At 70.4% G+C, this 54349-nt stretch carries 65 protein-coding genes and 1 pseudogene (1 of these 66 only partly in view); 52 read left to right on the top strand and 14 right to left on the bottom strand.

Features of this window, described 5'->3' with window-relative positions:
- Both ABTX18_RS16380 and ABTX18_RS16375 read right to left on the bottom strand, forming a co-directional pair.
- Positions 1 to 928 (bottom strand): annotated as a pseudogene (locus tag ABTX18_RS16380) (helix-turn-helix domain-containing protein) (it extends 154 nt beyond the left edge of the window).
- A gap of 298 nt (positions 929 to 1226) precedes the next feature.
- On the bottom strand, positions 1227 to 1652 hold the full coding sequence (locus ABTX18_RS16375; RefSeq protein ID WP_352123373.1) for an ATP-binding protein: 426 nt from the start codon (positions 1650 to 1652) through the stop codon (positions 1227 to 1229).
- A 163-nt stretch (positions 1653 to 1815) separates the two neighbouring features.
- Between ABTX18_RS16375 and ABTX18_RS16370 the strand changes: the two genes are divergently transcribed.
- Together ABTX18_RS16370 and ABTX18_RS16365 are read left to right on the top strand one after the other, a co-directional pair.
- Positions 1816 to 2694, top strand: a complete 879-nt coding sequence (locus ABTX18_RS16370) for a helix-turn-helix domain-containing protein (protein ID WP_352123372.1) — start codon at positions 1816 to 1818, stop codon at positions 2692 to 2694.
- Positions 2691 to 2900 (top strand): DUF397 domain-containing protein, encoded by a 210-nt coding sequence (locus tag ABTX18_RS16365; RefSeq protein WP_352123371.1) that lies wholly within the window; start codon positions 2691 to 2693, stop codon positions 2898 to 2900. Before ABTX18_RS16370 ends, ABTX18_RS16365 begins: the two co-directional genes overlap by 4 nt.
- A 3-nt stretch (positions 2901 to 2903) precedes the next feature.
- Here ABTX18_RS16365 and ABTX18_RS16360 read toward each other — a convergent pair whose 3' ends face one another.
- Entirely contained in the window at positions 2904 to 5078 is a 2175-nt protein-coding gene (locus ABTX18_RS16360; protein ID WP_352123370.1) for an RNA repair domain-containing protein, read from the bottom strand.
- On the bottom strand, positions 5078 to 6811 hold the full coding sequence (locus ABTX18_RS16355) for an RNA ligase family protein (RefSeq protein ID WP_352123369.1): 1734 nt from the start codon (positions 6809 to 6811) through the stop codon (positions 5078 to 5080). Before ABTX18_RS16355 ends, ABTX18_RS16360 begins: the two co-directional genes overlap by 1 nt.
- Before the next feature lie 502 nt (positions 6812 to 7313).
- On the opposite strand from ABTX18_RS16355, the gene rpsJ reads away from it, so the two are divergent.
- The 31 genes from rpsJ (at position 7314) to truA (ending at position 24710) form a co-directional block, all read left to right on the top strand.
- Complete coding sequence (gene rpsJ / locus ABTX18_RS16350) at positions 7314 to 7622, top strand: 30S ribosomal protein S10 (RefSeq protein ID WP_003948644.1); 309 nt, start codon at positions 7314 to 7316, stop codon at positions 7620 to 7622.
- Positions 7623 to 7636: 14 nt separating this feature from the next.
- Positions 7637 to 8281 carry a 50S ribosomal protein L3 gene (gene rplC, locus ABTX18_RS16345; protein ID WP_136328436.1) on the top strand — a complete coding sequence of 215 codons (645 nt, stop codon included), beginning with the start codon at positions 7637 to 7639 and terminating at the stop codon, positions 8279 to 8281.
- Positions 8282 to 8285: 4 nt separating this feature from the next.
- A complete protein-coding gene (gene rplD / locus ABTX18_RS16340) occupies positions 8286 to 8936 on the top strand; it encodes a 50S ribosomal protein L4 (RefSeq protein ID WP_352123368.1) in 651 nt (216 codons plus the stop codon).
- On the top strand, positions 8936 to 9259 hold the full coding sequence (gene rplW, locus ABTX18_RS16335; protein ID WP_014154589.1) for a 50S ribosomal protein L23: 324 nt from the start codon (positions 8936 to 8938) through the stop codon (positions 9257 to 9259). The genes rplD and rplW overlap by 1 nt, the downstream gene beginning before the upstream one ends.
- A gap of 39 nt (positions 9260 to 9298) precedes the next feature.
- Positions 9299 to 10135 (top strand): 50S ribosomal protein L2, encoded by an 837-nt coding sequence (gene rplB / locus ABTX18_RS16330; protein ID WP_024494973.1) that lies wholly within the window; start codon positions 9299 to 9301, stop codon positions 10133 to 10135.
- Positions 10136 to 10147: 12 nt separating this feature from the next.
- Positions 10148 to 10429, top strand: a complete 282-nt coding sequence (gene rpsS / locus ABTX18_RS16325; protein WP_015610726.1) for a 30S ribosomal protein S19 — start codon at positions 10148 to 10150, stop codon at positions 10427 to 10429.
- 42 nt (positions 10430 to 10471) lie between these two features.
- Positions 10472 to 10819 (top strand): 50S ribosomal protein L22, encoded by a 348-nt coding sequence (gene rplV / locus ABTX18_RS16320; RefSeq protein ID WP_073733141.1) that lies wholly within the window; start codon positions 10472 to 10474, stop codon positions 10817 to 10819.
- A complete protein-coding gene (gene rpsC / locus ABTX18_RS16315) occupies positions 10819 to 11655 on the top strand; it encodes a 30S ribosomal protein S3 (RefSeq protein ID WP_352123367.1) in 837 nt (278 codons plus the stop codon). Before rplV ends, rpsC begins: the two co-directional genes overlap by 1 nt.
- Before the next feature lie 5 nt (positions 11656 to 11660).
- Positions 11661 to 12080 (top strand): 50S ribosomal protein L16, encoded by a 420-nt coding sequence (gene rplP, locus ABTX18_RS16310; protein WP_003966953.1) that lies wholly within the window; start codon positions 11661 to 11663, stop codon positions 12078 to 12080.
- Positions 12080 to 12304 carry a 50S ribosomal protein L29 gene (gene rpmC / locus ABTX18_RS16305; RefSeq protein WP_136328433.1) on the top strand — a complete coding sequence of 75 codons (225 nt, stop codon included), beginning with the start codon at positions 12080 to 12082 and terminating at the stop codon, positions 12302 to 12304. The genes rplP and rpmC overlap by 1 nt, the downstream gene beginning before the upstream one ends.
- The gene (gene rpsQ, locus ABTX18_RS16300) at positions 12304 to 12588 is read left to right on the top strand and encodes a 30S ribosomal protein S17 (protein ID WP_073786784.1); all 285 of its coding nucleotides are present in this window, start codon (positions 12304 to 12306) and stop codon (positions 12586 to 12588) included. Before rpmC ends, rpsQ begins: the two co-directional genes overlap by 1 nt.
- Positions 12589 to 12695: 107 nt before the next feature.
- Positions 12696 to 13064 (top strand): 50S ribosomal protein L14, encoded by a 369-nt coding sequence (gene rplN / locus ABTX18_RS16295; protein ID WP_003966950.1) that lies wholly within the window; start codon positions 12696 to 12698, stop codon positions 13062 to 13064.
- Positions 13065 to 13066: 2 nt separating this feature from the next.
- Positions 13067 to 13390: a 50S ribosomal protein L24 gene (gene rplX / locus ABTX18_RS16290; RefSeq protein ID WP_018550616.1), complete on the top strand. Its 324-nt coding sequence runs from the start codon at positions 13067 to 13069 to the stop codon at positions 13388 to 13390.
- Positions 13390 to 13947, top strand: coding sequence for a 50S ribosomal protein L5 (rplE, locus tag ABTX18_RS16285; RefSeq protein ID WP_014047789.1), 558 nt, complete (start codon positions 13390 to 13392; stop codon positions 13945 to 13947). Before rplX ends, rplE begins: the two co-directional genes overlap by 1 nt.
- A gap of 2 nt (positions 13948 to 13949) precedes the next feature.
- Positions 13950 to 14135, top strand: a complete 186-nt coding sequence (locus ABTX18_RS16280; RefSeq protein WP_024491590.1) for a type Z 30S ribosomal protein S14 — start codon at positions 13950 to 13952, stop codon at positions 14133 to 14135.
- Between the two features lie 225 nt (positions 14136 to 14360).
- A complete protein-coding gene (gene rpsH / locus ABTX18_RS16275) occupies positions 14361 to 14759 on the top strand; it encodes a 30S ribosomal protein S8 (RefSeq protein ID WP_136328432.1) in 399 nt (132 codons plus the stop codon).
- 21 nt (positions 14760 to 14780) lie between these two features.
- On the top strand, positions 14781 to 15320 hold the full coding sequence (rplF, locus tag ABTX18_RS16270) for a 50S ribosomal protein L6 (protein WP_136328431.1): 540 nt from the start codon (positions 14781 to 14783) through the stop codon (positions 15318 to 15320).
- Between the two features lie 3 nt (positions 15321 to 15323).
- Complete coding sequence (gene rplR, locus ABTX18_RS16265; protein ID WP_024491593.1) at positions 15324 to 15707, top strand: 50S ribosomal protein L18; 384 nt, start codon at positions 15324 to 15326, stop codon at positions 15705 to 15707.
- A 47-nt stretch (positions 15708 to 15754) separates the two neighbouring features.
- On the top strand, positions 15755 to 16357 hold the full coding sequence (gene rpsE, locus ABTX18_RS16260; protein WP_352123366.1) for a 30S ribosomal protein S5: 603 nt from the start codon (positions 15755 to 15757) through the stop codon (positions 16355 to 16357).
- Positions 16357 to 16539: a 50S ribosomal protein L30 gene (rpmD, locus tag ABTX18_RS16255; RefSeq protein WP_018550611.1), complete on the top strand. Its 183-nt coding sequence runs from the start codon at positions 16357 to 16359 to the stop codon at positions 16537 to 16539. Before rpsE ends, rpmD begins: the two co-directional genes overlap by 1 nt.
- Position 16540: 1 nt before the next feature.
- Positions 16541 to 16996 (top strand): 50S ribosomal protein L15, encoded by a 456-nt coding sequence (gene rplO / locus ABTX18_RS16250; protein ID WP_018550610.1) that lies wholly within the window; start codon positions 16541 to 16543, stop codon positions 16994 to 16996.
- Positions 16997 to 17221: 225 nt separating this feature from the next.
- Positions 17222 to 18541, top strand: coding sequence for a preprotein translocase subunit SecY (secY, locus tag ABTX18_RS16245; protein ID WP_352123365.1), 1320 nt, complete (start codon positions 17222 to 17224; stop codon positions 18539 to 18541).
- Positions 18541 to 19197 carry an adenylate kinase gene (locus tag ABTX18_RS16240; protein ID WP_352123364.1) on the top strand — a complete coding sequence of 219 codons (657 nt, stop codon included), beginning with the start codon at positions 18541 to 18543 and terminating at the stop codon, positions 19195 to 19197. The genes secY and ABTX18_RS16240 overlap by 1 nt, the downstream gene beginning before the upstream one ends.
- A 133-nt stretch (positions 19198 to 19330) precedes the next feature.
- A complete protein-coding gene (gene map, locus ABTX18_RS16235; protein ID WP_352123363.1) occupies positions 19331 to 20167 on the top strand; it encodes a type I methionyl aminopeptidase in 837 nt (278 codons plus the stop codon).
- Positions 20168 to 20355: 188 nt separating this feature from the next.
- Positions 20356 to 20577, top strand: coding sequence for a translation initiation factor IF-1 (infA, locus tag ABTX18_RS16230; protein ID WP_014047798.1), 222 nt, complete (start codon positions 20356 to 20358; stop codon positions 20575 to 20577).
- A 60-nt stretch (positions 20578 to 20637) separates the two neighbouring features.
- Entirely contained in the window at positions 20638 to 20751 is a 114-nt protein-coding gene (rpmJ, locus tag ABTX18_RS16225; protein ID WP_003956441.1) for a 50S ribosomal protein L36, read from the top strand.
- 194 nt (positions 20752 to 20945) lie between these two features.
- Complete coding sequence (rpsM, locus tag ABTX18_RS16220) at positions 20946 to 21326, top strand: 30S ribosomal protein S13 (protein WP_014154579.1); 381 nt, start codon at positions 20946 to 20948, stop codon at positions 21324 to 21326.
- A 105-nt stretch (positions 21327 to 21431) separates the two neighbouring features.
- A complete protein-coding gene (gene rpsK / locus ABTX18_RS16215) occupies positions 21432 to 21836 on the top strand; it encodes a 30S ribosomal protein S11 (protein ID WP_006376016.1) in 405 nt (134 codons plus the stop codon).
- Between the two features lie 136 nt (positions 21837 to 21972).
- A complete protein-coding gene (locus ABTX18_RS16210) occupies positions 21973 to 22995 on the top strand; it encodes a DNA-directed RNA polymerase subunit alpha (RefSeq protein ID WP_024755423.1) in 1023 nt (340 codons plus the stop codon).
- Between the two features lie 268 nt (positions 22996 to 23263).
- On the top strand, positions 23264 to 23767 hold the full coding sequence (gene rplQ, locus ABTX18_RS16205) for a 50S ribosomal protein L17 (RefSeq protein ID WP_136328425.1): 504 nt from the start codon (positions 23264 to 23266) through the stop codon (positions 23765 to 23767).
- Positions 23768 to 23855: 88 nt separating this feature from the next.
- Positions 23856 to 24710 carry a tRNA pseudouridine(38-40) synthase TruA gene (gene truA, locus ABTX18_RS16200; protein ID WP_352123362.1) on the top strand — a complete coding sequence of 285 codons (855 nt, stop codon included), beginning with the start codon at positions 23856 to 23858 and terminating at the stop codon, positions 24708 to 24710.
- Positions 24711 to 24717: 7 nt separating this feature from the next.
- On the opposite strand, the gene ABTX18_RS16195 is transcribed toward truA, so the two are convergent.
- Both ABTX18_RS16195 and ABTX18_RS16190 read right to left on the bottom strand, forming a co-directional pair.
- Positions 24718 to 26589, bottom strand: coding sequence for a hypothetical protein (locus tag ABTX18_RS16195; protein ID WP_352123361.1), 1872 nt, complete (start codon positions 26587 to 26589; stop codon positions 24718 to 24720).
- 32 nt (positions 26590 to 26621) lie between these two features.
- Positions 26622 to 27467: a hypothetical protein gene (locus tag ABTX18_RS16190; protein ID WP_352123360.1), complete on the bottom strand. Its 846-nt coding sequence runs from the start codon at positions 27465 to 27467 to the stop codon at positions 26622 to 26624.
- A gap of 67 nt (positions 27468 to 27534) precedes the next feature.
- Between ABTX18_RS16190 and ABTX18_RS16185 the strand changes: the two genes are divergently transcribed.
- The 4 genes from ABTX18_RS16185 to glmM all read left to right on the top strand — a co-directional run bounded on the left by ABTX18_RS16185 (position 27535) and on the right by glmM (position 32427).
- Entirely contained in the window at positions 27535 to 29154 is a 1620-nt protein-coding gene (locus tag ABTX18_RS16185) for an ABC-F family ATP-binding cassette domain-containing protein (protein WP_352123359.1), read from the top strand.
- A 731-nt stretch (positions 29155 to 29885) separates the two neighbouring features.
- Positions 29886 to 30329, top strand: coding sequence for a 50S ribosomal protein L13 (rplM, locus tag ABTX18_RS16180; RefSeq protein ID WP_136328420.1), 444 nt, complete (start codon positions 29886 to 29888; stop codon positions 30327 to 30329).
- A 45-nt stretch (positions 30330 to 30374) separates the two neighbouring features.
- Complete coding sequence (rpsI, locus tag ABTX18_RS16175; protein WP_219573707.1) at positions 30375 to 30902, top strand: 30S ribosomal protein S9; 528 nt, start codon at positions 30375 to 30377, stop codon at positions 30900 to 30902.
- A 166-nt stretch (positions 30903 to 31068) separates the two neighbouring features.
- Positions 31069 to 32427, top strand: a complete 1359-nt coding sequence (gene glmM, locus ABTX18_RS16170) for a phosphoglucosamine mutase (RefSeq protein ID WP_352123358.1) — start codon at positions 31069 to 31071, stop codon at positions 32425 to 32427.
- A gap of 37 nt (positions 32428 to 32464) precedes the next feature.
- Here the strand turns inward: glmM and ABTX18_RS16165 are convergent, their stop codons facing one another.
- The 7 genes from ABTX18_RS16165 to ABTX18_RS16135 form a co-directional block, all read right to left on the bottom strand.
- Positions 32465 to 33430, bottom strand: coding sequence for a DUF389 domain-containing protein (locus ABTX18_RS16165; RefSeq protein WP_352123357.1), 966 nt, complete (start codon positions 33428 to 33430; stop codon positions 32465 to 32467).
- Between the two features lie 27 nt (positions 33431 to 33457).
- A complete protein-coding gene (gene coaA, locus ABTX18_RS16160; protein ID WP_352123356.1) occupies positions 33458 to 34453 on the bottom strand; it encodes a type I pantothenate kinase in 996 nt (331 codons plus the stop codon).
- Positions 34454 to 34588: 135 nt separating this feature from the next.
- The gene (gene argG / locus ABTX18_RS16155; protein WP_352123355.1) at positions 34589 to 36034 is read right to left on the bottom strand and encodes an argininosuccinate synthase; all 1446 of its coding nucleotides are present in this window, start codon (positions 36032 to 36034) and stop codon (positions 34589 to 34591) included.
- A 108-nt stretch (positions 36035 to 36142) separates the two neighbouring features.
- Positions 36143 to 37066 (bottom strand): RNA polymerase sigma-70 factor, encoded by a 924-nt coding sequence (locus ABTX18_RS16150; RefSeq protein WP_352123354.1) that lies wholly within the window; start codon positions 37064 to 37066, stop codon positions 36143 to 36145.
- A gap of 124 nt (positions 37067 to 37190) precedes the next feature.
- Positions 37191 to 37664 carry a carboxymuconolactone decarboxylase family protein gene (locus ABTX18_RS16145; protein WP_352123353.1) on the bottom strand — a complete coding sequence of 158 codons (474 nt, stop codon included), beginning with the start codon at positions 37662 to 37664 and terminating at the stop codon, positions 37191 to 37193.
- Between the two features lie 269 nt (positions 37665 to 37933).
- Positions 37934 to 38440: a carboxymuconolactone decarboxylase family protein gene (locus ABTX18_RS16140; protein WP_352123352.1), complete on the bottom strand. Its 507-nt coding sequence runs from the start codon at positions 38438 to 38440 to the stop codon at positions 37934 to 37936.
- A 210-nt stretch (positions 38441 to 38650) separates the two neighbouring features.
- Complete coding sequence (locus tag ABTX18_RS16135; protein WP_352123351.1) at positions 38651 to 39634, bottom strand: Lrp/AsnC family transcriptional regulator; 984 nt, start codon at positions 39632 to 39634, stop codon at positions 38651 to 38653.
- A 136-nt stretch (positions 39635 to 39770) separates the two neighbouring features.
- Here ABTX18_RS16135 and ABTX18_RS16130 point away from each other — a divergent pair, with 136 nt between their 5' ends.
- The 9 genes from ABTX18_RS16130 to ABTX18_RS16090 all read left to right on the top strand — a co-directional run bounded on the left by ABTX18_RS16130 (position 39771) and on the right by ABTX18_RS16090 (position 49109).
- The gene (locus ABTX18_RS16130; protein WP_352123350.1) at positions 39771 to 41255 is read left to right on the top strand and encodes an MFS transporter; all 1485 of its coding nucleotides are present in this window, start codon (positions 39771 to 39773) and stop codon (positions 41253 to 41255) included.
- Between the two features lie 162 nt (positions 41256 to 41417).
- Positions 41418 to 43265 (top strand): glutamine--fructose-6-phosphate transaminase (isomerizing), encoded by a 1848-nt coding sequence (glmS, locus tag ABTX18_RS16125; protein ID WP_352123349.1) that lies wholly within the window; start codon positions 41418 to 41420, stop codon positions 43263 to 43265.
- Positions 43266 to 43293: 28 nt separating this feature from the next.
- Positions 43294 to 43662 carry a holo-ACP synthase gene (locus tag ABTX18_RS16120; protein WP_352123348.1) on the top strand — a complete coding sequence of 123 codons (369 nt, stop codon included), beginning with the start codon at positions 43294 to 43296 and terminating at the stop codon, positions 43660 to 43662.
- A gap of 29 nt (positions 43663 to 43691) precedes the next feature.
- On the top strand, positions 43692 to 45158 hold the full coding sequence (locus ABTX18_RS16115) for an NAD(P)H-hydrate dehydratase (protein ID WP_352123347.1): 1467 nt from the start codon (positions 43692 to 43694) through the stop codon (positions 45156 to 45158).
- Between the two features lie 32 nt (positions 45159 to 45190).
- Positions 45191 to 45577: a DUF488 domain-containing protein gene (locus ABTX18_RS16110; protein WP_352123346.1), complete on the top strand. Its 387-nt coding sequence runs from the start codon at positions 45191 to 45193 to the stop codon at positions 45575 to 45577.
- Positions 45578 to 45658: 81 nt separating this feature from the next.
- On the top strand, positions 45659 to 46828 hold the full coding sequence (alr, locus tag ABTX18_RS16105; RefSeq protein WP_352123345.1) for an alanine racemase: 1170 nt from the start codon (positions 45659 to 45661) through the stop codon (positions 46826 to 46828).
- A gap of 126 nt (positions 46829 to 46954) precedes the next feature.
- Positions 46955 to 48178, top strand: coding sequence for an alpha/beta fold hydrolase (locus ABTX18_RS16100; RefSeq protein WP_352123344.1), 1224 nt, complete (start codon positions 46955 to 46957; stop codon positions 48176 to 48178).
- A 61-nt stretch (positions 48179 to 48239) separates the two neighbouring features.
- Positions 48240 to 48800: a tRNA (adenosine(37)-N6)-threonylcarbamoyltransferase complex ATPase subunit type 1 TsaE gene (gene tsaE, locus ABTX18_RS16095; protein ID WP_352123343.1), complete on the top strand. Its 561-nt coding sequence runs from the start codon at positions 48240 to 48242 to the stop codon at positions 48798 to 48800.
- 138 nt (positions 48801 to 48938) lie between these two features.
- Positions 48939 to 49109 carry a hypothetical protein gene (locus ABTX18_RS16090; protein WP_352123342.1) on the top strand — a complete coding sequence of 57 codons (171 nt, stop codon included), beginning with the start codon at positions 48939 to 48941 and terminating at the stop codon, positions 49107 to 49109.
- A 112-nt stretch (positions 49110 to 49221) separates the two neighbouring features.
- On the opposite strand, the gene ABTX18_RS16085 is transcribed toward ABTX18_RS16090, so the two are convergent.
- The gene (locus ABTX18_RS16085) at positions 49222 to 49782 is read right to left on the bottom strand and encodes a hypothetical protein (protein WP_503061158.1); all 561 of its coding nucleotides are present in this window, start codon (positions 49780 to 49782) and stop codon (positions 49222 to 49224) included.
- 159 nt (positions 49783 to 49941) lie between these two features.
- Here ABTX18_RS16085 and tsaB point away from each other — a divergent pair, with 159 nt between their 5' ends.
- The 6 genes from tsaB (at position 49942) to ABTX18_RS16055 (ending at position 54286) form a co-directional block, all read left to right on the top strand.
- Complete coding sequence (gene tsaB, locus ABTX18_RS16080) at positions 49942 to 50589, top strand: tRNA (adenosine(37)-N6)-threonylcarbamoyltransferase complex dimerization subunit type 1 TsaB (protein ID WP_352123603.1); 648 nt, start codon at positions 49942 to 49944, stop codon at positions 50587 to 50589.
- Positions 50586 to 51101 carry a ribosomal protein S18-alanine N-acetyltransferase gene (gene rimI / locus ABTX18_RS16075; RefSeq protein WP_352123341.1) on the top strand — a complete coding sequence of 172 codons (516 nt, stop codon included), beginning with the start codon at positions 50586 to 50588 and terminating at the stop codon, positions 51099 to 51101. The genes tsaB and rimI overlap by 4 nt, the downstream gene beginning before the upstream one ends.
- Positions 51101 to 52210 (top strand): tRNA (adenosine(37)-N6)-threonylcarbamoyltransferase complex transferase subunit TsaD, encoded by a 1110-nt coding sequence (gene tsaD / locus ABTX18_RS16070; RefSeq protein WP_352123340.1) that lies wholly within the window; start codon positions 51101 to 51103, stop codon positions 52208 to 52210. The genes rimI and tsaD overlap by 1 nt, the downstream gene beginning before the upstream one ends.
- Positions 52207 to 52485 (top strand): hypothetical protein, encoded by a 279-nt coding sequence (locus ABTX18_RS16065; RefSeq protein ID WP_352123339.1) that lies wholly within the window; start codon positions 52207 to 52209, stop codon positions 52483 to 52485. The genes tsaD and ABTX18_RS16065 overlap by 4 nt, the downstream gene beginning before the upstream one ends.
- A gap of 136 nt (positions 52486 to 52621) precedes the next feature.
- A complete protein-coding gene (locus tag ABTX18_RS16060) occupies positions 52622 to 52984 on the top strand; it encodes a YciI family protein (protein WP_352123338.1) in 363 nt (120 codons plus the stop codon).
- Between the two features lie 51 nt (positions 52985 to 53035).
- On the top strand, positions 53036 to 54286 hold the full coding sequence (locus ABTX18_RS16055) for an RNA polymerase sigma factor (RefSeq protein WP_352123337.1): 1251 nt from the start codon (positions 53036 to 53038) through the stop codon (positions 54284 to 54286).
- Positions 54287 to 54349: the final 63 nt, after the last annotated feature.

The raw sequence follows: 54349 nt of genomic DNA, 5'->3' as shown, positions 1-54349 counted from the left end.
CCGGGGAGTGGGGGTGGCAGGAGGGTGGTGATGCGGTGGCGGAGGAATTTCGCCGGGTGTTTGACGGGGTGGGGGAGGTCGTTGGTGAGGGCGTGGCGGATGGTGTCGGGGTGGGTGTCGCGTTCGAGCCAGGCGGCTACGCCGGGGGTGAGGGTGTCGATGTCGCGCTCTGCGAGGGTGAGTTGGGGTGTGTGGCGGCGTAGGTCGGCGAGGAGTGCGGTGGCTGCTCGGTGGAGTTCGGGGGTGGGTGCGACCGGCTGGGGAGTTGCGGGGGTTGCTTGCGTGCGGCGGTGGGGGCCGGTACGTAGATGGAAGCGGGCAAGGGTGCGGGCGCCGGGGCGGGTGTGGGCGCGGGGGCAGGTGCCTGCGGCGGCGCGGGTGCGGGCGGGGCCGGTTGTGGTGCCTCGGCGGGGGCCGGGGGAGGGGCGGGCGCGGCGGTCGGTGTGGGCGTGGGTGGTGCTGACGCTGCTGCGGCGGGGGGCTTGTCGCGGCGGCGCTTGGGGCGGCGCGGCGGTGGCGGGGTGGTGGCGTTGGGGTCGGGCTGGTTGTACGAGATCGTGCGGGTGGTGACGCGGCCGCTGGGGAGGCGGACGCGGCTGCGGTGGAGGTAGCCCTCGGCTTCGAGTTCGTGGAGGGCGGCGGTGATGCGGGCTTCGCTCTCCGGGAAGCGGTCGGTGAGGACCTTGATGCCGGCTTTCGCCCCGGCGGGCAGCGACTGGATGTGGACGGCGAGGCCGATCGCGACCAGGGAGAGTTCGCGGTTCTGGGCGAGGTGGTTGCCGATGACCACGAAGCCGGAGACGTGGCGGACGTTGACGTGGATGACGCCGGAAGTCGGCGTGACGTCGGTGAGGGTGCCGAGAGCGCTGGGAGTGCCGGGGGAGCCGGACTGGGCGCACGGGGGCGCGATAACCTGCGGGATAGCCATCGGGAAGGGTCTTCTTCCTCGTGGTCAGGCCTCGGCCGGGATTGCCATCCCTGCCGGGGCCGTCTCATGTTCTGTGGTTGTCGCGGCGAGCATATGCCAGCCAACCCGCCTCCGATCTAGCCCAGTTGCCCCTTTTCACCCGCGCGAGTGACGCAGGTCAGGACGGGGGTGGGGTGGGGTTTGGTGGGGTTATTTCCCTGAGTTCTTTAAAAGCTTTTAGACGTCGTGGGCAGCCGCGTCCTGGTGCACCGGGTCGTGGCCTCCTACGTCGTGGGCATCCACGACCCGGTGGACTCGGTCACGGTACGAGGTCGAGTTCCGCCCACACCGTCTTGCGCGGGACCGGTCCCGGGATGATCCCCCAGCGGTCGGCGAGCGCCTCGACGATGAGCAGGCCGCGCCCGCTCTCGGTCAACGGGTCGGGGGTCACGGCGACGGGCAGGTGATCGCCCCGGGTGTCGGTGACCTCGATCCGCAGGCGGTCGTATGCCTGGACGGTGAGGCGCAGTTGGAAGTCCCGGCCCGTCACCCGCCCGTGGACCGAGGCGTTGGTGGCGAGCTCCGCGACGATGTGCGCGGCCGACTCGGAGGGCAGGCTCCAGAGATCGAGATGGGCCACGGCGAGGAGGCGAGCCAGCCGGGCGCCTCGACGCGTGGGGGAGAGCAACACCGTGAACGTGCGTTCGGCGGGCTGAAGTTGGGGAGTGACGGTTTGTTGGTTCACGTCACTCAGCGTGGCCGGGTCTGCGTACCGTGCCCAGTGACACAGCCCTTGCGTACGGCGATTGTCCCGGGCTTGTCCAGTGCTGTCCCGGCTGTCCGGAGTGACGTGCGGGGAACAGAGGCGGTTGACGGAGAACGGCACGCACGTCGGAAGTGGGGCACGGATGAGTGTGGACGGGGTCGGTACGGAGCAGGGCGACGGCGGGGCGGACGAGCCCGGTTGGGAAGTCGATCCCGATGACGAGTCGGGCGTCGCGGTGGTCGCCGCCGTGGGACGTCAGATCAAGGCGTGGCGGGAAGCGGCCGGGATGCGAGCTTGCGAGTTCGGGGCCGCGATCGGGTACGGGGAGGACTTGGTCCGGAAGGTGGAAGGCGGGCGGCGGATTCCTCGGCCGGAGTTCCTGGACCGGTCGGACCAGGTGCTAGGTGCAGGTGGCAAGATCGCCGCGATGAAGCGGGATGTGGCCCAGGTCCGGTACCCGAAGAAGGTGCGGGACCTGGCGGGTGTGGAGGCCAAGGCGGTTGAGCTTGCGGCCTATGTGGCGCACGGCCTGCATGGGCTGTTGCAGACGCCTGGCCACGCGCGGGCCCTGTTCGAGGCCCGGCAGCCTCCGTACTCGCAGGACGAGGTGGAACGGATGGTGGCTGGGCGCATGGCCCGGCAAGCGATCTTCGAACGGGTGCCGTCACCGGCTCTCAGCTTCGTCCAGGAGGAATCGGCACTCAGGCGGCCCATCGGAGGAACGCTGGAGTGGCGACGACAGCTCGAACGGCTACTGGAGATCGGTAAGTTGCGCAATGTCACCCTCCAGGTGATGCCTACGCATCGTGAGGCGCATCCTGGGATGGACGGTGACATCGACGTACTGAAGTTCAACGACGGTACGGCGGTGGGGCGATCGCACGGGGCATTCAACGGGCGCCGGGTGACCGACGCGAAGCAACTCCGTATTCTCGAACTGCGGTATGGCGTCATCCGGGCCGAGGCTCTCACTCCCCGGGAGACTCTGGCCCTCATCGAGCAAGTGCTGGGAGAGACATGATGCGCAGGACCTCCACGCAGGCCGACTCCGAGCCGGTCTGGTTCAAAAGCAGCTACAGCAGCAATGGCAACGAAGGCGATTGCGTCGAGGTCGCGACAGCCCCCGACGCAGTCCACGTGCGCGACTCCAAGAACGCGCAGGGCTCTCGGCTCGCCTTCACGTCCGACTCCTGGACGCGCTTCGTCCCGTACGCCGCCGGACGCTGACCTCTACATACGTACCGGGGTCAACGACGCCCCCCGAATCCCCCGCAGCACCTCCGCCCCGATCTCCGCCAGCCGGTGAGCCGGGGGCGGGGCCGCGCCGAGCCCGATCGCGTACCCCGTGCGGCCGCCGACGCTGAGCGGGCGCGGCCAGATACGGCAGTCGGCGGCGCCCGCCTCGGCGAGGGCTGCCGACAGGGCGAGGAGGCGGCCGCGTAGCCGCCCCTCGTCCGGGCCGCCCGGGGGTACAGAGGCGAGGGCCCAGGACGGGTGCAGGTCGGCGAGGTGCGGCGGCGCGCACAGCGGCGCACGCGGGTCGGTGCCGTCCTCCGCGGCCTCCAGGATCTCCCAGGCGCGGTACAGCTCGGCGGTCAGGAGCTCGCGGCCGGCGGCGGAGACCTGCGTGGTGCAGGAACGCACGGGCGCGGTCGGGGTCAGCACCGTGACGGGAGCCCCGGCGGCAGGGGCCGACCCCACCGCCTCGTCCCAGTCCCATGCCGCCCAGGTCGCGAAGAAGTGGCGGAGGAGGGGGAGCGGCGGCAGGTCGCCGGCCTCGTGGACGGTGCGGGCCGCGAGGACGGTCCAGGCGAGGCCCGGCAGTCCGCCGCACGGCGCGGCGTCCAGGCCCCGGGCCGCCGCCCACGCCTTGACGTCCCGGGCGAGCGCGGCGAAGGGCGCGCGGTACGGGTCCGCCGCCGCGAGCACCGCTTCCGCGTCGCTCACCGCGCTCAGCGCGACCGCCGCCGCCTCGCCCAGCTCCGTCCGGCGGGCGACCGCGTCGGCGGGGGAGAGGGAGCCGGTTGCCACGGTGACCAGGTCGACCCGGAGGCCGTCGAGCTCCCAGCGCAGGCCGGGGACCCGGGCCCCCGTCACCTCGCGCAGGTCCCGCGCCTCCGGGAAGGCAGCCGTCAGCCGCGACCGCATCCCCGCCGGATCGGGTGCCCCGGGCAGCGCCGCGACCAGGTCCAGGTCCGCGCCGGGGAGCGCGCAGCCCATGCGCCGGGAGCCGACGACGTGGACCCGGGCACCGGGGAGGGCGGCGGCGACCCGGTCCGCGATGCCGTTCGTGTCGGCCGCCGGAAGCGGTGGGCCCAGCTCCACCCTTACGCCGTAGTGGTCGGAGACGTACAGCCCCTCCGGGCCCGGCACCTCGCCCGTCAGGGACGCCGACCGGGCGCGCAGCCGTTCCGTGCGCAGCAGGACCCTGTCCAGTCGGGAGACGCGGCCCGAGAGGGAGGAGATCGCGGCGAGCGGGTTCACGGACGGGTCGAAGGTGGGAGTGGTGTCGGCGGGGCCGTGAATCTCCGTCCAGGCGTCCGTCATTCCCAGGCGGGTCTGCGGGCCGTCGCCGCCGTCGTTGAAATCGCCGACGAGGAGCAGTTCGCCCTCCACCGCCGCCAACCCCGTTGCCAGGTCGGCGAGTTCGTGGTCGCGGCGGGCCGCTCCGTCGGGGGAGTGGTCGCTGCTGAGGTGGGTCACGGCGACCGTGACGGGGCCCTCGGCCGTCTCGACGACGGCTGCGGACACGGCCTTGTGCGGGCCGAGAGTGTGCAGACCCGCCTCGCTGACCGGCAGGCGGCTGAGCAGCAGCAGGCCGTTGTCCGCCACATCGCGGCCGGGCGGGTCGATGGCCAGGACGTACCCGGCCCGTACCCAGTCGCAGTCCAGTAGCAGAGCCAGCAGCGCCGGCTCCACCTCCTGGAGCGCGATGACGTCCGCGTCCGCCGCGCGCAGGGCGTCGAGGAGGAGCGGGCGGCGCCGGGCCGTGTCGATGCGGTCGCTGTCGTAGCGGTCCCAGAGGGTGTTCCAGGTGAGCACCGTCAGGGGGCCGGACGGGCCCGGGGGCCGGGCGGGTGCCGGTTCCCACGCGCCCGTAGAAGGGGAGAAGGCGTGCGGGACACGGGAGGTGAAGTAGGGGGAGGGCAGCCGGCGCGGGTTCCGTGCCCGGCCCGCGTCCGTCTCGTCGATCCGGTCGACGCCCGTGGACCGGTCCCACACCACCTCGCCGTCCGCCTCGACGAACAGCACCCGGTGCCAGGGGATGTCGCCGCCCGGCGTGAAGCGGTCCAGCGGCACTCGCTTGGGGTCCCGGCCGCGCTGGGCGACGCCCAGGACGAAGCGCGCCGGGTCGAAGCGGGCGTCCCAGCGGACCCGGTGGTAGATCTCCTCGCTCGTACGCATCAGGCCCGGTCCTCCACGGTTCCGCTCGTGCCGATGTACCAGGTGCGGTGGGCCTGGCCGGGGTACGGGGGCACGAAGCGGCGCAGCTGCGCGGCCAGGACCTCCGGCGGCACCGGATGGTCGCGGCGAGCGTTGCGCGCGGTCAGCTCCGCCGCGCCCACCCACGCCACCGCATGGGTGAGCAGGGCGTCCCGGCGGTGGGCGGTCGCGTGGATCACGGAGCGCTGGTGCGGGTTGAGCGAGGTGGCGTCCCAGACCACGGTGGCGCCGGGGACCAGGGCGGCGTCCAGGCGGCGCAGGCCGTCGCGCATGACCTCCTCGTTGGCGCTCTGGTCGGCGCGTGAGCCACGGGCCTCGCGCAGGTCGTCGAGCGAGATGTACGTGGCGATGCCCGGCAGACCGCGGGCGAAGGTGCTCTTCCCGCTGCCGGAGGGGCCGACCAGGTGGACCAGGCGCGGGAAGTCCCCTGACCGCCACCGCCAGGTCGCGGCGACCGCCTCCTCCGGGGTGGTGACGCGGCCCTGCGCGTACGCCTCACGGGCCTGCGCCAGACAGCGGTCGGCGGCGTCCGGCTCCAGGCCTGCGAAGGCCTCACGCAGTCCGTCGGGCTCGCGCACGTCCTGGACGTGCAGGGCCGACCACTCCACCTGTTCGCGGGCCTCGGGGCCCTCGGCGAGTGCGTCCGCCACCGCGTGCAGGACCGGCAGGCGGGCGGCGAGCGCCATCCTCGCCAGGCCGGCGCGGCGCTGCTCGTCCGGGTAGGGGCGGTGCAGCGCCGGGTACAGGCCGACGAGGTCCGCGGTCCGCCGGGCGAGTGGCATCCCGAGCGGTCCGGCGAGCGCCGGGGCGAGTGCGGCCCGCCGGGTGCGGTGCAGCAGGGCGGCGAGCACCCCGGCCAGCCGGTCGTCGCCGGTGCGGCCACGTGCGTCGAGGGCGTCGGCCGCCGCGAGGGCGGCCCGTGCGTCGCCGGGGCCGGTGCCCGCGGCGACGGAACGCGCCGCCGACTGCCCTGCGCCGCCCGCCGCCCCACCCGCCCCGGTGCCGACCGCGACGGCGAGCGCCGCCGGGTCCACGGGGGCGCCCGAGCGCACGGACCAGAGGGCGGCGGCGGGGCCCAGCCCGTTCGCCACCACCTCCGCGTGCATCCAGTGGGTGTCCGTGGTCACGTGGCCCGGCCGCACCCACTTCGCGACGCGCCGGGTGAACGCGGCGGCGGGAAAGGCCTCGGCGGGGCGGACGACGTACCCCTCCTGGCGGTCCGTGTCCGGCCTCATCGCGCGCAGCGCCTTCTCGGCGCGGGCGTCGAACACACCGCGCCACAGCACGGGCGGGGCCGGGATACCGAGGTCCCGGAGGAAGTCCACGGTCCGGTCCCAGTCCAGGCAGACGTCGCCGTCCCAGACGGAGAAGCCGTAGAAGTAGCTCGCCAGGTCCTCGTACGGGATCGAGTGGCGGGCGAACATGTTCTCGCCGCAGATCCGCCACCCCGCCGGGATGCGGGGGCCGATCCGGCCCTGGAGCGCCTTGACCCATCCGCGCGAAGGATGGTGGGCCGAGTCGAGGGAGCGGGCGTGCAGGCCGTCGGCGTACAGCGTGGTGTTCTCGCCGTCGAGCTTCTCGGTGACCACGACCTCGCAGCCGGTCAGCCCGGCGAGGTCGCTCAGGCGCACGTCGTCGGAGGTGGCCCCGGGTGACCAGGGCAGATGCGGAGTCCGCGGATAGTGCGTACGCATTTCTGTGCCCCCGTGCCGTTGCCGTCCCGGTCGGTCACACTAGGGGCGGCGGCCTGCGGCGCTCGACCGAATATCGCGGCGGGAGAACCGGCCGGTCCGCACGATTCGTGCCCGCGTTTGACCACGGCGGCGCGGGGGGTAGGATCTCCGGCCCGATTGGCCAGGCCCATGTCCCGTATGGCACACTAGCCAGGTTGCTCGGTTGAGTGTCAATGCTGCGCGCCTCCCGCCGGGAGGACCGGAAGCGAGTCCCACAGTACTCGTCGGCCCCTTGGGCCGGACGTACGGGAATCTTTCGGGAAGCGTATGTGTGGCACCGGCCAGGCGCCCGGTGGGGTTTCACCCCCGGCAGCGCGGTCTCAGGCCCGCACCCCCTTGGTTGGGATCTCCTTCGGGAGATTTTCGTAGAGGGGATGCGACACGCCCGACCGCGTGGGTCGGAGGCGGAGTTACCAGAACCTCGGGTTCCAGAGCGTTACGAGAGACAGGACTACTAGTAGCCATGGCGGGACAGAAGATCCGCATCCGGCTCAAGGCCTACGACCACGAGGTCATCGACTCCTCGGCGAAGAAGATCGTCGAGACGGTGACCCGCACTGGTGCGTCGGTCGCGGGCCCGGTGCCGCTGCCCACTGAGAAGAACGTGTACTGCGTCATCAAGTCGCCGCACAAGTACAAGGACTCTCGCGAGCACTTCGAGATGCGCACGCACAAGCGCCTCATCGACATTCTCGACCCCACCCCGAAGACGGTTGACTCGCTGATGCGCCTCGACCTGCCGGCTGGCGTCGACATCGAGATCAAGCTCTGAAGGGACGGGCCGAGATGAGCAAGAACATCAAGGGCGTCCTGGGCGAGAAGCTCGGCATGACCCAGGTCTGGGACGAGAACAACCGGGTTGTCCCGGTGACCGTCGTCAAGGCCGGTCCGTGCGTCGTGACGCAGGTCCGCACGAACGACAGCGACGGCTACGAGTCGGTCCAGATCGCCTTCGGCGAGATCGACCCGCGCAAGGTGAACAAGCCCCTCAAGGGCCACTTCGCCAAGGCCGACGTGACCCCCCGCCGCCACCTGGTGGAGCTCCGCACCCCTGACGCGAGCGAGTACACGCTCGGCCAGGAGATCACCGCCCAGGTGTTCGAGTCCGGCGTCAAGGTTGACGTCACGGGCAAGAGCAAGGGCAAGGGCTTCGCCGGTGTCATGAAGCGTCACAACTTCAAGGGCCTCGGCGCCGGTCACGGCGTCCAGCGCAAGCACCGTTCCCCCGGTTCGATCGGTGGCTGCGCCACCCCTGGGCGTGTCTTCAAGGGCATGCGCATGGCCGGCCGGATGGGTAACGAGCGCGTCACCACCCAGAACCTGACCATCCACGCGGTTGACGCGGAGAAGGGTCTGCTCCTCATCAAGGGCGCAGTCCCCGGTCCGAACGGCGGCCTCGTCCTGGTCCGTACCGCGGCCAAGGGGGCTTGAGGTAATGAGCACCATTGACATCCTTTCGCCGGCAGGCGACAAGGCCGGTACCGTCGAGCTCCCCGCGGAGATCTTCGACGCGAAGACCAGCGTTCCGCTGATCCACCAGGTCGTTGTCGCACAGCTGGCAGCTGCCCGTCAGGGCACGCACTCGACCAAGCGTCGCGGCGAAGTCCGTGGTGGTGGGCGCAAGCCTTACCGCCAGAAGGGCACCGGCCGCGCCCGCCAGGGTTCGACCCGCGCGCCGCAGTTCGTCGGCGGTGGCGTCGTGCACGGCCCCAAGCCGCGCGACTACTCGCAGCGCACCCCCAAGAAGATGAAGGCCGCCGCCCTGCGCGGTGCCCTCTCGGACCGGGCGCGTCACTCCCGCATCCACGTCGTCACCGGCGTGATCGAGAGTGGGATCTCCACCAAGGCCGTCAAGACGCTGCTCGGCAAGATCTCGGAGCGCAACAACGTGCTCCTGGTCGTCGAGCGCAGCGACGAGGCCGCGTGGCTCTCCGCACGCAACCTGCCCCAGGTGCACATCCTGGACCCGGGCCAGCTGAACACGTACGACGTGATCGTCTCTGACGACGTGGTCTTCACCCAGGCCGCTTTCGAGTCCTTCGTGTCTGGCCCCCAGACCGCTGAGACCGAAGGGAGCGACGCCTGATGAGTGAGGCGACCGTTACCAGCAAGACCTACTCCGACCCGCGTGACGTTCTCGTCAAGCCGGTTGTTTCGGAGAAGAGCTACGCGCTGCTCGACGAGAACAAGTACACGTTCATCGTCGCGCCCGGCTCCAACAAGACCCAGATCAAGCAGGCCGTGGAAGCGGTCTTCTCGGTCAAGGTCACCGGGGTCAACACGATCAACCGTCAGGGTAAGCGCAAGCGCACCAAGACCGGTTTCGGCAAGCGCGCTGACACCAAGCGCGCCATCGTGACCCTCGCTGAGGGCGACCGAATCGACATCTTCGGCGGCCCGACCTCCTAACGGAGGTCGAGTCGTCCGGAATCGGACGAGGACTGAGAAATGGGTATCCGCAAGTACAAGCCGACGACCCCGGGCCGTCGTGGCTCCAGCGTCGCCGACTTTGTCGAGATCACGCGGTCCACGCCGGAGAAGTCGCTGGTCCGCCCCCTGCACAGCAAGGGCGGCCGTAACAACACCGGTCGTGTGACCGTCCGTCACCAGGGTGGTGGCCACAAGCGCGCCTACCGCGTGATCGACTTCCGTCGTCACGACAAGGACGGCGTGCCGGCCAAGGTCGCGCACATCGAGTACGACCCGAACCGCACCGCGCGCATCGCGCTCCTGCACTACGCGGACGGCGAGAAGCGCTACATCATCGCGCCGCGTGGTCTGGGCCAGGGCGACCGTGTCGAGAACGGCCCGGCCGCCGACATCAAGCCCGGCAACAACCTGGCGCTGCGCAACATCCCGGTCGGTACGACCATCCACGCCATCGAGCTGCGGCCCGGCGGCGGCGCGAAGTTCGCCCGTTCCGCGGGTGCCTCCGTGCAGCTGCTGGCGAAGGAGGGCACCATGGCCCACCTTCGTATGCCGTCGGGTGAGATCCGCCTGGTCGACGCCCGCTGCCGCGCCACGATCGGTGAGGTCGGCAACGCCGAGCAGTCGAACATCAACTGGGGCAAGGCCGGTCGCATGCGCTGGAAGGGCGTTCGCCCGTCCGTCCGCGGTGTTGCGATGAACCCGGTCGACCACCCGCACGGTGGTGGTGAAGGCAAGACCTCCGGTGGACGTCACCCGGTCTCGCCGTGGGGTCAGAAGGAGGGTCGTACTCGCTCGCCGAAGAAGGCATCGAGCAAGTACATCGTCCGCCGCCGCAAGACGAACAAGAAGCGCTAGGAGCGGGTTTAGATGCCGCGCAGTCTCAAGAAGGGGCCCTTCGTCGACGGACACCTCGTCAAGAAGGTGGACGTACAGAACGAAGCAGGCACCAAGAACGTCATCAAGACCTGGTCCCGTCGCTCGATGATCATCCCGGCCATGCTGGGTCACACCATCGCGGTGCACAACGGCAAGATCCATGTCCCGGTGTTCGTCACCGAGTCGATGGTCGGCCACAAGCTCGGCGAGTTCTCGCCGACTCGCACCTTCCGCGGCCACGTCAAGGACGACCGGAAGTCGAAGCGCCGCTAGCGCGGGGTGGAAACGACTATGACTCACACCGAAGGGACAACCATGGAAGCCAGGGCCCAGGCGCGGTACATCCGCGTCACGCCCATGAAGGCCCGCCGAGTGGTGGACCTCATCCGTGGCATGGATGCCACGGAGGCTCAGGCGGTCCTGCGTTTCGCCCCGCAGGCCGCGAGCGTGCCGGTTGGCAAGGTGCTTGACAGCGCCATTGCCAACGCTGCACACAACTACGACCACCCCGACGCCTCTTCGCTGGTCATCAGCGAGGCGTTTGTGGACGAGGGTCCGACCCTGAAGCGGTTCCGTCCGCGTGCTCAGGGCCGTGCCTACCGGATCCGTAAGCGGACCAGCCACATCACCGTGGTCGTCAGCAGCAAGGAAGGAACCCGGTAATGGGCCAGAAGGTAAACCCGCACGGGTTCCGGCTCGGCATTACCACGGACTTCAAGTCCCGTTGGTACGCCGACAAGCTGTACAAGGACTACGTCAAGGAAGACGTCGCCATTCGTCGCATGATGACGAAGGGCATGGAGCGGGCCGGCATCTCGAAGGTCGAGATCGAGCGCACCCGCGACCGCGTCCGCGTTGACATCCACACCGCCCGCCCGGGCATCGTCATCGGCCGCCGCGGCGCCGAGGCCGACCGCATCCGTGGCGAGCTGGAGAAGCTGACCGGCAAGCAGGTCCAGCTGAACATCCTCGAGGTCAAGAACCCCGAGGTGGACGCTCAGCTGGTGGCCCAGGCCGTCGCCGAGCAGCTCTCCTCCCGCGTCTCCTTCCGTCGTGCCATGCGTAAGAGCATGCAGAGCACGATGAAGGCCGGCGCCAAGGGCATCAAGATCCAGTGCGGTGGCCGCCTCGGCGGCGCCGAGATGTCCCGCTCGGAGTTCTACCGCGAGGGCCGCGTGCCCCTGCACACCCTCCGTGCGAACGTCGACTACGGCTTCTTCGAGGCCAAGACGACCTTCGGCCGCATCGGTGTGAAGGTCTGGATCTACAAGGGCGACGTCAAGAACATCGCCGAGGTCCGCGCCGAGAACGCTGCTGCCCGTGCGGGCAACCGCCCGGCCCGTGGCGGCGCTGACCGTCCGGCCGGCCGCGGTGCCCGTGGTGGCGAGCGTGGCGGTCGCGGCCGCAAGCCGCAGCAGACGGCTCCGGCCGCCGAGGCCCCCAAGGCCGACGCGTCCGCCGCTGCTCCGGCTGCTGAGAGCACCGGAACGGAGGCCTGACCGAAATGCTGATCCCCCGTAGGGTCAAGCACCGCAAGCAGCACCACCCGAAGCGCAGCGGTATGTCCAAGGGTGGCACGCAGGTTGCGTTCGGCGAGTACGGCATCCAGGCGCTGACCCCGGCGTACGTGACGAACCGTCAGATCGAGTCCGCTCGTATCGCGATGACCCGTCACATCAAGCGTGGCGGCAAGGTCTGGATCAACATCTACCCGGACCGCCCCCTGACGAAGAAGCCTGCCGAGACCCGCATGGGTTCCGGTAAGGGTTCTCCCGAGTGGTGGATCGCGAACGTCAAGCCGGGCCGGGTGATGTTCGAGCTGTCCTACCCGAACGAGAAGATTGCTCGTGAGGCGCTCACCCGCGCTGCTCACAAGCTTCCGATGAAGTGCCGGATTGTTCGGCGCGAGGCAGGTGAGTCGTGATGTCGGCCGGTACCAAGACGTCCGAGCTGCGCGAGCTGGGCGACGAGGAGCTCCTCAACAAGCTCCGCGAGGCCAAGGAAGAGCTGTTCAACCTCCGCTTCCAGGCGGCGACCGGACAGCTCGAGAACCACGGCCGGCTCAAGTCCGTCCGTAAGGACATCGCCCGGATCTACACCCTGATGCGCGAGCGCGAGCTCGGTATCGAGACGGTGGAGAGCGTCTGATGAGCGAGAAGACTGTGACTGAGACGAACACCGACCGCGGTTTCCGCAAGACCCGTGAGGGTCTGGTCGTCAGCGACAAGATGGACAAGACCGTCGTCGTCGCTGTCGAGGACCGCGTCAAGCACGCGCTGTACGGCAAGGTCATCCGCCGTACGAACAAGCTCAAGGCTCACGACGAGCAGAACGCCGCCGGCGTCGGCGACCGCGTCCTCCTGATGGAGACCCGGCCGCTGTCCGCCACGAAGCGGTGGCGCATCGTCGAGATCCTCGAGAAGGCCAAGTAATTCCTGAGGGGCTTCCCCTTCAGGCAGGTTCCGCCAGGCTCGGCGGGGGTCCGTTCCGGTAACGGAGCGGCCCCCGCCGGGAACCGGCAGACGATCAGGAGATAGACGTGATCCAGCAGGAGTCGCGACTGCGTGTCGCCGACAACACGGGTGCGAAGGAAATTCTCACCATCCGTGTTCTCGGTGGCTCGGGTCGCCGCTACGCGGGCATCGGTGACGTCATCGTCGCCACCGTCAAGGACGCGATCCCCGGTGGCAACGTGAAGAAGGGTGACGTCGTCAAGGCCGTCATCGTTCGCACCGTCAAGGAGCGTCGTCGTCAGGATGGCTCGTACATCCGCTTCGACGAGAACGCCGCCGTCATTCTGAAGAACGACGGCGACCCCCGCGGCACCCGTATCTTCGGCCCGGTGGGCCGTGAGCTGCGCGAGAAGAAGTTCATGAAGATCATCTCGCTCGCGCCGGAGGTGCTGTAAGCATGAAGATCAAGAAGGGCGACCTGGTTCAGGTCATCACCGGCAAGGACAAGGGCAAGCAGGGCAAGGTCATCGTTGCCTACCCCGCTCAGGACCGCGTTCTCGTCGAGGGTGTCAACCGGGTCAAGAAGCACACGAAGGCCGGTCAGACCGCTCGCGGTTCGCAGACCGGTGGCATTGTGACGACCGAGGCCCCCGTCCACGTCAGCAACGTGCAGCTGGTTGTTGAGAAGGACGGCAACAAGGTCGTTACTCGCGTCGGCTACCGCTTTGACGACGAGGGCAACAAGATCCGCGTTGCCAAGCGCACCGGTGAGGACATCTGATGACTACCACCACTGCGCCGCGTCTCAAGACGCGCTACCGCGAGGAAATCGCCGGCAAGCTGCGTGAGGAGTTCTCGTACGAGAACGTCATGCAGGTCCCCGGTCTGGTCAAGATCGTGGTCAACATGGGTGTGGGCGACGCCGCCCGCGACTCCAAGCTGATCGATGGCGCCGTGCGCGACCTCACCACGATCACCGGTCAGAAGCCGGCCGTCACCAAGGCCCGCAAGTCGATCGCGCAGTTCAAGCTGCGCGAGGGGCAGCCGATCGGCTGCCACGTCACCCTCCGTGGTGACCGCATGTGGGAGTTCCTGGACCGTACGCTGTCGCTCGCGCTTCCGCGTATCCGTGACTTCCGTGGCCTGTCGCCGAAGCAGTTCGACGGCCGTGGCAACTACACCTTCGGTCTCACGGAGCAGGTCATGTTCCACGAGATCGACCAGGACAAGATCGACCGGGTCCGGGGCATGGACATCACCGTGGTCACCACGGCGACCAATGACGACGAGGGTCGTGCCCTCCTTCGTCACCTCGGCTTCCCGTTCAAGGAGAACTGACCGTGGCGAAGAAGTCCCTGATCGCTAAGGCCGCCCGTAAGCCGAAGTTCGGCGTCCGCGGGTACACCCGCTGCCAGCGCTGCGGCCGGCCCCACTCCGTCTACCGCAAGTTCGGCCTGTGCCGCGTGTGCCTTCGTGAGATGGCTCACCGTGGCGAGCTGCCGGGCGTGACCAAGAGCTCCTGGTAATTCCCCTTCGCCCCTAGGGGCGTAGGCATTACCCGGAAGCTCTCGGTAAGTATCTGGTCGGCAGGAGCCCGTCCTCGCATGCCGTAGGCTTGTGGGGTTGGGCGCCTGCCGCCCTAGACCGACTTACTACGCCGTAGGTCCCCGCACCGCACCCGTCCCGCCACTGAGTGGGGAGAGGGATGGCGCATACAGGAAACCCCGGCGAGAGAGGCCGAAGGCCAACTCATGACCATGACTGATCCCATCGCAGACATGCTCACGCGTCTGCGTAACGCGAACTCGGCGTATCACGACGATGTTTCGATGCCGCACAGCAAGATCAAGTCGCACATCGCGGAGATCCTCCAGCAGGAGGGCTTCATCACCGGCTGGAAGGTCGAGGACGCAGAGGTCGGCAAGACCCTCGTTCTGGACCTGAAGTTCGGGCCGAACCGCGAGCGTTCGATCGCCGGCATCAAGCGCATTTCGAAGCCGGGTCTGCGTGTATACGCAAAGTCCACCAATCTGCCGAAGGTTCTCGGCGGCCTGGGCGTGGCGATCATCTCCACGTCCCACGGTCTCCTGACCGGCCAGCAGGCCAGCAAGAAGGGCGTAGGTGGGGAAGTCCTCGCCTACGTCTGGTAGTCGGGAACGGAGGAAAAGCTCATGTCGCGAATCGGCAAGCTCCCCATCCAGGTTCCCGCCGGTGTGGACGTCACCATCGATGGCCGTACGGTCGCGGTGAAGGGCCCCAAGGGTTCCCTCTCGCACACCGTTGCCGCGCCGATCGAGGTCACCAAGGGTGAGGACGGCGTTCTGAACGTCGTCCGCCCGAACGACGAGCGTCAGAACAAGGCCCTTCACGGCCTGTCCCGCACGCTGGTGGCGAACATGATCACCGGCGTGACCCAGGGATACATCAAGGCGCTCGAGATCAGCGGTGTCGGTTACCGCGTCCAGGCGAAGGGCTCCAACCTGGAGTTCGCCCTGGGCTACAGCCACCCGATCCTCATCGAGGCCCCCGAAGGCATCACCTTCAAGGTCGAGTCGCCCACGAAGTTCACTGTCGAGGGCATCGACAAGCAGAAGGTCGGCGAGGTTTCGGCGAAGATCCGCAAGCTGCGGAAGCCTGACCCGTACAAGGCCAAGGGCGTCAAGTACGCCGGCGAGGTTATCCGCCGCAAGGTCGGAAAGGCGGGTAAGTAAGCCATGGCATACGGAGTAAAGATCGCCAAGGGCGACGCCTACAAGCGTGCCGCCCTCAAGCGCCGCCACATCCGCGTCCGGAAGCACATCTCCGGTTCGCCCGAGCGTCCGCGCTTGGTTGTGACGCGTTCCAACCGCCACATGGTCGCTCAGGTCATCGACGACATCGCGGGCCACACGCTCGCGTCGGCGTCGACGCTTGACGCTTCCATCCGCGGCGTCGAGGGCGACAAGAGCGCCCTCGCCAAGCAGGTCGGGGCCCTGGTCGCCGAGCGCGCCAAGGCCGCAGGCGTCGAGGCCGTCGTGTTTGACCGCGGTGGTAACCAGTACGCCGGGCGGATTGCCGCTCTGGCTGACGCCGCCCGTGAAGCCGGGCTGAAGTTCTAAGCCCCGGTTCCTACGCACAGCGGACGTAACAGAGAGAGGTAATTCCAATGGCTGGACCCCAGCGCCGCGGAAGCGGTGCCGGTGGCGGCGAGCGGCGGGACCGGAAGGGCCGTGACGGCGGCGCAGCTGCCGCCGAGAAGACCGCGTACGTCGAGCGCGTCGTCGCGATCAACCGTGTCGCCAAGGTCGTGAAGGGTGGTCGTCGCTTCAGCTTCACCGCGCTGGTCGTGGTGGGCGATGGTGACGGCAGCGTCGGTGTCGGATACGGCAAGGCCAAGGAAGTTCCCGCGGCCATCGCCAAGGGCGTCGAAGAGGCCAAGAAGAGCTTCTTCAAGGTTCCGCGTATCCAGGGCACCATCCCTCACCCGATCCAGGGCGAGAAGGCTGCGGGCGTCGTTCTGCTCAAGCCTGCTTCCCCCGGTACCGGTGTAATCGCCGGTGGCCCGGTGCGCGCCGTTCTGGAGTGCGCCGGCGTCCACGACATCCTGTCGAAGTCGCTCGGGTCTTCGAACCCGATCAACATCGTGCACGCGACCGTGGCGGCCCTCCAGGGCCTGCAGCGTCCCGAGGAGATCGCGGCCCGCCGCGGTCTGCCCCTCGAGGACGTCGCCCCCGCGGCTCTCCTTCGTGCCCGTGCGGCGGGTGTGTGATGGCTCGCCTCAAGATCACGCAGACGAAGTCGTACATCGGCAGCAAGCAGAACCACCGCGACACCCTGCGTTCGCTCGGGCTCAAGCGCCTGCACGACGTGGTTGTCAAGGAGGACCGCCCCGAGTTCCGCGGAATGGTGCACACCGTCCGCCACCTCGTGACGGTTGAGGAGGTCGACTGACATGGCGGAGAACAAGCCGCTGAAGGCGCATGACCTCCGGCCTGCCCCGGGTGCCAAGACCGCCAAGACCCGTGTGGGTCGTGGTGAGGCATCCAAGGGTAAGACCGCTGGTCGTGGTACCAAGGGCACCAAGGCCCGTTACCAGGTTCCGGAGCGCTTCGAGGGTGGGCAGATGCCCCTCCACATGCGTCTCCCGAAGCTCAAGGGCTTCAAGAACCCGTTCCGCACCGAGTACCAGGTCGTGAACCTGGACAAGCTCGCGACGCTCTACCCCGAGGGTGGAGAGGTCACGGTGGCCGATCTGGTCGCCAAGGGCGCTGTGCGCAACAACCACCTCGTCAAGGTCCTCGGACAGGGCGAGATCTCCGTGGCACTGCAGGTTTCGGTTGACGCCGTCTCCGGCTCCGCCAAGGAGAAGATTGCCGCCGCGGGCGGCACCGTCACCGAGCTCGTCTGAGACAACTCGGACCATTCGGTGGCCTGAACATCCGACCGGGGATGCCTCTCATATGGGGCATCCCCGGTTGGTCGTTCCTAGGGGGGCATGTACGCCGGTAAGGTGGCGTCCGTTGCTGTGATAACCCCCCTGGGCGCAAGCGCCCGGGGACCTTTGGCCCATACGTATTCGTCGATCCTCAAGACCGTCACCTCTACGCATTGCGCGGGGGTCGCAGGAGGCACCGTGCTCACCGCGTTCGCCCGGGCGTTCAAGACGCCCGACCTGCGCAAGAAGCTGTTCTTCACGCTCGGCATCATCGTGCTCTACCGGCTCGGGGCACACATCCCGGTACCGGGAGTGAGCTACGAGAACGTCCAGACCTGTGTTGATCAGGCAAGCAAGGGCAATAACAGCCTCTTCGGCCTGGTGAACATGTTCAGCGGTGGTGCACTGCTGCAGATCACGATCTTCGCGCTCGGCATCATGCCGTACATCACGGCCAGCATCATTCTTCAGCTGCTGACCGTGGTCATTCCCCGACTCGAGGCGCTCAAGAAGGAGGGGCAGTCCGGCCAGGCGAAGATCACGCAGTACACGCGTTATCTGACGGTCGCACTCGCCATCCTGCAGGGCACCGGCCTGGTGGCCACCGCACGCAGCGGCGCGCTCTTCAGCGGCTGCCCGGTAGCCGACCAGATCGTCCCGAACCAGTCGATGTTCACGACCATCGTCATGGTCGTCACGATGACGGCCGGCACCGCCGCCGTCATGTGGCTCGGTGAGCTCATCACCGACCGCGGCATCGGCAACGGCATGTCGATCCTGATGTTCATCTCGATCGCGGCCAGCTTCCCCGGCGCCCTGTGGGCCATCAAGACGAGCGGCAAGCTCGCGGACGGCTGGATCGAGTTCTTCACCGTCATCCTGATCGGCTTCGTGATGGTGGCGCTCGTCGTCTTCGTCGAGCAGGCCCAGCGCCGTATCCCGGTGCAGTACGCGAAGCGCATGATCGGCCGCCGGTCGTACGGTGGTACGTCCACGTACATTCCGCTGAAGGTGAACCAGGCGGGTGTGATTCCCGTCATCTTCGCTTCTTCGCTGCTCTACATCCCGGCCCTGATCGTCCAGTTCTCCAACTCCACCTCGGGCTGGGCCGTCTGGATCCAGGACCACTTCGTCAAGGGCACCCACCCGTACTACCTGACGACGTACTTCCTGTTGATCGTGTTCTTCGCCTTCTTCTACGTGGCGATCTCGTTCAACCCCGAGGAAGTCGCCGACAACATGAAGAAGTATGGTGGCTTCGTCCCGGGTATCCGGGCCGGTCGACCTACTGCCGAGTACCTGAGCTACGTGCTCAACAGGATCACTTGGCCGGGATCGCTGTACCTGGGTCTGATCGCTCTTGTGCCGACGATGGCGTTGGCAGGCTTCGGCGGAGCCAACCAGAACTTCCCGTTCGGCGGGACGAGCATCCTGATCATCGTGGGTGTGGGTCTGGAGACCGTGAAGCAGATCGAGAGTCAGCTCCAGCAGCGCAATTACGAAGGGTTCCTCCGCTGATGCGAATCGTCCTCGTCGGCCCGCCGGGTGCCGGCAAGGGAACGCAGGCTGCGTACCTTGCCAAGAACCTGTCGATTCCGCACATCTCCACGGGCGACCTCTTCCGCGCCAACATCAGCCAGGGCACCGACCTTGGCAAGCAGGCCCGCGCCTACATGGACGCGGGGCAGCTGGTGCCGGACGAGGTCACGATCGGGATGGCCAAGGACCGCATGTCCCAGCCGGACGCGGTCAACGGCTTCCTGCTCGACGGCTTCCCGCGCAACGTGGGTCAGGCCGAGGCTCTCGATGTGATGCTCAAGGACGAGGGCGTAAAGCTGGACGCGGTGCTCGACCTCGAGGTACCCGAGGACGAGGTCGTGAAGCGGATCGCGGGCCGCCGGGTCTGCCGCAACGAGAGCGCGCACGTGTTCCACGTGACGTACAACCCGCCGAAGACCGAGGGTGTCTGCGACATCTGCGGCGGCGAGCTGTACCAGCGCGACGACGACAGCGAAGAGACGGTCCGCACCCGGCTCGAGGTCTACCACACGCAGACCGAGCCGATCATCGACTACTACAGGGCCCAGGACCTGGTGGTCACCATCTCCGCGCTCGGCAAGGTCACCGAGGTGACCGAGCGGGCCATGGAGGCTCTGAAGTCCGACGAGGGCTGAGGACACCCGCAGTACCAGCAGTGCAGTCGGCCGCGGCGTCCTTGGGCGCCGCGGCCGACTGCTTGCCGCCGTATCGTTGAAGATCCGTCCCCGCTGAATACCCGTCCCCGCTGATCCAGAAAGGCGCCGTGCAATGGTGCAGATCAAGACCCCCGAGCAGATCGCGAAGATGCGTGAGGCGGGGCTGGTGGTCGCCGCCATTCACGCCGCCACCCGTGAGGCGGCGGTGCCCGGCGCCACCACCCAGGACCTGGACCAGGTCGCGCGCAAGGTGATCGCCGACCACGGCGCGAAGTCGAACTTCCTCGGGTACGGCGGATTCCCCGCGACGATCTGCACCTCGGTGAACGAGGTCGTCGTCCACGGCATCCCGGACGACAAGACCGTCCTCAAGGACGGCGACATCATCTCCATCGACGCCGGCGCGATCATCGACGGCTGGCACGGCGACGCCGCCTACACGGCCTTCGTCGGCACCGGTCACGCTCCGGAGCTCATCGAGCTGTCCCGGGTGACCGAGGAGTCGATGTGGGCCGGTATCGCGGCGATGAAGGTGAACAACCGCCTGGTCGACATCTCCAAGGCGATCGAGTCCTACATCCGCCGCCAGCCCCGTCCGGCGACCGGCAAGTACGGGATCATCGAGGACTACGGCGGGCACGGCATCGGCACCGAGATGCACATGGACCCGCACGTGCTGAACTACGTCTCCCGCAAGCGCGGCAAGGGCGTCAAGCTGGTCCCGGGCCTGTGCCTGGCCATCGAGCCGATGGTCTCCCTCGGCACGGCCCGTACGGAGGTGTTGGAGGACGAGTGGACCGTCATCACCACCGACGGCACCTGGTCCTCCCACTGGGAGCACTCCATCGCCCTCACGGAGCAGGGCCCGCTGGTCCTGACGGCTCCGGACTGCGGGCGCGAGAAGCTGGCGCAGTACGGGGTCGAGGCGGCGCCGGACCCGCTGGGCTGAGACGTGCCCGTCCCCCCGGGCTGATTGGGGGCCACCGCGAGGTCTAAGGATCTCCCGCGGTGGGCAAACTTGACGGATTCGTCTTTTGGAGTCCGCTGACGTAGACTAACTCGTCGGCTCTCGTGCATCCGTGTGTCCACATACGAGTGACGTGAGTCGATCAAGGTAGCCGATTCGAAAGGCGAAGCGTGGCCAAGAAGCAAGGTGCCATCGAAATTGAGGGCACCGTGATCGAGTCCCTCCCGAACGCGATGTTCCGGGTGGAGCTCCAGAACGGTCACAAGGTCCTCGCGCACATCTCCGGCAAGATGCGGATGCACTACATCCGAATCCTTCCGGACGACCGGGTCGTGGTGGAGCTTTCCCCGTACGACCTGACGCGTGGCCGGATCGTCTACCGCTACAAGTAGATCTTGCCTACATCTCGCTTCGGCGGGGTGCCGGCACTGACCCGGAGAACCTGACATCCCATGAAGGTCAAGCCGAGCGTCAAGAAGATCTGCGACAAGTGCAAGGTGATCCGCCGTCACGGTCGGGTCATGGTCATCTGCGACAACCTGCGCCACAAGCAGCGCCAGGGCTGACGCACGACCCCCTGCATCTCGCAGTACTTCGCGCGACGCACGTAAACGTACATACGCAGTGCCCGTCCAAGCCACGGCTGACGACACCTCCGGCGGGGGCCGGGGACCCGGGCGTACCACCTCTCCCAGTGAGAAGGTCGGCGGCCGGGAGTGGCGCTGCGGAAGACCCCCGACTTAACAACTGGAGCCATTGAATGGCACGCGTTTCAGGTGTTGACATCCCGCGCGAAAAGCGCGTGGAGGTTGCCCTCACCTACGTCTTCGGCATCGGGCGCACCCGGTCCAAGGAGATCCTCGCCGCCGCAGGCGTGAACCCGAACACCCGCGTTCGTGACCTGGCCGAAGAGGACCTGGTCAAGATCCGCGAGTACGTGGACGCCAACCTCCGCACCGAGGGTGACCTTCGCCGCGAGATCCAGGGCGACATCCGCCGCAAGATCGAGATCGGCTGCTACCAGGGGATCCGTCACCGTCGCGGTCTGCCGGTCCACGGCCAGCGCACCAGCACGAACGCCCGTACCCGCAAGGGTCCGCGTCGCGCGATCGCCGGTAAGAAGAAGCCGGGCAAGAAGTAGTCCTCAGCGGACGTACTGCGAGCGTCCGGTCCGCCGGGCATCCGCAGCAACCAGCGGTCTTCGCTGTAGGACCGATCACCTCCCCTCTCCATCTGGAGTCAAGACATGCCCCCCAAGGGTCGTCAGGGCGCAGCCAAGAAGGTGCGTCGCAAGGAAAAGAAGAACGTCGCTCATGGGCACGCCCACATCAAGAGCACGTTCAACAACACCATCGTCTCGATCACGGACCCCGCGGGCAACGTGATCTCCTGGGCCTCCGCCGGCCACGTCGGCTTCAAGGGCTCGCGCAAGTCCACCCCCTTCGCCGCGCAGATGGCCGCCGAGTCGGCCGCCCGCCGCGCGCAGGAGCACGGCATGCGCAAGGTTGACGTCTTCGTCAAGGGTCCGGGCTCCGGCCGCGAGACCGCGATCCGCTCCCTGCAGGCCACGGGCCTGGAGGTCGGTTCGATCCAGGACGTCACCCCGACGCCGCACAACGGCTGCCGTCCGCCGAAGCGTCGCCGCGTCTGATTCGTCACGGCCGGTGACGGCCGTGCGTCAGTAGCGTGGGTACGGGCGGTACGCCCCCTACGGGGTGTGCCGCCCGTATCCTTGTTTCATCTGTCGGGTGTCAAATAGTGGGCGCCCATGACTGAAGGATTCACACATGCTTATCGCTCAGCGTCCGTCGCTGACCGAAGAGGTCGTTGACGAGTTCCGCTCGCGGTTCGTCATCGAGCCGCTGGAGCCGGGCTTCGGCTACACGCTCGGCAACTCCCTGCGTCGCACGCTCCTCTCCTCGATCCCGGGTGCCGCTGTCACCAGCATCCGTATCGACGGTGTCCTGCACGAGTTCACCACCGTGCCGGGCGTCAAGGAGGACGTGACCGACCTCATCCTCAACATCAAGCAGCTGGTCGTCTCCTCGGAGCACGACGAGCCGGTCGTGATGTACCTGCGCAAGCAGGGCCCCGGCCTGGTCACCGCTGCCGACATCGCCCCGCCGGCCGGTGTCGAGGTCCACAACCCGGACCTCGTCCTGGCCACGCTGAACGGCAAGGGCAAGCTGGAGATGGAGCTGACCGTCGAGCGCGGTCGCGGCTACGTCTCCGCCGTCCAGAACAAGCAGGCGGGCCAGGAGATCGGCCGGATCCCGGTCGACTCCATCTACTCGCCGGTGCTCAAGGTCACGTACAAGGTCGAGGCGACCCGTGTCGAGCAGCGCACCGACTTCGACAAGCTGATCGTCGACGTCGAGACCAAGCAGGCCATGCGTCCCCGTGACGCCATGGCGTCGGCCGGTAAGACCCTGGTCGAGCTGTTCGGTCTGGCGCGCGAGCTCAACATCGACGCCGAGGGCATCGACATGGGCCCCTCGCCCACGGACGCCGCGCTCGCCGCCGATCTGGCGCTGCCGATCGAGGAGCTCGAGCTCACGGTCCGCTCGTACAACTGCCTCAAGCGCGAGGGCATCCACTCGGTGGGCGAGCTCGTGGCCCGCTCCGAGGCGGACCTGCTCGACATCCGCAACTTCGGTGCGAAGTCGATCGACGAGGTCAAGGCGAAGCTGGCCGGTATGGGCCTGGCGCTGAAGGACTCGCCTCCCGGCTTCGACCCGACCGCCGCCGCGGACGCGTTCGGCGCGGACGACGACGCGGACGCCGGTTTCGTGGAGACCGAGCAGTACTAGTACGCCTCCGGCTGGGGTGCCTGTCTTTGACGGGTGCCCCGGACCGGGCGGGGGCTTTTGTCCTCAATCGCCGGACGGGCTTAAATTGGCTCGGCGAGCTGGAGATGGCTCGGGCGTGAGGGCATGTCCTCAATCGCCGGACAGGCTTGGTTTTGGCTGATGTCAGAATTCGAGTGCGGCCGGCAGACATGACTTCCGTGGGGCGACCGCCTTACGGGAACTGACACCGGTACCTGATACGGCCGGTGCAGCACACAAGGAGAAAACCATGCCTCAGCCCGCCAAGGGTGCCCGTCTGGGCGGCAGCGCTGCGCACGAGAAGCTTCTTCTCAACAACCTCGCGAAGTCGCTGTTCGAGCACGGCCGCATCACCACGACCGAGGCCAAGGCCCGCCGCCTGCGTCCGGTCGCCGAGCGTTTCATCACCAAGGCGAAGAAGGGCGACATCCACAACCGTCGCCTGGTGCTGCAGTCGATCACGGACAAGGGCATCGTGCACACGCTCTTCACCGAGATCGCCCCGCGGTACGAGAACCGCCCCGGTGGTTACACCCGCATCACCAAGATCGGCAACCGTCGTGGCGACAACGCCCCGATGGCCGTCATCGAGCTGGTCGAGGCCCTGACCGTGGCGCAGGCTGCCACCGGTGAGGCCGAGGCCGCCACGAAGCGTGCGGTCAAGGAAGACGCCCTCAAGAAGGACGAGACCCCGGTCGAGTCCGTCGAGGACGCCAAGCCGGCCGAGGCCGACGAGGAGTCGAAGGACGCCTGAGCGTTCTGACCTCTGGACGGGCCCGCATCACCCCTCGGGGCGGTGCGGGCCCGTTTCGCTGTGCAGGGATCTTGAAAGGACCGCTGGTGTGAGTGACGTGGTGGAGCCCGGCTTCGTACGGGTGCGGCTTGACCTGGCCTATGACGGCAAGGACTTCTCGGGCTGGGCCAAGCAGACCGGCCGGCGGACCGTCCAGGGGGAGATCGAGGATGCGCTGCGGACCGTGACCCGCTCCCCGCGCACCTACGACCTGACCGTGGCCGGCCGCACCGATGCGGGCGTGCACGCCCGGGGCCAGGTCGCGCATGTGGACCTGCCGGACGAGGTGTGGGCCGAGCACCAGGAGAAGCTGCTGCGGCGGATGGCCGGGCGGATGGCTACCGATGTACGGATCCGGCGCATCGAAGAGGCACCCGCCGGGTTCAACGCCCGCTTCTCGGCCCTGTGGCGCCGGTACGCGTACCGGATCTCGGACGGGCCCGGCGGGGTCGATCCACTGGTGCGCGGTCATGTGCTGTGGCACGACCGGGAGTTGGACCTCGACGCCATGAACGCGGCTGCGGCGCGCATGACGGGGGAGCACGACTTCGCCGCGTACTGCAAGAAGCGCGAGGGTGCGACGACCATCCGCACGCTGCAGAAGCTGAGTTGGGTCCGTGACGAGGCGTCCGGGATCATCACCGGTACCGTGCAGGCCGATGCCTTCTGCCACAACATGGTGCGTGCGCTGGTCGGGGCGATGCTGTTCGTGGGGGACGGCCGCCGCCCGTACGCGTGGCCGGCCGAGGTTCTCGGCGCCGGGGTGCGCGATCCCGGGGTGCACGTGGTCCGGCCGCACGGGCTGACGCTGGAGGAAGTCGCCTACCCGGCCGACGAGTTGCTGGCGGCCAGGGCGGTGGAGGCCCGCAACGTGCGGACGCTGCCGGGGGCCGGCTGCTGCTGAGTGCCGGTCAGGAAGCTGTGTGCGTCCGCCGGCGCAGCGCGTTCGTGAGGGAGCCCGCCAGGTACAGCGCCGCGCAGCTCAGCAGCGAGGAGCGGAACCAGCCGATCTGCGGGCTCCACCAGGAGAAGACCGCGGCCGCACCGACGAGGACCAGTGCGGCGCCACGGGTCAGCCACCAACGAGCTGTGCGCGCAGGGGCGTTGCCGGTCGCGGGCGGATGGCTGCCCGTGCTCGTCGTCATCGTGTCGCGCATCCCCGCCAGGATGGAGCGGCGGGCCTGCACCCGGGCGCCGGGCAGCTCGCCGAGGATTTCGGTGTCCCCGCCGAAGCCCGGCGGGAGCGGCGGCAGGCCGAGGGCGGTGACGAGGTCGGCCTGGTGGCGGACCGGGTCGACGGTGGCGCGCAGGATGTGGGCCAGCGGGCGCGGGTCCGCCACCCCGAACAGCTGGGCCAGCTCCCCGGCGACGGCCTGGACGTCGGCGTGGTCCGGGGCGGGGGACTCGGCGTCCCAGGTGTGCGTCGCGAGCTGCCGGCCCTGGTGGAGCGCGGTGACGGTGCAGCGCTCGGGGGTGCGGTGCAGCACCAGGGCGGGCCAGCTCTCGCCGGTCGTGAAGGTCTCCGCCGCCGAGGTCAGCGGCTCCTCCGGGAGCAGCGCCGCGCGTCGGCCGCGCGTGGCCTCGGGGACCACCTCCACATAGCTGTAGCCCTCGCCCGCCGGGGCCGTACGCAAGGAGAAGCCGCAGATCAGAGCGGCCTGGGCCACGGCGGCCGGGGGCGCGGGGACGATCGCGACCGCGCGCGGGGTGAGGGCCGCCCAGTCGGGCGCGGTGGCGGGCGGCTCGGGCGGGCGGCCGAAGAACGGGATCCGGGAGGCGAGGTCCAGCCGGACGTCGGACCGGGCTTCCAGGAACTCGGTGCGAGGGTCGCCGAGCCGGTTCCACGGGTGCTCGGTGGCGTGGACCCCGATGGCGCGGAACACGTCGAGGGCCGCGTCCGGCCGGTCGGACATGATCAGCAGCAGGGCCAGGTCGTTGCGGAAGCCGGCCGCCTCGCGGTCGCCCGCCCCGTCATAGGTGTCGGACAGGCTCAGGGCCCGGTCGATGGCCGCCTCGACCTTGGGCCCGTACGGGTCGGGGCCCTCGGGCTCGTCCGCCTCGGAGAGCCGGTACTCCAGCGCCGCCTGGAGCGGCAGCGCGTGCAGCTTCGAGCCGGGCGGGGCGGACGCGGCCACCCGCTCCGCGTACCGGAACATCTCCTCGTGCGAGCCGTACCACTTGGCGCACAGGTACTGCAGCGCCTGGGCGTGACAGCCGAAGTGGTGCGGGTCGCGGGCCTCGGCCTCGGCGAGATACGCGTCGAAGACCTCGCGCGGGGCCTGCATGCCACGGGCGTGGGTGAGCGCGATGCGCCAGGGGACCGGGTCGGCGGGGTTGAGCTCGGCGGCCGCGCCGATGACCGGAACGGCGTCCTCCAGGAGCGCGAAGAACGCCTGGAACTGGTCCCGTTCGACGTCCTTCGCGCGTGCGCTCGTCCGCACCTTCCACGCCTGGTGGAGGTGGAGGTCGGCGACGACGAGGAGGGCGTCGGGGTCGTCGGGGGACTGGGCCACCCAGGCGTCCAGCCAGCCGTCGTGGTGCAGCGCGGTCCGGGCCAGCCGGCTCACGTACGCGTCCCTGCGCTCCCACTGGGCGTGCACCCTCGTCGACGCGAGGAGCTCCTGCGCCGGGGCGTGGTCACCGGCTGTGGCCGCGGTGAGGGCGGCGCGCAGCGGGGCATCCGGCGGGTCCAGGGCCACGGCCTCGTCGGGCGCGAGGTCGGGGCCGATGGCGTCGCGGTGGCGCAGGATGCGCAGGAAGGAGAGCAGGAAGACGAGACGCACGGCAGCGGTCCTCCGCATCCGGGTGACGGGGCTCAGGCGGTGGCTGCCGCAGAGGCTTGAACCTCGCCGCGGTGGCGGATCTGGCGGAAGGTGAAGTCCGTCAGGTCGTCGCCGACGGCGAACACGTCTCTGTCGCTCTTGGTCACGTTCTTGCCGTTGGTGAAGCCGCCGACCGTGAAGTAGGCGTACCGGCCGTAGGAGTTGGCCGTACGGCGGCAGATGGCGCCGCCCCGGCAGAACGTCGGCACTCCCGATCCGCTCAGCGACGCCAGGCCCCCGCTGGCCTGCTGGGCGGCCTTCTTGGCCTGGGCCTCCGTCTCGAAGACCGCGAGGCCGATGGTCACGGCCACCCCGCTGCGCGCGTACGTGGCCCGGATGACCTTGTCGCAGCCGTTCCTCGCGAGGATCGAGCCCAGCGCGCCCTGCGTGGTCGTGGCGCACTTCGTCGTGCGGTGCGTCGCGCCCTTGGAGTAGACGCGGTCACCCATCGTCAGCTTCTTGCCCGGGAAGAAGGCGTCCACGGTGACGGGAAGCCGGTCCTTCCTGACGTCGGATATGTAGTCCTTCGGGTCCGGCGGAGGCGCGGGGGCCACCGACGAGAACGACGGCTCCGGCTGCGCCGTCTCGCTGGGCAGCGCGGTCGCCGACGGCAGCTCGCTCGCGTTCTTCCCGGACGCGCCGCCCGAACCGTCCTTGCCGGTCGAGATGACCGCCGTCGCCACGATCGCGGCGACCGCGGCGGTGGCCAGCGCGCCCCCGCCGATCATCAGCCACCTCTTGCGCCTGGCGCGCGCCGCCGACGCCTCGGCCAGTGCCGCCCAGTCCGGTGTCCCCGTGCCCCCTGGCCCCCAGGAGGGCCCCCCTTGCCCAAAGCTCATGGGCCGAATCCTAGGCCCTGGGTAATCCGGTTGGGCCAGGGCTTCGCCGCCCGTGACAATGCTGTGCATGGGACATCTTGAAGCAGGCCATCTCGAGTACTACCTACCGGACGGGCGGGTACTGCTCGGCGATGCCTCGTTCCGTGTCGCGGACGGGGCCGTGGTCGCCCTCGTCGGGGCGAACGGCGCCGGTAAGACCACGCTGCTCCGGCTGCTCGCCGGGGAGCTCCAGCCGCACGGCGGCTCCGTCTCGGTGAGCGGCGGGCTCGGCGTGATGCAGCAGTTCGTCGGCTCCGTACGCGACGAGCGCACGGTGCGGGACCTGCTGGTATCCGTCGCCCAGCCCCGCATCCGCGAGGCCGCGCAGGCGGTCGACCGCGCCGAGGAACTGATCCTCACCACCGACGACGAGGCCGCGCAGATGACGTACGCGCAGGCGCTGAGCGACTGGGCGGAGGCGCGCGGGTACGAGGCCGAGACGGTCTGGGACATGTGCACCATGGCCGCGCTCGGCGTCCCGTACGAGAAGGCGCAATGGCGCGAGGTGCGCACCCTGTCCGGGGGTGAGCAGAAGCGGCTCGTGCTGGAAGCGCTGCTGCGCGGGCCCGACGAGGTGCTGCTGCTCGACGAGCCGGACAACTATCTCGACGTCCCCGGCAAGCGCTGGCTGGAGGAGAAGCTGAAGGAGACCCGTAAGACGGTCCTCTTCGTCTCCCACGACCGGGAACTGCTCTCCCGCGCCGCCGAGAAGATCGTCAGCGTGGAGCCCAGCCCGGCCGGCAGCGACGTCTGGGTCCACGGCGGCGGCTTCGCCACGTACCACCAGGCCCGCAAGGAACGGTTCGCGCGCTTCGAGGAGCTGCTGCGCCGCTGGGAGGAGGAACACGCCCGGCTGAAGGCGCTCGTCCTGCGGATGCGGCAGCAGGCCGCGAACAGCCCCGACATGGCCAACCGCTACCACGCGATGCAGACCCGCTTCAAGAAGTTCGAGGAGGCCGGCCCGCCGCCGGAGCCGCCGCGCGAGCAGGACATCAAGATGCGGCTGCGCGGCGGGCGGACCGGGGTGCGGGCGGTGACCTGCAAGAACCTCGAGCTCACCGGCCTGATGAAGCCGTTCGACCTGGAGATCTACTACGGGGAACGGGTCGCCGTCCTCGGCTCCAACGGGTCGGGCAAATCGCACTTCCTCCGCCTGCTGGCGGGCGAGCCGGTGGCCCACACGGGGGAGTGGAAGCTCGGGGCGAGGGTCGTGCCCGGACACTTCGCCCAGACCCACGCCCATCCGGAGCTCCTCGGCAGGACGCTCGTCGACATCCTGTGGACGGAGGCGGCCAAGGACCGGGGCGGCGCGATGTCCGTACTGCGGCGGTACGAGCTGGAGCGGCAGGGGGACCAGCCCTTCGAGAAGCTCTCCGGCGGGCAGCAGGCCCGCTTCCAGATCCTGCTCCTCGAGCTGGCCGGCACGACCGCGCTGCTCCTGGACGAGCCGACCGACAACCTGGACCTGGAGTCGGCGGAGGCCCTCCAGGACGGGCTCGAGGTGTATGACGGGACGGTGATGGCTGTCACCCACGACCGGTGGTTCGCGAAGTCCTTCGACCGGTACCTGGTGTTCGGCTCGGACGGGTTCGTCCGCGAGTCGGCGGAGCCGGTGTGGGACGAGCGACGGGTGTCTCGCGCGCGGTAGCGGTTTTCCGGGGCGCGGGTCTTTGTCCTCAATCGCCGGACGGGCTTGGTGGTGCGGCTCCCCCGCCGGGTGCGGGCGCCCCTGTCCGGTGGGTGGGGGTGGGGTCCCTCCGGGGAGACTCCTCAGAAATGGCATGTGCGGCCGGGTGGACATCCGACTCCCGTCGTACGCCATTTCCTGCGGGGACTCCCCTGCACGCCCCCACCCGGCCGCCGTGCGTCTGTACGCCCGGTGGATCGACTGTCGCAGACGCAAGGCGGCCGGGGCCGGGGGCGTGCAGGGGAGTCCCCGCAGGACGACGAACACCGACCCGGGTCCCTCGCGTACCGGCGGAACGTTCGTCGTTTGAGGAGACGCCCCGGAGGGACCCCGGACCCCCCCACCGGGCATGGGCGCCCGCACCCTGCGGGGCACGCCGCACCCTTCAAGCCCGTCATGGGGGTCCCCCCATGCCCTTAAGGCTATGGGGGAGATTGAGGACGGAACCCCGCACCAAGGGGGACCCGCACCCGGGGGACCAGGAACCCGCGCGCCCCCCGGCCGAGGGACCCGCCGAGGGCCCCGTTTTGACCCGTTCGGGCGGGGCGGGGTACTGTCGGGGATTGTTCCCTGGAGCAGTTACCAGTGGCTCGCATACGGACCACGTCCGGCAGTGTGCGCCCCAGCTGCATGATCGCTTCAGAGGTGCCATGTGTCTGGACCCCATCCACTGAAGAAGCGAAGGCTACGAAGTGCGTACGTACAGCCCCAAGCCCGGCGATGTCACTCGCCAGTGGCACATCATTGACGCTGAGGACATCGTCCTCGGCCGTCTGGCCACCACGGCTGCGAACCTCCTCCGAGGCAAGCACAAGGCGATCTACGCCCCCCACATGGACATGGGCGACTTCGTCATCATCATCAACGCCGACAAGGTTCACCTGTCCGGCAACAAGAAGACCCAGAAGATGGCGTACCGCCACTCCGGGTTCCCGGGTGGTCTCCGCTCGGTTCGTTACGACGAGCTGCTTGCGAAGAACCCCGAGAAGGCCGTCGAGAAGGCCATCAAGGGCATGATCCCCAAGAACACCCTGGGCCGTCAGATGATCTCGAAGCTGAAGGTCTACGCGGGCGACCAGCACCCGCACGCTGCGCAGCAGCCGGTCCCGTTCGAGATCACCCAGGTCGCGCAGTAGTTCCGGCCTCCCCCCAAAGACGTAAAGAAAGATCTGAGGAGCATCGTGGCCGAGACCACTGTTGAGACCCCCATCGAGGGCACCGAGGGCGAGGAGACCTTCGCCGAGGTGACCACCTTCGAGTCCGAGGTCCCCGTCGAGGGTGAGTACACCTCCGAGTCGCTCGCGGGCCGCTTCGGCGACCCGCAGCCCGCGGCCGGCCTTGGCCGTCGCAAGAACGCCATCGCCCGCGTCCGGATCGTTCCGGGCACCGGCAAGTGGAAGATCAACGGTCGCACCCTTGAGGACTACTTCCCCAACAAGGTGCACCAGCAGGAAGTCAACGAGCCGTTCAAGATCCTCGAGCTCGACGGTCGCTACGACGTCGTGGCCCGCATCTCGGGTGGCGGTGTCTCCGGTCAGGCCGGTGCCCTGCGCCTCGGTGTGGCCCGCTCGCTGAATGAGGCGGACGTGGACAACAACCGCGCCACGCTGAAGAAGGCCGGCTTCCTCTCCCGCGACGACCGTGCGGTCGAGCGCAAGAAGGCCGGTCTCAAGAAGGCCCGTAAGGCCCCGCAGTACAGCAAGCGCTAAACCGCCTGCTCAATCGCGTTACACGTTCGCCCCGGCGGCACACCTCGTGCTGCCGGGGCGTTCGTTTATTGACAGCCTCGGGCATATAACGGCATAAGGCGTTCATAGGCTTGTTGCTTACTTCGTCTGATTTTTTTGCGTTTCGGAGCACCTTCGGAGGACACCAGTGGGACGACTCTTCGGCACGGACGGCGTGCGCGGTGTCGCGAATGCGGACCTGACGGCCGAGCTCGCGCTCGGCCTGTCGGTCGCGGCGGCACACGTACTGGCCGAGGCAGGCACCTTCGAGGGCCATCGGCCGACGGCCGTGGTCGGCCGCGACCCGCGCGCCTCCGGAGAGTTCCTGGAGGCCGCCGTGGTGGCCGGTCTCGCCAGCGCGGGCGTCGACGTCCTGCGCGTCGGCGTGCTGCCGACCCCGGCTGTGGCCTATCTGACCGGCGCCCTGGGCGCCGACATCGGCGTGATGCTCTCCGCCAGCCACAACGCGATGCCGGACAACGGTGTCAAGTTCTTCGCCCGGGGCGGCCACAAGCTCGCCGACGAGCTGGAGGACCGCATCGAGAAGGTGTACGAGCAGCACCGCACCGGCGAGCCGTGGGCCCGTCCCACCGGCGCGGGCGTGGGCCGGATCAGCGACTATGCCGAGGGCTTCGACCGTTACGTCGCCCACCTCATCGGAGTGCTCCCCAACCGCCTCGACGGCCTGAAGGTCGTCCTGGACGAGGCGCACGGCGCGGCGGCGCACGTCTCGCCCGAGGCGTTCGCCCGGGCCGGCGCCGAGGTCGTCACGATCGGCGCCGAGCCGGACGGCCTGAACATCAACGACGGCTGCGGCTCCACGCACCTGGCGCTGCTCCGCGCCGCCGTCGTCGAGCACGGGGCCGACCTCGGCATCGCGCACGACGGCGACGCCGACCGCTGCCTGGCGGTGGACGCGGCGGGCGAGGAGATCGACGGCGACCAGATCCTCGCCGTGCTGGCCCTCGCCATGCGCGAGGCCGGCCAGCTGCGCATGGACACCGTGGTCGGCACCGTGATGTCGAACCTCGGCTTCAAGATCGCCATGGAGCGTGAGGGAATCCAGCTCGTCCAGACGGGCGTCGGCGACCGCTACGTGCTGGAGTCGATGAAGGCCGAGGGCTACGCGCTGGGCGGTGAGCAGTCCGGACACGTCATCGTCCTGGACCACGCCACGACCGGCGACGGCACGCTGACCGGCCTGATGCTGGCGGCCCGGGTCGCCGCCACCGGCCGCTCGCTCGCCGAGCTGGCCGGGGTGATGGAGCGCCTGCCGCAGGTCCTCGTCAACGTGCCGGACGTCGACAAGTCCCGCGTGGACACCTCCCCGGAGCTGGCCACGGCCGTCGCCGAGGCCGAGCGCGAGCTGGGCGCCACCGGCCGGGTGCTGCTGCGCCAGTCGGGTACGGAGCCGCTGGTGCGGGTCATGGTCGAGGCGGCCGACATCGAGCAGGCGCGCGCGGTGGCCGGGCGGCTGGCGGATGTGGTGAAGTCCGCGCTCGGCTAGGCGATCGTGGGGGCGGGCGCTGCGCCGAGCGCCCGCCCTACGCGTCCGCGCCCACCGGCGCCTTCGTGCCTGCCCGCTGGCGACGGCGGGCCGTGTGCCACAGGGCCTTCTGGGCCAGCAGCGTCAGCGTCCCCGCCAGCACGATCCCGCCCAGGTTCGCCAGCAGCTGCTGGATCGATCCCGTCATCTGGCTGTAGTCGCCGTAGCTGAACGCCACCGCCGCGTTGGCCGCGGCCGGCACGGTCGTCACCGAGATCGCGACACCGATCAGCGCCCCGGACTTCGCCGAGGTCAGTGAGAGCGTCCCGGCGATGCCCGCGAGGAACGCCACCACGAACGACAGCCAGTCCGGCTGCCAGACGAACGCCGTGTTGGGCCGGGCCGCCTCGATCATCGCCTCGTCGAACAGCCCGAAGGCGTCCATCAGCCAGGCGAAGCCGGCGGTCACCACCATGGCGGCGGCGAATCCGCCGATCAGCGCCCACAGCGACCGCCCCACCAGACGCGGGGCCCGCTGCACCAGTGCCGTGGAGATTCCCGCCAGCGGCCCGAACTCCGGGCCCACCGCCATCGCGCCCACGATCAGGATCGCGTTGTCGAGCATCACACCGCAGGCGGCGAGCATGGTGGCGACCGCGAGGAACGCCACGTAGGTGACGCTGAACGTCGAGTCCTCGTGGGTGACGTCGGTCAGCTCCTCCCACAGCACCGCGTCCGCGCCCTCGCCCGGCGCCTCCTCCTCCGCCAGGTCGGCGCGGGCGGAGAGCGTCAGGTCCATGTTCTCGACGGTGATCGCCCCGTACTTGTCGACCCCGAGCCGCCGCAACGCGCCGATCAGCTCGTCGCCGGCCTCGCGCGCCACGTCGCACAGCACCACGTCGCCCACCGGGTCCCGCGCCACCCCCGGCAGCACCGCGAGATGGGCGGTGCCGACGGTCCGTTCCAGCAGGCCCGTCACCTCGTCCGTACGGTCGGCCGGGACGATCAGGCGGAGATGCAGCACAACGCTCCTCGTGAGGATGTGATCGGGTCAGAGCTTGCGCAGGGACAGCCGCTGGACCTTGTGGTCGGGGCCCTTGCGCAGCACCAGCGTGGCACGGCCGCGGGTCGGCGCCACGTTCTCCACCAGATTGGGCTTGTTGATGGTCCGCCACATGGTTGCCGCGTACGCCATGGCCTCCGCCTCGGAGACCTGCGTGTACTTGCGGAAGTACGAGGACGGGTCCTGGAACGCGGTGGCGCGCAGCTTGCGGAAGCGGTTGAGGTACCAGGTCTCGATGTCCTCGGGCCGGGCGTCCACGTACACGCTGAAGTCGAAGTAGTCCGCGAGCCCGACGCGGGTGCGGCCGTCCTTGCCGGGGAGTGCGGGCTGCAGGACGTTCAGCCCTTCCACGATGAGGATGTCCGGACGCCGTACGGTGAGCCGCTCGTCCGGCACGATGTCGTAGATCAGGTGCGAGTAGACCGGGGCCGTCACCTCGTCCTTGCCCGCCTTGATGTCGGCGACGAACCGGGTCAGCGCGCGGCGGTCGTACGACTCCGGGAAGCCCTTGCGCGACATCAGGCCGCGCGCGTGGAGCTCCTTCATCGGCAGCAGGAACCCGTCCGTGGTCACCAGCTCCACCCGCGGGTGCTCCGGCCAGCGGGCCAGCAGCGCCTGGAGGATACGGGCGCTGGTGGACTTGCCCACCGCGACACTGCCCGCGACCCCTATGACGAACGGCGTCCCGCGCTGCTCCCCGTGCCCGTTGCCGGCGTCCCCGAGGAAGGTGTTCAGTGCGCCGCGCAGCCCGGAGGTGGCCTGGACGTACAGATTGAGAAGCCGCGAGAGCGGCAGGTAGACGTCCCGCACCTCGTCGAGGTCGATGACGTCCCCGAGCCCGCGCAGCCGCTCCACCTCGTCGGCGGTCAGCGGCAGCGGCGTCTTGTCGCGCAGCGCGCTCCACTCCGCCCGGGAGAGGTCGACGTACGGCGTAGCGGCGGGCTCGGCGCGTCGGTTCGTGCTCCGTGTCGGCGAAGTGATCACGGGTTCATTGTTGCGGGAGTTCGACGGGAGTTCGAACGGTGCGGGGGGTGGGCTCGGTCACGTGGGCGACGGCGGTGGGCAGCGAAAAGGCCGGCCCGGCGCACGAGGTGCCGGGCCGGCCTTTGTCTGCGGGGGCTAGTCCGTGCCGGACTCCATCGCGGCGCGGTCCAGCATCTCGTCCGTCTCGGAGACCTCGCCGCGGGAGGCGATGGCCTCGGCGCCGCCCTCCGGGAGGGAGCCGATCAGGCCGGTCGCGGCGGCCTGGGCGGCGCCGATGGCCGGGTTGGCGGTGCCGATCAGGCCGAGGCCCGCGTACTGCTCCAGCTTGGCGCGGGAGTCGGCGATGTCGAGGTTGCGCATGGTCAGCTGGCCGATGCGGTCGACCGGGCCGAACGCGGAGTCCTCGGTGCGCTCCATGGACAGCTTGTCCGGGTGGTAGCTGAACGCCGGGCCCGTGGTGTCGAGGATCGAGTAGTCCTCGCCGCGCCGCAGCCGCAGCGTCACCTCGCCGGTGACGGCGGTGCCGACCCAGCGCTGGATCGACTCGCGCACCATGAGCGCCTGCGGGTCCAGCCAGCGGCCCTCGTACATCAGCCGGCCCAGGCGCCGGCCCTCGTTGTGGTACTGGGCGAGCGTGTCCTCGTTGTGGATCGCGTTGACCAGCCGCTCGTACGCGGCGTGCAGCAGGGCCATGCCGGGGGCCTCGTAGATGCCGCGGCTCTTGGCCTCGATGATCCGGTTCTCGATCTGGTCCGACATACCCATGCCGTGGCGGCCGCCGATGGTGTTCGCCTTCATCACCAGGTCGACGGCGGTGTCGAACTTCTCGCCGTTGATCGTCACCGGGCGGCCCTGGTCGAAGCCGATCGTGACGTCCTCGGTCTCGATGGCGACCGAGGGGTCCCAGAACTTCACGCCCATGATCGGGTCGACGCTCTCCACACCCGTGTTCAGGTGCTCCAGCGTCTTCGCCTCGTGGGTGGCGCCCCAGATGTTGGCGTCGGTGGAGTACGCCTTCTCCGTGCTGTCGCGGTAGGGCAGGTCATGGGCGACCAGCCACTCCGACATCTCCTTGCGGCCGCCGAGCTCGGTCACGAAGTCCGCGTCGAGCCAGGGCTTGTAGATCCGCAGGTGCGGGTTGGCGAGGAGCCCGTAGCGGTAGAACCGCTCGATGTCGTTGCCCTTGTACGTGGAGCCGTCGCCCCAGATCTGTACGTCGTCCTCCAGCATCGCCCGCACCAGGAGCGTGCCCGTCACGGCGCGGCCGAGCGGCGTGGTGTTGAAGTACGCCCGCCCGCCCGAGCGGATGTGGAACGCGCCGCAGGTGAGCGCGGCCAGCCCCTCCTCGACAAGCGCCGCACGGCAGTCGACCAGGCGCGCGAGCTCGGCGCCGTAGGCCTTGGCGCGGCCGGGCACGGAGGCGATGTCGGGCTCGTCGTACTGACCGATGTCGGCGGTGTAGGTGCACGGGACAGCGCCCTTGTCGCGCATCCACGCGACCGCGACCGAGGTGTCGAGGCCGCCCGAGAAGGCGATGCCGACGCGCTCGCCGGTGGGCAGGGAGGTGAGGACCTTAGACATAGGAAGATTATGCATCATCTCGCATGATCATGCAACGTGGTGGATTCCGCGCTTCCGGACCCGAGGGCCAGGACTCACGAGTCGGCTGCCGGGGTGCACCGACCGCAGTCACCCACTGCCGCGGCGGGCCCGCTTCATCTCGTCGCTGACGGTCCAGGCGTCGGCAACCGGCCCCAGGTGGGCGAGCTTGTCCGGATTGATCACCGTGCGGATGGTCTGGATCCGCCCGTCGAGCACATCGAGGGCCAGCGTATGGAGCACCTTGCCGTCCCTGTCGCGGAAGACGGCGCCGGGCCGGGCGTTGACCTCGCGGGGCTCGAACGTGACGTCGATCCGGGCCAGCAGCGGGAAGGCGGAGGCCAGCAGTCGCGCCACGTTCTCGGCGCCGGTGATGGCCCTGGCCAGCTGCGGGGCCTTGCCGCCGCCGTCCCCGACCATCTGTACGTCGGCGGCCAGCAGATCCCGCAGGCCGTCGACGTCGCCCTCGCGAAGCGCGTCGAAGAACCGCCTCGCCAGCTCCTCACGCTCCTCGCGGTCCGCTTCGAACCGCGGCCGCCCTGCTTCCATGTGTCGCCGCGCCCGTACGAGCAGCTGCCGGCACGCCGCCTCCGAACGCCCCACCGCCGACGCGATGTCGTCGTACCCGAAGCCGAACACCTCGCGCAGTACGAACACCGACCGCTCCAGCGGGCTGAGGCGCTCCAGCAGCAGCAACGCGGCCATCGAAACCGAGTCGGCCAGCTCCGCCGAGCGCGCCGGATCCTGATACGGATCGCTGAGCAGCGGCTCGGGGAACCACGGGCCCACGTACTCCTCCCGCCGCATCCGCGCGGAGCGCAGCACGTCGATCGAGATCCGCGTCACCGTGGTGGACAGGAACGCCTTGACCGACGTGGGAACGGTCGCCGAGCCGTCGAAGCGCAGCCATGTCTCCTGCACCGCGTCCTCGGCCTCGCTCACGCTGCCCAGAATCCGGTAGGCGATCGAGAACAGCAGGGCTCGCAGCTCCTCGAACTCTCCGGCCTTGTCCATGCCGCGTCTCCCTCGGTCTTCCCCCGGCCGTTCCCGGTGAGTGTGCATCACGCCGGCAGAGCCGTCCGGCGCGTCGTGCCCGGGGCCGTGGGCCGCGCCCCGGGCGGGTTGTCGCAGGGGCGGCTCAGTGGAACTGTCCGGCCCGGTAGTCGCCGGCCGGCTGCCGGGCGATGATGTTCAGCCGGTTGGCCGCGTTCATGAAGGAGACCAGCAACGCCAGGGCGGTGAGCTGTTCCTCGTCGTAGTGCTTCGCGGCCCGCGACCACACCTCGTCGCCGACCCCTTCCTCCGCGTCGGCGACCCTGGTCCCCTGCTCCGCCAGCTCCAGCGCGGCACGCTCGGCCTCGGTGAAGACCCTCGCCTCGCGCCAGGCCGCCACCAGGTGCAGCCGCACCGAGGTCTCGCCGGCCGCGGCGGCCTCCTTGGTGTGCATGTCGATGCAGACGGCGCAGCCGTTGATCTGGCTCACACGCAGCGCCACCAACTCCTGCGTCGCGGCCGGCAGCGGCGACTCCTTGAGCGCCTTGCCCGCCGACATGAGGTGCTTGAGGGCCTTGGCGGCGGTGGGGTCGGTGAAGTAGTTCAGTCGCGCGTCCATGGGGTGCTCCTCCGTGCTCGTCGATGGTTACACCCCTTGGGACGAGACAGCCCGACGCCCTGTGACACAGGCAGGGGAGGTTCTGCGTTCTCCGTACCCTCGGCCGCTCACCCCACTGTCAGCACCGCGTTCCCCGCACCCGCCGCTCCCGGAGGTCCGCGATGACCTCGACGGTCCGGGACCAGTCCCCTCCGGTGGTGGGCGGCGAGGCGGTCTTCGTCGTCGGCGTCCAGCCTGCCCGGGGGCTGGTCCTGGCGGACGGCGTGGTGCTACCTCCAGGGGTCGGTGAACGACCGGCCCGGTACCGGCTTGGCGATCAGCGCCACGGCGATGAAGAAGTTGACCTGGCCGATCGCGAACATCAGCGTGGCGAGGGCCTTGTCCTCGTAGTGCTCGGCGGCCTGAGCGAACAGCTCGTCCGAGACCCGCTCGCCGTCGGCCGACGGCAGAAGCACGGCTTCCACCAGTGCCAGAGCGGCACGCTCGGCACCGGTGAAGTACGGCGAGTCCTGCCAGGACGCCACCGACGTGATCCGTTCCTCCGACTGCCCGGCCTTACGCAGGAACCCCGTGTGCAGAACGGTCAGATAGGTGCTGCCGACGATCTGACCGGCACGCAGTTGGACCAGGCTGATCGTGGAACGCGGCACCGAACCATTGCCGGCGGCCCTGAACAGTGCTGCCGACACCTCCGCCAGCTCGGGGACGAGCGCCGCGGGGTCCTCGGCCATGCGTGGAGCCATCGGGATCTCTGCCGTGATCGAACGCGTTTCCATCGCCATCTCCTCAGGTGTGCGAATCGCTGTCATTGCCCTGACGGATCGCGCGAGAGGGATGTGACCGGCCGACGGAAAGGCGTCGTGACCAGCCCCTTGACCTCAAGCCTGCTTGAGGTCGGACGGGCGGTGGCTGCTGCACGCCGGGCAGAACACCGAAGTGAGGGTGGCGTAGAACGTGGCGCGGGTTCTGCGCCTGCCGTACACGGACTACCCCCGGAACGGCCGGTACGTCAGCTGCTTCACGCGGCGCAGGAACGGCATCGACTCCACGTGCTCGACCCCGTCCAGCTGCCCCAGGCGCTCGCTCAGATAGCGGTACAGGTGCGCCGAGTCGCGGGCGACCACCATCGCCATCAGGTTGGACGGGCCCGTGGTCGCCGCTGCGTAGGCGACCTCCGGGTGGGTGGCGAGCGCCTCGCCCACCGTGTGCAGGGCCCGGGGCGCGGCGGTGATGCACAGCATCGTCGGGTGGCGGAAGCCGAAGGGGGCACAGTCGTACTCGACGTCCACGTACAGCGCGCCCGTGGCCACGAGCTGGGCCATGCGGCGCTTGACCGCCGACTCGGAGCGGCCCGTCGCCCTCTGGAGTTCGGGGTACGTGGCCCGGCCGTCCGCCTCCAACGCGGCGACGAGGGGCTCGTCCTCGGCGGTGATGACGGCCGGCCCGGGGTGGTCCGGGAGAGGAGGGAGAGCGAGGGCGGCGGACTGGTCCGGGGACAGGGCGCCGCTCTTGTGGAGCCAGCCCGACGGGCCGCCGTAGAAGCGGTGCAGCAGCTGGTGGGCGCGAATGTCGACGATGTGCGGGGTGCGCGGCAGCTTGCCGAGGAGCAGCTCGTCCGCGTCGTCCCGGGAGCGGACGTTCGCCGTGCACGTCACCTCCGTACCGCCCGAAGTGAGGCCGATCCACGCCGTGTCCGGGCGTTTGGCCAGAGCTTCGGCGATGGCCTTCGCTCCCTCGGGCGCGCAGCGCACGCGGAGCAGCCAGTGGTCGAGCGAGTCCTCGGCGGCCGCGCAGCGGACCCCGACGACCCGCAGGCCCGCCTCGGACCGCAGCCTGCGGAAACGGCGGGCCACGGTCTGGTCGGAGACGCCGAGCACGGTCGCGATCCTGCTGAACGGGGCGCGGGCGTCCAGTTCCAGCGCGTGCAGGATCTGGAGGTCGAGGGCGTCGCCCGAGGTGGGGGATTCCATGGCGGGTGGCCCTGTCTGTGTCGGATTCCGGCGGATCGCGGTCTCCGGCCGGTGTTTTCGGTCGCCGCTCTCCGATCGTACGGGAGTGGCCGCCGGCCACGAAGAAGAAGTCGTACTGCCGTGCAGGGAGAAAGACATGCGTAAGTGGGGGCCGCTCACCGCGGTCTGTCTGGGGACGTTCATGCTGCTGCTCGACGTCACCATCGTCATCGTGGCGTTGCCCGAGATGGCAGGGGTGCTGGACGCGTCGCTCTCCGATCTGCAGTGGGTCATCGACGGATACGCGCTCGCGCTGGCGGCGTTGCTGCTCGGCATCGGGGCCGCCGCCGATCTGCTGGGTCGGCGCCGGGTCCATGTCGCGGGCGTCGTGCTCTTCGCTGCCGCCTCGCTGGCGTGCGGGCTCGCGTCGTCACCGGCGGTCCTCGTCGCCGCGCGGGGGGTCCAAGGGGTGGGCGCCGCCGCGATGTTCGCGACCACGCTGCCGTTGCTCGCCTCCGTGTACCGGAGCAGGGACCGGTCCGTCGCGCTCGGGCTGTGGGGTGCGGTCAGCGGGGGCGCCGCCGCGATCGGACCGGTGGTCGGCGGGCTGCTGACCGAGGGGCCCGGGTGGCGCTGGATCTTCTTCGTGAACCTCCCGGTCAGCGTCGCCGCGGTATGGCTGACGGCCCGCACGGTGCCCGAGTCGCACGGGGCGCGGGGCCGGCGCATCGACTGGGCGGGGACCGCGAGCTTCGCGGTGTTCGCGGCGGCGGCGACGTACGCCGTCGTACGGGCGGGAAGCCTGGGCTGGACGTCGGGGCGCACGCTCGCCACGTTCGGGATCGCCGCGCTCGCTCTCGTCTGCTTCGTGCTCGTCGAGCGGCGAGTCGAACACCCGCTGCTGGAGCTTTCGCTGTTCCGGAAGTCCGCGTTCACCGGAGTGATGGCCGGGGCGCTCGCGTACAACCTGGCGGCCTTCGCCGTCCTGCCGTACACCTCGATCTGGCTGCAGACCGTACTCGGGCTCAGCCCCGTCCAGGGCGGACTGGCGCTCCTTCCGCTGGCCGCGACGGCGTTCGTGGTGGCGGCCGTCGGCGGGCGGCTGCTGCACGGCGTGCAGCCGAGGCTGACCATCGGCGTCGGGCTCGCCCTGATCGGCGCCGGCACGCTCGGCCAGGCGGTCCTGGGCGCGGGCTCCTCGTGGCCGGCGCTGCTGCCGGGGCTGATCGTCGCGGGCATCGGTACGGGCCTGGTCTCCCCGGCCCTCGCGGGCGCGGCGCTCGCGGCGGTGGAGCCGGAGCGGGCGGGCATGGCGGGCGGCGCGGTCAACACCTTCCGGCAGCTCGGGTACGCCTTCGGGGTGGCCGTGCTCGGGACGGTGCTGACCTCGCGGATCGGCGAGACGCTGAGCGAGGAGCAGTCCCACGCGCTGGCGGGCGGCGGCGCGTCGGGCCTGCGGGCTGCGGGGGTGCCGGAGCAGGCGATGCGGGCGGCCTTCGCCTCGGGGCTGAACACGGCGGCCGTGGTGGCCGGAGTGGCGGGCATCGTCGCGGGGGCGGCGGTGCTGCTGCTGGTGAAGGGGGAGCGGGGGGCCCGGAAGGGTGCGGAGGCCCCGACGCGGGGGGCGGTGCGGGTGGGGTAGGTGCGGGTGCGTGATGGGTGCGGCGCACGCCTTCGGCGGCGCTGTGTCTTCAAGCGCCGGACAGCCTTGATCGGTCCGGCCGGTCTCGTTCCTGGGCTTGAAATACCGGTTGCTTCTGCGACTATGCGAAGAACAGGGGCTGGTGACCAGGAAAGGACCACTATGTGCGGAATCGTGGGTTACGTCGGTGGGCAGTCGGCGCAGGACGTCGTCGTCGCCGGTCTCAAGCGGCTGGAGTACCGGGGGTACGACTCCGCCGGGATCGCCATCCTCGCCGACGGGGGACTGGCCGCCGCCAAGAAGGCCGGGAAGCTCGTCAACCTGGAGAAGGCGCTCGTCGAACGGCCGCTGCCGGCCGGCAGCGCCGGGATCGGGCACACCCGGTGGGCCACCCACGGCGGCCCCACCGACACCAACGCCCACCCGCACCTCGACAACGCCGGACGCGTCGCCGTCGTCCACAACGGGATCATCGAGAACTTCGCCGCCCTGCGCGCCGAGCTCGGCCGGCGCGGCCACGACCTGGTCTCCGAGACCGACACCGAGGTCGTCGCCCACCTCCTCGCCGAGGCGTACTCGCAGAGCGCGGACCCGGCGGAAGCGATGCGCCAGGTCTGCCGGCGCCTCGAAGGGGCCTTCACGCTCGTCGCCGTCTTCGCGGACGCGCCCGACGTGGTGGTCGGGGCCCGGCGGAACTCGCCGCTCGTCGTCGGGGTGGGGGACGGCGAGGCCTTCCTCGCCTCCGACGTCGCCGCGTTCATCGCCCACACCCGCTCCGCGATCGAGCTCGGCCAGGACCAGGTGGTGGAGCTGCGGCGGGAGGGCGTCGTGGTCACCGGGTTCGACGGGGAGCCCGCCGAGGTGCGGGCGTACCACGTGGACTGGGACGCCTCCGCCGCGGAGAAGGGCGGCTACGCCTCCTTCATGCTCAAGGAGATCGCCGAGCAGCCCAAGGCCGTCACCGACACCCTCCTCGGCCGGATCGACCCGGAGGGCACGCTCCACCTCGACGAGGTGCGGATCACGCGGGGCGAGCTGCGCGAGGTCGACAAGGTGGTGATCGTCGCCTGCGGGACCGCGTTCCACGCCGGGATGATCGCCAAGTACGCCATCGAGCACTGGACCCGCATCCCCTGCGAGACCGAGCTGGCCAGTGAGTTCCGCTACCGCGACCCGATCCTCGACCCGCACACCCTCGTCATCGCCATCTCGCAGTCCGGCGAGACGATGGACACCCTGATGGCCCTGCGGCACGCCCGCGAACAGGGGGCGAAGGTCCTCGCGATCTGCAACACCAACGGCTCGACCATCCCGCGCGAGTCCGACGCCGTGCTCTACACGCACGCAGGCCCCGAGGTCGCCGTCGCCTCCACCAAGGCGTTCCTGACCCAGTTGGTGGCCTGCTACCTCGTCGCGCTCTATCTCGGCCAGGTCCGCGGGACCAAGTGGGGCGACGAGATCCGTACCGTCATCCGCCAGCTCTCCGACATCTCCGGCTCCGTCGACCGCGTCCTGTCCACCATGGAGCCGGTCCGGGAGCTGGCCCGGTCGCTGGCCTCGCACGACACCGTCCTCTTCCTCGGCCGGCACGTCGGCTACCCGGTCGCCCTGGAAGGCGCGTTGAAGCTCAAGGAACTCGCGTACATGCACGCCGAGGGGTTCGCCGCCGGCGAGCTCAAGCACGGGCCGATCGCGCTCATCGAGGAAGGGCTTCCCGTCGTCGTCGTGGTGCCGTCACCGGCCGGGCGGTCCGTGCTGCACGACAAGATCGTGTCGAACATCCAGGAGATCCGGGCCCGCGGCGCCCTCACCGTCGTCATCGCGGAGGAGGGCGACGAGGAGGTCGTTCCGTACGCCGACCACCTCATCCGGATCCCCGCAACGCCTACGCTGCTTCAGCCGCTGGTCGCCACCGTGCCGTTGCAGGTCTTCGCCTGCGAGCTGGCGACGGCCCGCGGCAACGAGGTGGACCAGCCGCGCAACCTGGCGAAGTCCGTCACCGTGGAGTGAGCCATCAGCCAACAGCGAAGGTGTGTACGTGATCATCGGGGTCGGGATCGATGTGGCGGAGATCGAGCGGTTCGACGCGGCGCTGGAGCGTACGCCGCAACTGGCCCAACGCCTCTTCATCGACCGGGAGTTGCTGCTGCCCGGCGGTGAGCGGCGGGGGATCGCCTCGCTGGCCGCCCGGTTCGCCGCCAAGGAGGCCCTCGCCAAGGCGCTCGGCGCGCCCGGCGGGCTGCTGTGGACGGACGCCGAGGTGTACGTCGAGGAGAGCGGGCAGCCCCGGCTGCGGGTCCGGGGCACCGTCGCCGCCCGCGCGGCCGAGCTCGGCGTGCGGCAGTGGCACGTGTCGCTCAGCCATGACGCGGGGGTGGCCTCGGCGGTGGTGATCGCGGAGGGGTAGGGCGGCGCGTTTCTGCGTACGTTGGTGTCATGCGTACCGCTTACAGCGTCTCGACCGTACGGGCCGCCGAACAGGCCCTGATGGCACGGCTTCCGGAGGGTGCGCTGATGCAGCGCGCCGCCGCCGGACTCGCGGCCGCCTGCGCCGATCTGCTGCGGCGGGGCGGCCGGGTCTACGGCTCCCGCGTCGTCCTCCTCGTCGGCAGCGGCGACAACGGGGGCGACGCCCTGTACGCGGGGGCCCGGCTGGCCCGGCGCGGGGCGGGCGTCGTGGCCGTGCGCGTCTCCCCCGGGCGGGCGCACGAGGGCGGTCTCGCGGCCCTGCTGGCGGCGGGCGGCCGGGTGATGGACGTGGGTGAGGTGGCCCCGCACCGCGACTGGGGCGGGCACATCGACCTCGTCGTCGACGGCATCACCGGCATCGGCGGACGCGGCGGACTGCGGCCGGACGCCGCCGCCGTCGTGGCGCACTACGCGGCGCACGGGGTGCCCGTCGTCGCCGTCGATCTGCCGAGCGGTGTGGAGGCGGACACCGGCGAGGTGCGGGGGGCCGCCGTGCGCGCGGATGCGACCGTCACCTTCGGGGCGTACAAACCGGGGCTGCTCATCGACCCGGCCGCCGAGAGGGCCGGGGCCCTGCACCTCGTCGACATCGGGCTCGGCGCCGAACTGCCGGACGTTCCCGAGCTGGAGGCGCTCCAGTACGCGGACGTCGCAGCCCTGCTGCCCGTGCCCGCCGCGGAGAGCGACAAGTACCGGCGCGGCGTCGTCGGCATCGCCGCCGGATCGGCGCGCTACCCGGGGGCCGCGGTCCTCGCCGTCTCCGGGGCGCTGCGCGGCGGGGCGGGGGCCGTGCGCTACGTCGGGCCGGGCGGCGACGCCGTGATCGCGCGGCATCCGGAGACCCTCGTCCACGCGGGCCCGCCGTCCAAGGCGGGGCGCGTGCAGGCATGGGTGGCCGGGCCGGGGCTCGGCGACGGCACGGACGCCGTCGACGCGGTCGCCGACGTGCTGGCCGCCGACGTGCCGGTGCTCGTCGACGCGGACGGCCTGCGGCTGCTGGACGCGGACGTCGTACGGGCGCGCACCGCGCCCACCGTGCTGACCCCGCACGCCGGGGAGGCCGCGGCGCTGCTCGGCGTGGCGCGCGAGGAGGTCGAGGCGGGGCGGCTGGCCGCCGTACGCGAACTCGCCTCCCGGTTCCGCGCCACGGTCCTGCTCAAGGGGTCGACGACCCTGATCGCCACCGACGACCCCCGCACCCCCGTGCGGGTCAACCCGACCGGCACCTCCTGGCTGGCCACCGCGGGCAGCGGGGACGTGCTCTCCGGGCTGACCGGTTCGCTGCTGGCCGCGGGCCTCGCCCCGCGCGACGCCGCGTCCGTCGGCGCCCACCTCCACGGACTCGCCGCCCGGCACGCCTCCGACGGCTCCCCGGTCGCCGCGCAGGACGTCGCCGAGGCGATCCGGTCGGCCTGGCGGGACGTACGGGCCTGAGCGATCCTGGAAACGGCGAGAGGGGAGTGCCAGTGACCTCCGACAGTGATCTGCGCGTCCGCCGGGTGTACGACCCCGAGGAGGACGGCGACGGCACCCGTGTCCTCGTCGACCGGCTGTGGCCGCGCGGCGTCTCCAAGGACCGGGCCGCGATCGACAAGTGGCTCAAGGACGTCACCCCGTCGGACGAACTGCGCTCCTGGTACCACGAGGACCGCTCCGGGACCCGGTACGACGAGTTCGTCGACCGCTACCGGGCCGAGCTGGCCGACCCCGTCCACGCGGCAGCCGTGGACGAGCTGATGTCGCTCGTCCGCGAGGGCGGTCCGGTGACGCTGGTCACCGCGGTCAAGGACGTCCCGCACAGCCACGTCCCGGTCCTCGCCGACCATGTGGAACACGAACTGCACCACCGCTGACGTGCTCCCGCGCGGCACACCGGGCCCCGACGCGCCCGCCGCCCGGGGGCCCCGCCGTACGCCTCTGAGACACTGGGCGCGATGAACGAGACAGCGCCCCTGAGAGCCCGTGCCGAGATCGACCTCGCCGCACTGCGCGCCAACGTGCGCGTGCTGCGTGCCCGGGCGGCCGGGGCGCAGCTCATGGCCGTGGTCAAATCCGACGCGTACGGACACGGTGCCGAGCGCTGCGCCCGCGCCGCCCTCGAAGCGGGCGCCACCTGGCTGGGCACCGCCACCCCGCACGAGGCGCTCGCCCTGCGCGCGGCCGGTCTCGGCGGCCGGGTGATGTGCTGGCTGTGGACGCCGGGCGGGCCCTGGCGCGAGGCGATCGAGGCGGACATCGACGTGTCGGTGAGCGGCCTGTGGGCGCTCGGCGAAGTCACCGCGGCGGCAGCGGAGGCGGGCCGCCCCGCCCGGGTCCAGCTCAAGGCCGACACCGGCCTCGGCCGCAACGGCTGCCAGCCCGCCGACTGGGCCGAGCTCGTCGCCGCCGCCCGCACGGCCGAGCAGGCGGGCACCGTCCGCGTCACCGGCCTCTGGTCCCACTTCGCCTGCGCCGACGAGCCCGGGCACCCCTCCATCACCGCCCAGCTCGACACGTTCCGCGACATGGTGGCGTACGCGGAGAAGGCCGGCGTCGAGCCCGAGGTGCGGCACATCGCGAACTCCCCGGCGACGCTCACGGTCCCCGAATCGCACTTCGACCTCGTGCGGACCGGGATCGCCATGTACGGCATCTCGCCCAGCCCCGAGCTCGGCACCCCGGCGGACTTCGGGCTGCGTCCGGTGATGACGCTCGCCGCGTCCCTCGCCCTGGTCAAGCGGGTGCCGGCCGGGCACGGCGTCAGCTACGGACACCACTACACGACGTCCGCGGAGACCACGCTGGGCCTGGTGCCGCTGGGGTACGCGGACGGCGTCCCGCGCCACGCGTCGGGCCGCGGCCCCGTCCTGGTCGGCGGCGTCCGGCGGACGATCGCGGGCCGGGTGGCCATGGACCAGTTCGTCGTCGACCTCGAAGGGGACGAGCCGCCGGTCGGCAGCGACGCCGTGCTGTTCGGCCCGGGGGACCGGGGCGAGCCGAGCGCCGAGGACTGGGCGCGGGCGGCGGACACGATCGCGTACGAGATCGTCACCCGGATCGGCGGCCGGGTGCCGCGCGTCTACCGCGACGACGAAACGCCGGAGGACCCCTCGGCCGGGTCCTGACCGGACAACCGCCCCTGACCAGGCACGATCTGAGCATGTCCCGGGACGGCCGGACACGAGCGCAGGAGTCCGGCCGGCCCCGACCTACCCGACGGGCACGACACGACCGACGAGGAGCGCGGCACGGTGAGCGAGATCAGCGCGGGGGACGCGGTGGCGACGGCCGCTTCGGCGGCCGGCTGGCGCCGGGCGGGTTTCGCCGGGGCCGCCATAGGTGTGATCGCCGCGGGCGCGGCGGCCGGGGTCGCGGTCGAGCGGCTGACCGTCGGCCGCGGCATGCGCAAGCGGGCCAGGCTCGCCCTGGACGCCAGCGGACCGTACGGCTCGCTGCGCGGGCTGCCGGGCCGGGCGGCGGCCGACGACGGCACCGAGCTGTACTACGAGATCGACGAGGTCGACCCGGGCAGCCGTACGGGAACGGGCGGCACGCCCCCCGGCTCCGCCGCCGCCGGCCCGCGCCGGCGCCGGCTCTTCGGACGCAAGGCGCCCGCCCCCGTGACGGTCGTCTTCAGCCACGGCTACTGCCTCAGCCAGGACTCCTGGCACTTCCAGCGGGCGGCCCTGCGCGGCCTCGTGCGGACCGTCCACTGGGACCAGCGCAGCCACGGCCGCTCGGAGCGCGGCCGGGCCCAGGCGCAGGGCGTGCACGTCGGCATCGACCAGCTCGGCCGCGACCTCAAGGCCGTGATCGACGCGGCCGCCCCCGAGGGCCCGCTGGTGCTCGTCGGGCACTCCATGGGCGGCATGACGATCATGGCGCTCGCCGACCAGTACCCCGCGCTGATGCGGGACCGGGTCGCCGCCGTCGCCTTCGTGGGCACGTCGGGCGGCAAGCTGGGCGAGGTCAACTTCGGACTGCCGGTGGCGGGGGTGAACGCGGTGCGGCGGGTGCTGCCCGGCGTGCTGAAGGCGCTCGGCTCGCAGGCGGAGCTGGTGGAGCGGGGGAGGCGGGCGACCGCGGACCTGTTCGCCGGGCTGATCAAGCGGTACTCGTTCGGATCGCGGGACGTGGACCCGGCGGTCGAGCGGTTCGCCGAGCGGCTCATCGAGTCCACGCCGATCGACGTCGTCGCGGAGTTCTACCCCGCCTTCGCCGAGCACGACAAGAGCAATGCGCTGCCCCTGTTCCGGGACGTCCCGGTGCTGATCCTGGCGGGCGACAAGGACCTGGTGACGCCCAGCTCGCACAGCGAGGCCATCGCGGACCTGCTGCCCGAAGCGGAGCTGGTCATCGTCCCGGACGCCGGGCACCTGGTGATGCTGGAGCACCCGGAGACGGTCACGGACCGGCTGGCGGACCTGCTGGTACGGGCCGGGGCCGTACCGGAGTCGTCCGAGGCGCGCGGGTGAGGACCCGCGGCTCACCGGCTGAACGCCGGAGCCGCAGCGGAATCCTCTAACGTTGGCGGGCATGGAAGCACCGCACAACAGCCCGGCGGCCCCGCTCGCCGCAGGCGCCGCGCACGACACCGTCACCGTGACGCTGGCCGTCGAGTCCCCCGAACAGATGCAGGCCCTGGGCCGCCGGATCTCCGGCGTGCTGCGCCCCGGCGACCTGGTCATGCTCAGCGGCGAACTCGGCGCCGGGAAGACGACCCTGACCCGCGGTCTCGGCGAGGGCCTCGGCGTGCGCGGCGCCGTCACGTCCCCCACCTTCGTGATCGCCCGCGTCCACCCGTCGCTGGGCGACGGTCCGGCGCTCGTCCACGTCGACGCGTACCGCCTGGGCGGCGGGCTCGACGAGATGGAGGACCTGGACCTCGACGTGTCGCTGCCGGACTCGGTCGTCGTCGTCGAATGGGGCGAGGGCAAGGTCGAGGAGCTCTCCGATGACCGGCTCCAGGTGCTCATCGACCGTGCGGTCGGCGACACGGACGACGAACGGCGCGAGGTGCGGCTCGTGGGCGTGGGCGCGCGGTGGGCGGGGCTGCGGAACGATTCCTGGGCCCCGTGGGCCATGGCCGGGGCATGAGAGGCCGTCGCCGCGGCCCGTTTCCGACAGGGTGTCGGCAAATTGTTGCGCGGGGCGGTGCGGGCGTGGTGACATGGAGGACGAGAGCAGGTTAGGTCTGCCTAACCGTGCCTTCCACCGGAGCTCAAGGAGGCGTCCATGCCGGCATCCGAGCACGACGTGCAGCCACCGCGGGCGGTATCGATGAGAGACCTGCTCGCCGCCGGGGTGGCGGCCGACGCCATCTCCACCCCGCCTGCCCCGCGCCCGCGCGGCACGGCGCCCGCACCCCGGGAAGACAGGGGAACGAACCCGCCGAAGCGGGCTTGAGCCCTACCCGCAGGAACTACCGGACGCAGGAACTACCGGACTACCGGACTACCGGACGCAGGAACTACCGGACTACCGGACGCAGGAACTACCGGACTACCGGACGCCGGCACTACCGGACGACGACGACCTTCGCGCCCACCGTGGCGAACGTCCACACCGCGTTGCCGTCCGCACGCGACATCCGCACCCCGCCCGCCTTCAGCGTCGGGTCCGGGCTCTCCATGGAGCCGTCCTGTGCGGCGCTGAAGCCGATCGCCACGTCATCGTTCGACGCGAACCGGACCACATGCTCGATCGGCACCCCGTCGGAGCCCGTGACGCGGCCGGAGCGCGAGGTCACCCGGTAGGTGCCCGGCAGCGCGCTCACCGCGCTCGGCATCACCTTGAAGGTCCGGGTCGATTTGTTCTTCGCGTCGACCAGCCACACCCGGCGCTCCCCCAGCGCGTACACCACCCGCGTGCCCGTCCCGGAGGCGGCGGGAACCGCCAGCGGGTTCTTCTTCGGCTTCGCCCGGGCGTGGCCGCCCGTGGCCGGCGCGCTGCTGGACACCTTCGGCTTGGCGCCGAGGTTGTCGGGGACGTTCGCCGACGCCTGGTAGGCCAGGAAGCCGACCGCGGCGACGGCCGCCGCGGTGAGCGCGGCCACGATTCCCGAGCTGCCCCTTGCCACCGTGCGCCTCTTTCGCCGTCGTATGTCGTACAAGCGTTTACACGTACTCCGCGTATACCCGGTGACGGTAGCACCGGAGCCCCCTGGTCCCAGGACGACGTACGGGGCGCGGTACCGCCCGCGCCGGAGCCGTAGGCTGTTTGCGTGCTCTTGCTCGCTATGGATACCGCCACCCCCGCCGTCACCGTCGCCCTGCACGACGGGACCCGCGTCGTCGCCGAGTCCGGTCAGGTCGACGCCCGAAGGCACGGGGAGCTGCTGCTGCCCGCCGTCGACCGCGTCCTCGCCGAGGCCGGAGTGACCCTCGACACCGTGACGGACCTGGTGGTGGGCGTCGGCCCCGGCCCGTACACGGGACTGCGGGTCGGACTGGTGACGGCCGCGACGTTCGGCTCGGCGCTGTCCGTGCCCGTGCACGGGATCTGCACCCTGGACGCCCTCGCGTACGCCGCGGGGCAGGCCGGGGTGACGGGCCCCTTCGCCGTCGCGACGGACGCCCGCCGCAAGGAGGTCTACTGGGCGCGGTACGAGAACCCGCTCACCCGGACCGGTGAACCCGCCGTCGACCGGCCCGCCGACATCGCCGAGCAGCTCGCCGGCCTCCCCGTCGTCGGGGCGGGCGCGGTGCTCTACCCCGACGCGTTCCCGGATGCGCGCGGCCCCGAGCACGTCGCCGCGGGCGCCATGGCGGCGCTCGCCGCCGAGCGCCTCGCCGCGGGGGCGGAGCTACTGCCGCCGCAGCCGCTGTACCTGCGCAGGCCCGACGCGCAGGTCCCGAAGAACTACAAGGTGGTCACGCCGAAGTGACCGCCACGACCGCAGTGCTGCGCGAGATGCGCTGGTGGGACATCGACCCGGTGCTGGAGCTCGAGCACGAGCTGTTCCCGGACGACGCCTGGTCGGCCGGCATGTTCTGGTCCGAGCTCGCGCACTCCCGCGGCCCGGACGCCACCCGCCGTTACGTGGTCGCCGAGGACCCGGTCAGCGGCCGGATCGTCGGATACGCGGGCCTCGCGGCGGCCGGAGACCTCGCCGACGTACAGACGATCGGCGTCACCCGCGGCCACTGGGGCGGCGGGCTCGGAGCCGAGCTGCTGACCGACCTGCTGAAACACGCCACGGCCTTCGAGTGCGCCGAGGTGCTGCTGGAGGTCCGCGTCGACAACACCCGGGCGCAGAAGCTGTACGAGCGCTTCGGCTTCGAACCGATCGGCTTCCGCCGCGGCTACTACCAGCCGGGCAACATCGACGCCCTCGTCATGCGCCTCCATGTGCAGGACCACGGACAAGAGCACGTACAAGAAAACGAGACTGACTGATGGCTGACGAACCGCTCGTACTCGGCATCGAGACCTCCTGCGACGAGACCGGCGTCGGCATCGTCCGCGGGACGACGCTGCTCGCCGACGCCGTCGCGTCCAGCGTCGACACGCACGCCCGCTTCGGCGGCGTCGTCCCGGAGATCGCCTCCCGCGCGCACCTGGAGGCGATGGTCCCCACGATCGAGCGCGCCCTGAAGGAGGCCGGTGTCAGCGGACGCGACCTCGACGGCATCTCGGTCACCGCGGGACCCGGACTCGCCGGCGCCCTGCTCGTCGGCGTCTCGGCGGCCAAGGCGTACGCGTACGCGCTGAACAAGCCGCTCTACGGGGTGAACCACCTCGCCTCGCACATCTGCGTCGACCAGCTGGAGCACGGCCCGCTGCCCGAGCCCACGATGGCGCTGCTGGTCAGCGGCGGCCACTCCTCGCTGCTGCTCGCCCCCGACATCACCAACGACGTGCGGCCGCTCGGCGCGACCATCGACGACGCGGCGGGCGAGGCCTTCGACAAGATCGCCCGGGTGCTGAACCTCGGTTTCCCCGGCGGTCCGGTCATCGACCGCCTCGCCAAGGAGGGCGACCCGAAGGCCATCGCGTTCCCGCGCGGCCTGAGCGGCTCGCGCGACCCCGCGTACGACTTCTCCTTCTCCGGCCTGAAGACCTCCGTCGCCCGCTGGATCGAGGCGAAGCGCGCCGCGGGCGAGGAGGTGCCGGTACGGGACGTGGCCGCGTCCTTCCAGGAGGCCGTGGTCGACGTGCTCACCCGGAAGGCCGTCCGCGCCTGCAAGGACGAGGGCGTCGACCACCTGATGATCGGCGGCGGCGTCGCGGCCAACTCACGGCTGCGGGCGCTGGCCGAGGAGCGGTGCGAGCGCGCCGGCATCCGGCTGCGCGTGCCGCGCCCCGGACTGTGCACCGACAACGGCGCCATGGTCGCCGCACTGGGCGCGGAGATGGTGGCCCGCAACCGGCCCGCCTCCGACCTGGAGCTCTCGGCCGACTCCTCGCTGCCGGTCACCGAAACCCACGTACCGGGCGCGGACCACACCCACACCCACGACCACGACCACGTGCACGAGATCAGCAAGGACAACCTGTACTCATGAGCGGGACGACCGTCGCGCTGATGTGGGAGGCCCGCGCCACCGAGGGCCGGGGCGCGGAACTCCTCGAATGGGCCCGCGCCCGCACCGGCGAGCTGGCCCGCCCCCCACTGCGCAGCGAACTGCTGCGCGCCCCGCAGGACCGCGTCCTGGTCATCACCTGGTGGCAGGGCGCGTACGGCGACGAGCTGCCGGAACTGCCCGAACCGGCCCCGGAAACCATCACCCGGCCGGTGCACCGCTGGCGCTTCGAGTCCCTCGGGCCGGCGGGCGGCTGAGGAGCGCGACCGCCCCGGTGGCCGATCCGGAAACTTCTCAGAAGAATTCCGGGGGGACTGTCGATCCGGACGTCTCCCGTTCGACGCACAGGTGAGAGACGGGGAAAGCCCCCGCCCTCCCGACCGAGGAGTCACCATGCCGCGCTTCATGTCCCTCATCCGCATCGACGAGCAGGCCGCCGCAGGGTTCGAGCCCGACCCCGACTTCGAGAAGCGCATGGGCGCCCTGTTCGAGGAGATCAACAAGGCGGGCGTGATGCTGGAGACGGCCGGCCTCACCCCGACCGCCCAGGGCACCCGGGTCCACTGGGCCGGCGGAAAGCTCAGCTACACCGACGGGCCCTTCACCGAGACCAAGGAGGTCGTCGGCGGGTACGCCATCCTCCAGTGCAAGGACAAGGAGGAGGCGCTGGAGTGGACCAGGCGGTTCCTGCAGTGCCACCCGGAGAGCTGGAGCGTCACCTCCGAGATCCGGGCCATCGACGAAGCGACCGGCTGACCTGCCTGCCGCGCTTGCCCGGGCCCCGTACGGCTGCTCTGATGAGTGGCCGTGACGGCAGCGAGCGCGGTGGAGACGGTATTCAGGATCGAGTCCGCGCGGATCATCGCCGGTGTCGCCCGGATCGTCCGGGACGTCGGCATCGCCGAGGAGCTCGCGCAGGACGCCCTGGTCGCCGCGCTGGAGCAGTGGCCGGAGTCGGGTGTCCCGGACAACCCGGGAGCCTGGCTCATGGCCACGGCCAGGCACCGCGCCATCGATCTCGTACGCCGCCGCGAGACGTACGCCCGCAAGCTGGCCGAGATGGGCCGCGACCTGGACGGGGTCTCCGGCAAACCGGACCCCGGTGCCGCGGACCCCGAGCGCATCGATGACGACCTGCTGCGGCTGATCTTCACCTCCTGCCATCCGGTGCTCTCCACCGACGCCCGGATCGCCCTCACGCTGCGGCTGCTGGGCGGCCTCACCACCGAGGAGATCGCCCGCGCCTTCCTCACCACGGAGCCGGCCGTCGCCCAGAGGATCGTCCGCGCCAAACGGACCCTCGGGCGGGCCGGCGTTCCCTTCGAGGTGCCCTACGGCCCCGAGCGCGAAGCCCGGCTCCGATCGGTGCTCGAGGTCATCTACCTGGTCTTCAACGAGGGCTACGCCGCGACCGCCGGCGACGACTGGCTGCGCCCGGCGCTCTGCGAGGACGCGCTGCGCCTGGCGCGGGTGCTGGCCGGGCTGATGCCGGACGAACCCGAGGTGCACGGACTGGCCGCCCTGCTGGAGCTCCAGGCCTCGCGCACCGCCGCACGGACCGGGCCGGACGGGGCCGTGGTGCTGCTCGCCGACCAGAACCGGGCCCGCTGGGACCGGCTGCTGATCCGCCGCGGCCTGGCGGCCCTGCTCCGGGCCGGCGACACGGCCGCGAAGGCGGGGCAGGCCCTGGGGCCGTACGCCCTCCAGGCAGCCATCGCCGCCTGTCACGCCCGCACGGCGCGCTTCGAGGACACCGACTGGGCCACCATCGCCGCGCTCTACGACCGCCTCGCCGTCCTCACCCCGTCACCGGTCGTCGAGCTCAACCGCGCCGTCGCCGTCTCCATGGCCGAGGGCCCGGCCGCCGGTCTCGTCCTGGTCGATGCCCTGGCCGCCGACCCCGCGCTCAAGGGCTACCACTTGCTGCCGAGCGTCCGCGGCGATCTCCTGGAGCGGATGGGGCGTACGGACGAGGCACGTGCCGAGTTCGTACGGGCGGCGGAGCTCACCCGCAACGAGCGGGAACGGGCGCTGCTCCTGGGCCGGGCGGGCCGATGAGTTCCGGGCCCGCCGCCGGTCTACCTTCCACGGCACCCCGTACCAACCACGTGAGGAGAAGAC

This window comes from Streptomyces sp. NPDC096323, assembly GCF_040302845.1.
GTDB lineage: Bacteria > Actinomycetota > Actinomycetes > Streptomycetales > Streptomycetaceae > Streptomyces.
This window is presented reverse-complemented; position numbering and strand designations above follow the sequence as displayed.

Coding starts and splice junctions, on each gene's coding strand:
- ABTX18_RS16130 (WP_352123350.1), top strand. CDS start 39,771: ATGCGTAAGTGGGGGCCGCTCACCGCGGTCTGTCTGGGGACGTTCATG.
- ABTX18_RS16065 (WP_352123339.1), top strand. CDS start 52,207: ATGAGCGGGACGACCGTCGCGCTGATGTGGGAGGCCCGCGCCACCGAG.
- ABTX18_RS16150 (WP_352123354.1), bottom strand. CDS start 37,066: ATGGACAAGGCCGGAGAGTTCGAGGAGCTGCGAGCCCTGCTGTTCTCG.
- map (WP_352123363.1), top strand. CDS start 19,331: ATGGTGCAGATCAAGACCCCCGAGCAGATCGCGAAGATGCGTGAGGCG.
- rplP (WP_003966953.1), top strand. CDS start 11,661: ATGCTGATCCCCCGTAGGGTCAAGCACCGCAAGCAGCACCACCCGAAG.
- glmS (WP_352123349.1), top strand. CDS start 41,418: ATGTGCGGAATCGTGGGTTACGTCGGTGGGCAGTCGGCGCAGGACGTC.
- rpsS (WP_015610726.1), top strand. CDS start 10,148: ATGCCGCGCAGTCTCAAGAAGGGGCCCTTCGTCGACGGACACCTCGTC.
- rplF (WP_136328431.1), top strand. CDS start 14,781: ATGTCGCGAATCGGCAAGCTCCCCATCCAGGTTCCCGCCGGTGTGGAC.
- tsaE (WP_352123343.1), top strand. CDS start 48,240: ATGGAAGCACCGCACAACAGCCCGGCGGCCCCGCTCGCCGCAGGCGCC.
- rplR (WP_024491593.1), top strand. CDS start 15,324: ATGGCATACGGAGTAAAGATCGCCAAGGGCGACGCCTACAAGCGTGCC.
- rpmJ (WP_003956441.1), top strand. CDS start 20,638: ATGAAGGTCAAGCCGAGCGTCAAGAAGATCTGCGACAAGTGCAAGGTG.
- argG (WP_352123355.1), bottom strand. CDS start 36,034: ATGTCTAAGGTCCTCACCTCCCTGCCCACCGGCGAGCGCGTCGGCATC.
- rpmD (WP_018550611.1), top strand. CDS start 16,357: ATGGCTCGCCTCAAGATCACGCAGACGAAGTCGTACATCGGCAGCAAG.
- ABTX18_RS16145 (WP_352123353.1), bottom strand. CDS start 37,664: ATGGACGCGCGACTGAACTACTTCACCGACCCCACCGCCGCCAAGGCC.
- ABTX18_RS16370 (WP_352123372.1), top strand. CDS start 1,816: ATGAGTGTGGACGGGGTCGGTACGGAGCAGGGCGACGGCGGGGCGGAC.
- rplB (WP_024494973.1), top strand. CDS start 9,299: ATGGGTATCCGCAAGTACAAGCCGACGACCCCGGGCCGTCGTGGCTCC.
- ABTX18_RS16360 (WP_352123370.1), bottom strand. CDS start 5,078: ATGCGTACGAGCGAGGAGATCTACCACCGGGTCCGCTGGGACGCCCGC.
- rplQ (WP_136328425.1), top strand. CDS start 23,264: ATGCCTCAGCCCGCCAAGGGTGCCCGTCTGGGCGGCAGCGCTGCGCAC.
- ABTX18_RS16355 (WP_352123369.1), bottom strand. CDS start 6,811: ATGCGTACGCACTATCCGCGGACTCCGCATCTGCCCTGGTCACCCGGG.
- rpsM (WP_014154579.1), top strand. CDS start 20,946: ATGGCACGCGTTTCAGGTGTTGACATCCCGCGCGAAAAGCGCGTGGAG.
- rpsQ (WP_073786784.1), top strand. CDS start 12,304: ATGAGCGAGAAGACTGTGACTGAGACGAACACCGACCGCGGTTTCCGC.
- rplC (WP_136328436.1), top strand. CDS start 7,637: ATGAGCAAGAACATCAAGGGCGTCCTGGGCGAGAAGCTCGGCATGACC.
- rpsK (WP_006376016.1), top strand. CDS start 21,432: ATGCCCCCCAAGGGTCGTCAGGGCGCAGCCAAGAAGGTGCGTCGCAAG.
- ABTX18_RS16365 (WP_352123371.1), top strand. CDS start 2,691: ATGATGCGCAGGACCTCCACGCAGGCCGACTCCGAGCCGGTCTGGTTC.
- ABTX18_RS16115 (WP_352123347.1), top strand. CDS start 43,692: ATGCGTACCGCTTACAGCGTCTCGACCGTACGGGCCGCCGAACAGGCC.
- rpsJ (WP_003948644.1), top strand. CDS start 7,314: ATGGCGGGACAGAAGATCCGCATCCGGCTCAAGGCCTACGACCACGAG.
- ABTX18_RS16240 (WP_352123364.1), top strand. CDS start 18,541: ATGCGAATCGTCCTCGTCGGCCCGCCGGGTGCCGGCAAGGGAACGCAG.
- rpmC (WP_136328433.1), top strand. CDS start 12,080: ATGTCGGCCGGTACCAAGACGTCCGAGCTGCGCGAGCTGGGCGACGAG.
- ABTX18_RS16090 (WP_352123342.1), top strand. CDS start 48,939: ATGCCGGCATCCGAGCACGACGTGCAGCCACCGCGGGCGGTATCGATG.
- ABTX18_RS16210 (WP_024755423.1), top strand. CDS start 21,973: ATGCTTATCGCTCAGCGTCCGTCGCTGACCGAAGAGGTCGTTGACGAG.
- ABTX18_RS16060 (WP_352123338.1), top strand. CDS start 52,622: ATGCCGCGCTTCATGTCCCTCATCCGCATCGACGAGCAGGCCGCCGCA.
- rpsH (WP_136328432.1), top strand. CDS start 14,361: ATGACCATGACTGATCCCATCGCAGACATGCTCACGCGTCTGCGTAAC.
- tsaB (WP_352123603.1), top strand. CDS start 49,942: ATGGATACCGCCACCCCCGCCGTCACCGTCGCCCTGCACGACGGGACC.
- ABTX18_RS16140 (WP_352123352.1), bottom strand. CDS start 38,440: ATGGAAACGCGTTCGATCACGGCAGAGATCCCGATGGCTCCACGCATG.
- ABTX18_RS16135 (WP_352123351.1), bottom strand. CDS start 39,634: ATGGAATCCCCCACCTCGGGCGACGCCCTCGACCTCCAGATCCTGCAC.
- rplX (WP_018550616.1), top strand. CDS start 13,067: ATGAAGATCAAGAAGGGCGACCTGGTTCAGGTCATCACCGGCAAGGAC.
- rplE (WP_014047789.1), top strand. CDS start 13,390: ATGACTACCACCACTGCGCCGCGTCTCAAGACGCGCTACCGCGAGGAA.
- rpsC (WP_352123367.1), top strand. CDS start 10,819: ATGGGCCAGAAGGTAAACCCGCACGGGTTCCGGCTCGGCATTACCACG.
- rplD (WP_352123368.1), top strand. CDS start 8,286: ATGAGCACCATTGACATCCTTTCGCCGGCAGGCGACAAGGCCGGTACC.
- ABTX18_RS16185 (WP_352123359.1), top strand. CDS start 27,535: ATGGGACATCTTGAAGCAGGCCATCTCGAGTACTACCTACCGGACGGG.
- tsaD (WP_352123340.1), top strand. CDS start 51,101: ATGGCTGACGAACCGCTCGTACTCGGCATCGAGACCTCCTGCGACGAG.
- ABTX18_RS16190 (WP_352123360.1), bottom strand. CDS start 27,467: ATGAGCTTTGGGCAAGGGGGGCCCTCCTGGGGGCCAGGGGGCACGGGG.
- rplO (WP_018550610.1), top strand. CDS start 16,541: ATGGCGGAGAACAAGCCGCTGAAGGCGCATGACCTCCGGCCTGCCCCG.
- rpsE (WP_352123366.1), top strand. CDS start 15,755: ATGGCTGGACCCCAGCGCCGCGGAAGCGGTGCCGGTGGCGGCGAGCGG.
- alr (WP_352123345.1), top strand. CDS start 45,659: ATGAACGAGACAGCGCCCCTGAGAGCCCGTGCCGAGATCGACCTCGCC.
- rplV (WP_073733141.1), top strand. CDS start 10,472: ATGGAAGCCAGGGCCCAGGCGCGGTACATCCGCGTCACGCCCATGAAG.
- rplW (WP_014154589.1), top strand. CDS start 8,936: ATGAGTGAGGCGACCGTTACCAGCAAGACCTACTCCGACCCGCGTGAC.